The organism is Pirellulales bacterium, from assembly GCA_019694455.1.
In the GTDB taxonomy this organism is placed as follows: domain Bacteria; phylum Planctomycetota; class Planctomycetia; order Pirellulales; family JAEUIK01; genus JAIBBY01.
Genome location: JAIBBY010000029.1, coordinates 1 through 56,189, shown reverse-complemented (window position 1 = coordinate 56,189; position 56,189 = coordinate 1). Strand labels below are relative to the sequence as shown.

Here is a 56,189-nt window from a genome sequence, read left to right as displayed (position 1 = left end):
GCTGGCGGGGGGCGGGGTGCGCGGCGGGCAAACGTATGGCAGCACGGATCGCGTGGGTGAGTTTCCCTCCGATCAACCAGTCGCGCCTGAAGATATTGCCAAGACGCTATACCATGCCATGGGGATTACTGACCTCTCGCATGTCGACCGAGAAGGCCGACCCATCCAACTACTTTCCGAAGGGGACGTGCTGCGCGAGCTGTTTTGAAAACAGCCAGCCGCGATCGGGCGCCCGACTCCAAGGTGGCCCTGAGGTCGCCTCCCCGTCAGCCGACACCACGACCGCCGTTTGGGCCACGAACGACCAACGCAGTCATAGCCCGCACGATTGATAAAACGCGCGCCGTTGTCCCGAGCTAGAGTTGCTAAGTGGCTGAGGCTTGCAACTTGTGTGGCGGTGGGCGCTGATGACTACGATTTCTCAAAGATCGCGTGTCATGGGCGCACGCCCCGTGGCATGGTCGCGCGACGCTTTGTTGAGTGGCGGTGCCATGCTGCTCTTGGCGGCGTTCTATGCGCGCCAGTTCGCGCTGCGACTGGGCGACCCCGACTTGTGGGGGCGGCTGGTAGTGGGCGAGCTTTTTCTCCGCGCAGGGGCCATGCCAGCGGCCGACCCGTTTGCCTACACACCCACTTTGCCGCTGTGGGTCGATCACGAGTGGCTCACCGGGGTCGTCTTCTACAGCTTGTTTCAGGTCTGGGGAGACGCCGGCATCTTGGTGTTCAAGACGTTATTGGGATTGGCGGCAGTCGGTTTGACGTGGCTGACCGCGCGCCGCGCCGGCAGCACTTGGCTGGCCATGGTGGCGATGTTCGCGGTCGCGATGCCGGTGTTCGGCTATGGCCTGATGCCAAGGGCGCAGCTCTTCACCTACTTCTTCTTCGCACTGTGGCTGTACCTGCTAGAGGGTTACCGTCGCGGCGGGGAGCGCTGGCCCATGTTCGCATTGCCGATCACGATGGTCGCCTGGTGTAATCTGCATGGCGGATTCCTGGCGGGCATGGGTCTGCTAACACTTTATGCCGTGGGCATGATTGGCGATCGGCGTGGCCGTTTGCTGCTGGGAATGCTGCTGACCTGTGCGTGCGCGACGTTAATCAATCCTTACGGCTTCGACTATTGGCTGTATCTGATTCCCGCCGTCACCATGCGTCGGCCGGGTGTGGCGGAATGGGCGCCAGTTCCATGGAATGTGACCTATTTTCCGTTTTGGATTCTGGCGATCTTGGCCGTCGCAGCGCTATGGCAACTGCGCGATCAGTGGCGCCAATCACTGGCTCCGATGCTAGTGATTGGCGTGACGCTGGTGTTGGCCATGCGGCACGCGCGGCACATGCCGCTGTTTGCAATTGCTTGCTGCGGCCTGACGCCGGGGATTCTCTTTCCGCGTCCGCGTCCCTATTGCTCGTTGATTGGCGTTGCGCGCCGGGCTGATGTGCTGATGGCGCTGACCATGCTGCTATTGGCCTGTTTTCAGCTCTACGGGATGGCGGCGCTCGATGGGCCGGCGGAGTTTGCGCTGCCGCAATCAACCGCCATCGAAAACATGGTGATTTATCCTGTGAACGCGATCGACTTCTTGCAGCGCGATCCGCAGGGGGGCAACTTGGCCGTGCCGTTCAATTGGGGCGAGTACGCCATCTGGCGATTATGGCCCACCTGCCGCGTGTCGCTCGATGGCCGCTACGAAACGGCCTATCCCGATGCGACGGTCCAGATGGTCGACGATTTCTTCGCGGTGCGAGGCGACTGGCGCGCATTGATCGACCAATATCCCACGCGCCTGGTGCTGGCGCCGGCTGGTTCGCCCATTAACGAACGGCTGGCCGCCGAAGCAGATTGGCGGCGCGAGTACACCGATCCGGTGGCGACGGTCTGGCGGCGCCGACCGTAGGTTAGCGCTCCGCCACGGCGGCGACTTCCGCCGCTTCCTTGGCGCCCCGCGCGGCTTGCACCTGAGAGAAGACCTCGGCGATGACGTCTTCGAGCGGTGGATCCTCGACGCTCACATCTTCGATGGAGTGCGCGGCCAGTACGTGGGACAACACCTCTGGCACGCTGCGGCGCTCGACGCGCAGCTTGACCTTGGGCGCCCGCGCCTCGAGCACTTCGCCGTACATCGACAGGTCGGGGGGGCCGTGCTCATCGGCGAATTGCAGAGTAAGCAGCTTTTGACTGCTGAAGCGATCGCGTATGCCCGCCAGCGATCCGTCGTAAATCACTTCGCCGTTGGCGATGATCACCGCGCGCTGACAAAGCGCCGCCACATCCTTCATGTAGTGGCTGGTGAGCAGAATTGTGATCCGTCGCAATTCTTGATAGTGCTTGAGAAACTGCTGAATGTTGTGCTGAGCGACCACATCGAGCCCAATGGTCGGCTCGTCGAGAAAGAGCACCTCCGGCGAATGAAGTAGCGCCGCGATTAGCTCCATCTTCATGCGTTCGCCCAGCGAAAGCTCGCGCACCGGCCGGTTGAGCAACTGCCTGACCGCGAGCAGGTCGACCAGTTCGTCCAGCGTGGCGTCGAACTGGCGCGGATCGATGCGGTAGATCTGCTGATGCAGTCGAAACGACTCTTGGGCCGGCAGGTCCCACCAGAGTTGATTTTTCTGTCCCATGACCAGGGCGAAGCGGCGGCGGTACCCGTTTTCTCGTCGCCAAGGGACAAACCCCATCACGTGGGCCGAGCCAGCGGTGGGATGAATGACCCCGGACAGGAGCTTGAGTGTGGTGGTCTTGCCAGCGCCGTTGGGCCCCAGAAAGGCGACGAACTCCCCTGCTTCGACGTCGAGATCGATGCCGCGCACCGCCTGCACCTCGCGATGTTCGCGGCGGAACAGTCCGCGAATGGAAGGGAGTAGCCCCTCTTTTTTCTGATAGACGCGGTACGATTTGGAGAGATTGCGTATTTCGATAATCGCCATGGCGGGCGAATTATAGAAGCGCCTCGCAGGGCGGAACAGTAGCGAACCGCCGCCGCGACCCGCGACCCGCGTTGTCAATTTGGGGAGTCAGGGCTATACTTTCCGCCGAAATTGCACGGAGGAAAGACTTTCTGTCGCCAGGAGTTTCAGCCACGCTCAAGGCACGCGTCGGCATCGGGCACGATACGCATCGGCTTGCGCCGGGGGGGCCGCTCGTGCTTGGTGGCGTCACCATTCCGCACGAGCAGCACCTGGTCGGCCACAGCGACGCCGACGTGTTGCTGCACGCCATCACCGATGCCTTGCTCGGCGCCGCGGCGCTGGGCGACATCGGCGAATTGTTTCCCGACGACGCCGAGGAGAATCGCGGCCGTGATTCGGCCGAGATGCTGAGCCTGGCCTGGCAAAAAGTCTCCGCCGCCGGCTATCGAATCGTGAATCTGGATTGCATTGTGTTTGCCCAACGGCCCAAGTTGTCGGCCTATAAAGACGCGATTCGCCACCGGGTGGCGCAGTTGCTCTCGGTCGACGCGACGGCGGTGGGCGTCAAGGCCAAGACCGGCGAACGGGTTGGTCCCGTCGGCCGCGAAGAAGCCATCATGGCCCAAGTAGTTGCATTGCTCGAACTATGACCACTCAACTCGCTTCCGCCCCTGGCGCGTCAATGTCGCCACCCGCCGATACGATTCGCATTTACAGCACGCTGTCGCGGACCAAATCGTCATTGGAACCCGTTACACCGGGCAAGATTGGCATCTACTTGTGCGGCCCCACGGTGTACAAGCCGAGTCACATTGGCCACATGGTCGGGCCGGTGATCTTCGACGCCATCAAGCGTTTTCTGGTTTACTCGGGCTATGAGGTGACGTTTGTCGTCAACATCACCGATATCGACGACAAGCTGATCAACGAGTCGCAGGCGCGCGGCATCACGCTGGACGAACTGGCCCGCGAGATGGAAAACGACTACCGCGCCAACTTGGCCGCGATGGGCATCGACACGATCGATCACTTCCCACGGGCGACCGACAACATTGTGGAGATCGTCCAGTTCATACAGGACCTGGTGACCAAAGGCTTCGCGTATCCGGCCGAGGGGGGCGATGTTTACTTCGACGTCAGTCGCGATGCCGAGTATGGCAAGCTGAGCGGGCGCGATGTGGCTTCGCTGCAAGGCGAAGGGGGAGAGATGGCGGGCCGCAAGCGCAACGCCGCCGACTTTGCCCTATGGAAAGGCGCCAAGCCCGGTGAACCGTCGTGGCCTAGCCCGTGGGGCAATGGGCGCCCCGGCTGGCATATCGAGTGCTCGGCCATGAGCCGGCGGCTGTTGGGCGAGACGTTCGACATCCACGGCGGCGGGCTCGATTTGATGTTTCCGCACCACGAAAACGAGATCGCCCAGAGCGAATGCTGCCACGGCAAGCCGCAAGCCAAGTATTGGTTGCACAACGGCCTGATGCAGGCGGCCGACGAAGTGGGCAAGGTCGGTGGCCGCAACACCCGCGCCGGCGAATCGGCCGAAGGCAATCAGGCCGAGCAAGAGGCGGGCAAGATGGGCAAGTCGAAAGGCGCCTCGCCATTTCGTGACTTGATCAAAGAATTCAGCCCCGAGACGATTCGCTTCTATTTGTTGTCGAGCCACTATCGCCGGCCGATCTACTTCAGCACGGCGCGGATTGGCGAGTCGGCCACGAGTCTGGAGACGTTCTACCGGTTTTTCGAGCGATTCGAGCGGGTGACCGGTCACAGTTTTTACTCGCTCAAGCCGCCGGCGCGACGCATGGTGTCGCCAACCGAGCCGTTCGACGATCCGGTTTGGCGACAGATTGAAGAACGGCGCCAACGGTTCATCGAGGCCATGGACGACGACTTCAACACCGGCGGCGCCGTGGGCGACTTGTTTGAACTAGTCCGCATGCTCAACCGGATGATCGACTCGGGCAAGTTGGAAGATCCCTCAGCGCGTAGCGCCGAGAGCGTGAAGCTATTGCAGGCCGGGACCTTGGTGCTGCGCGAGTTGAGCGCCGTGCTCGGTCTTTTTCAAAAGCCGGTCGAGGCGCCAGACGCCGCGGCCAACAACGAATTGGTCGAACAGCTCATGGCGTTGTTTATCGAGTTGCGGGCCGAAGCTCGCGCCAGCAAGAACTTTGCGCTGGGCGACAAGATTCGCAATCGGCTCGCTGAGTTGAACATCACTCTCACGGACCGCCCCAGCGGCACGGAATGGAAGATCGGCTAGAGCGCCATACCGGTCGACCGCGGATCCTTGGCATCGACCCAGGATTGAACATCACCGGCTATGCCGTGCTGGAGGTGACTCCGCAGGGACCCAAGGTATGCGAAGCGGGGGTGGTGCGTGGGCACGATCGCGGCTCGCTCACCAATCGGCTGGCCGAGGTGCATAGCGGCGTGCTCGACGTGATTCGCTCGTTACAGCCGGGCATCATGGCGCTAGAGCAGCTTTACTCACATTACAAGCGGCCGCGCACCGCGATCTTGATGGGCCACGCGCGCGGCGTGATTTGTCTGGCGGCATCGCTGTCGACTATCCCCGTCAAGCACTACAGCGCCACGCAAATCAAAAAGATCCTCACCGGCAACGGTCGCGCGCCTAAAGCGCAGATGCAAGACGCGGTGCAGCGCGAACTTAATCTGGCGACGTTGCCCGAGCCTCCCGACGTGGCCGACGCGCTGGCCATTGCCTTGTGTCACTACTATTTGCAGCCGGAATACAGTCAACTTGCCAAGCGGCGCCGCGCGTAGCGGTCCCGCCCCTCCAACTTTTCCAGGGCAGACGATGCGCACGCCCGCCTTTTCAATCGGTTGCTTTCTCTTGGCGTCTCTCTTGGGCGCGATTGGCCAGTTTCTTTACAAGTCGGGCGCCGAGCGCGTCAGCGGATCGCTGGCCAGCTACGTTTGGAACGCGCGCCTCATTGGTGGAGTCGTTTGCTACATCGCGGTGATGGCGCTGTTTGTGGCGGCTTTCCGGCGGGGCGGCAGCCTCGCGGTGTTGTACCCAATCTATGCGACGACGTTCATTTGGGCCGCTGTGATTTCTTGGTTGGCCTATCAGGAACCAATCAAACCGATCAACGTCGCTGGTATGGCGGCATTGATCGCTGGCATGTACTGGATGGGGAAGTGACCGATGGCGCAAGTCCGCTACGAACCCGGTGAACGTCGGCCGATTGCCTCGCGCAACTTAAAGGCGTCGCAGGCCATCGCCGCCTGGTTGGCGTCTCGCGGCGTCTCTCCCAATGGAATCTCGATTGCCGGCGTCGTTGTCAGCGCGCTGGCGAGTCTGGCCTTCTGGTCGACGGCGGCGTATCCGGACTTCAATCGACTGGCTTGGTTGGTGGGCGCGGTGTGTGTGCAGTTGCGTCTGCAAGCGAACATGTTCGACGGCATGGTGGCGATCGCTTCCGGCAAAGCTTCTCGGCTCGGCGAATTGTTTAACGAAGCGCCGGACCGGTTCTCCGACGCCTTCATGCTGATCGGCTTGGGTTACGCGGCAGCTAGCGACCCAACCTTGGGCTATCTGGCCGCCCTGGGCGCTGTATTAACCGCCTATGTCCGCGCGCTGGGTAAAGTGGCGGGCGCCCCACAAGATTACTGCGGTCCGATGGCCAAACAGCATCGCGCGCTGATGGTCACAATCTTGGCCGTTTACATGGGACTGGCGCCAGCGGCCTGGCGGCCAATGGATTGGCGGCTGCCCGCACTGGTGTTGGCGATGATCTTTGTTGGCACACTGGTCACCACGGCGCGGCGTTTGTGGCGCGCCGCTCGATACTTGCAGGGGTCATGACATGCTCGATGCTCGCTCGCGTGCGCGGTTATTTGACTACGAGCACGCGCTAGATCAACCCTTTACATTTTGGGTGGCCGCAGCGCTGGCCGTGTTGTTGGTCGTCGCGCTCGTGGTGATCGCCGCGCTGCGAGCGACTGAGCGCATCGGCGCCGAGAGCTATCGCGAGCTCATGCGGCGCACACAGTCGTGGTGCGTGTTGGTTCCGTTGTTACTGGCGCCGGTGCTGGCCGGGGCGTTTTGGACCATCAGTGGCATCGCTATTCTCGGCATCTTCTCGTTTCGAGAGTTTGCACGCGTGGTCGGTTTGGCGGCTGAAACGCGCGTCATGTGGTGCGTGCAGATTGCCATCGTGCTGGTGGCCTTGGCCTCGCTCGATCATTGGTACGCGTTCTTCATGGCGCTGGTCCCCTTGGGAGCGGTCGCGATTGCCGCCGTAGCGATCCTGAACGACCAGCCCAAAGGTTATGTGCTGCGCGTGGCGCTGGGCGTATGGGGGTTTCTGCTATTTGGCAGCGCGCTCGCCCACTTGGGTTATCTGGCCAACGATTGGGCTTACCGGCCGATAATTATTCTGGTTGTGCTCAGCGTCGAACTGAACGACATCTTCGCCTACTGCTGCGGCAAGCTTTTTGGCCATCACAAGTTGGCGCCGCAGACCAGTCCCAACAAAACCGTGGCGGGGGCGCTGGGCGCGCTCGCGTTGACCACGCTGGTCGTTTCGTTTGTAGGCCGCATGGTGTTCGCCGAAGCGCCCTTGAACCAAACGCCGTATCTCATCGGCCTGGGGCTAACGATCAGCCTGCTCGGACAACTGGGAGACCTGATGCTCTCCAGCGTCAAGCGCGATGTGGGCGTCAAGGACATGGGGGAGTTGATCCCCGGACACGGCGGGCTGCTTGATCGCTTTGACAGCCTGCTCTTGGTGGCGCCCGCCGTGTTTCACTACGTCAACTACTTTCGCGGCGTCGGCATGAACGAGCCGACGCGCATCTTCTTTTAGGCCGCTAGCCGCCTTGCTCGCCGCCGCGCCGCCCATCCCAGCGCAAAGCATCCCGACAGCGTTATGGTTGCTGAGGCGGGTTCAGGTATCTCCGCCAATACGCGAATTTGATCCACCACCAGAGCAGCGTCGGATTCAAACGAGACAGTCACTTGATTGCCGTCCCAGAAAATCTCGTCGGGTGTGATGATGAACGGGATCTCCATGCCTCGAAAGCCAGTTCCGGTGGGGTAAGTCGTTCCCAGCGCGCCCACCAACGGATCGGTCGCGTCCAAATTGGCGTCGCTGAAAATGATGCCGAGCACTTTCGTGGGTGAGATCACGGTGCCGGTGACGACGCCAAACGCGGAGCCGACTGGATCGCGATGAAGAAAGTAGCTTCGCACCCAGGTGCCCGCCGGAATAACGCCGGGGTCGTCAGGATTCGAATTGTCGTACAACCCAGGCGTGGCGATATCGACGGCGACAGCCACGCCAAGCAAGACTTGCTGCTCGTCGAAACGATACGCGTCGGTATTGCTTTCGAGCACTCCGGGCAAGACCGACGGCGGCGGCGCAATGGGTATGACGCCTGCCAAGACTGTAGTGGAACTGGCCAGCGCTGCGAGAACCATCGACAGCGTGACGGCGCAGCGCATCCCGTTGCGCGCGCATGCGGAAGCAAGCTGAGTACACATTAGCGGCTCCTTCTGTGATTGGCCGCCTGAGTACGGGGGCGATGTCCTATACAGGGCCCGTACCCGGAAGAGAGAATGGTGGTTCGGCAGTCACTGCCGACAGATCATCTGCTCACCCACTAAGCGCAGAGTCTACTCCGACTCGAAAGTTTGGCAATCAATTCATTTGTTACATGAACGCGTTTTCAGCGACGCATTATTTACTTGCGGCTCTGATTGTCCTGAGCCCATTGCTCGTCTACTTGGCGGTTGGCTTGTGGCTCCACTTGCGGCCGCTTCCAACAACGCGCTGTCCGGCATGCGACGGCACGCTGCAAATCTCTCCCTGAGGATTATGGGATGGCATCCGTGACGGCAAGCGATGTGGCGGCAGCGTCAAGCGGGGCGACTGCCAGGAATGCGGCCGCTCCTTTCGCCGCTATGACACCTTGGTGAATGGAGACTGGGTAAATGGGGACTGGTTCGAGCAGCGGGGCGAATGCGATGCCGGGTGGTGATATCGCGAATTGCTTTTTACCCGAGGGAACGGCGCCGAGTAGGATGCGGGCATGGATGAGGCGATCCTCACGCTCGTCGGTTTCTGGTGCGTTGCGGCATCAACGGGGTACTTTTCTAGTCGTCCACGTCAATTCGTGCGCCTATTTGTTCCGGCCGAAGAGACACGAACTGTTTATCGGAATCTGCTCAAGTCGGATTTTGAACGTGGCATGCGATGGATGGCGGTCATTCAGGCGATATTCAGTGTCGCTGTCGCGGTATTCGTCGCGCTAGTGAGCTAGTACGCTGTTGACTGGGCATCGTGTCCGCGGGGGTCAAGAATTTCGCACCCCAAACCGTGTCACTTGCCCGTTTTCGCTTCATTGACGGGGGGGAGGGGGATTTTACAATGAACCGTTTTCCCAGACGGCACTTGCGCCGATTCCGGGAAACCAATCACCCCACGACGCCGGGAGCCGACGGGCTTGGAAGATGCGATTACGAAGGCCGATGTCCTGATCGAGGCGCTGGGCTGGATCCGCCGGTTTCGCGATAAGATCACGGTCATCAAGCTCGGCGGCAGCGTGATGGAAGACGCCAACGCGCTGCGGCACCTGCTGCTCGATATCGTCTTTATGGAGACGGTCGGCATGCGGCCGGTGGTGGTGCATGGGGGCGGCGCGGCGATCAGCCGGGCCATGACCGAGGCGGGGCTGGAGGCCCGGTTCATTCAAGGCCGCCGATATACCGATGCCGCCGCCCGCGACATTGTCGAACGCGTGCTGGCCTACGAAACCAACGAGGACCTGGTTGCCCGGATGGAAGGATTGGGGGGCCGCGCGGCGCCGCTCAATTTTCGCACCACCAACGTGCTGTTCGGCAAGCGACTGACGCTGGCCGATCCGGAGGGTCAGTCAATCGATCTGGGATACGTGGGGGACGTGACGCGGGTCGATCGCGAGACGATCGAAAATCTTTGTTATGCCGATATCGTGCCGGTGATTCCCTCGATGTGCTTGGGCGACGACGGCGAAAAACTGAACGTCAACGCCGACACGGCGGCGCAGGCAGTGGCACTGGCCTTGGGCGCCGAAAAGCTGGTGTTCTTGAGCGACGTGAATGGTGTGCGCCGTGACAAGAACGATCCCGGCACGCTCGTCCATTCGCTCAACGCCGGTCAGGCGCAAGATTTGATCCGCAGTGGGGCGATCGAGTCGGGAATGATCCCCAAGGTCGAGGCCTGCCTCGACATGCTCGATCGGGGCGTGCGCAAGATTCACATCATCGACGGACGTTTGCGACACTCGCTGCTGTTGGAAATTTACACCAGCAGCGGCGTTGGCACGGAAATCATCCGGGAGTAATTGGCGGGAGAAGTCCATCCTGCGGAGCGAACCTGAACCCGCGGCGCCGTCTCTTGTGGAGATTGGTTTCGCGGCACGGGGCCGGTGAAACGCTGGTCATCAATTGGGAGCCTGGGCCATGGCGACGGCAGCCTTAAATTCGGCGGAAACGATCGAACTGTTCAAGCAGTACGTGATCCCCAATTACACGCGTTTTCCGGTGTGTCTAGTGCGCGGCGAAGGCTCGTACGTCTGGGACGCCGAGGGAAGCAAATACCTGGACCTCTTCCCCGGCTGGGGTTGCAACCTCTTGGGGCACTGCCCCGAGCCGGTGGTGCAGGCGGTGCAGGAACAGGTGGCCAGTCTGATTCATGTGCCGAACACCTGGTACATGGAGGCGCAAGGACGCTGGGCCCAAATGCTGAGCGAGCGCAGCTTTGGCGGGCAGGCGTTCTTCTGCAATTCGGGGACCGAAGCGAACGAGGCCGCGATCAAGCTGGCCCGCCTGCACACGCCGAAGCAGCGCTACAAGATCATCACGTTCGAGGGGGGCTTTCATGGTCGCACGCTCGGCGCCACCACGGCGACCGCGCAGCCCAAGTATCACGAAGGTCTGGGCCCGCTGATGGCGGGTTTTCTCTACGCGCCTTTCGGCGACCTCGACGCGGTACGTCGCCTGATCGACAACGAGACCGCGGCGATCATGATCGAGCCGATCCAGGGCGAAGGGGGTGTGCGAATCGCGCCGCCGGGCTTCCTGCAAGGACTGCGCGAGTTGTGCGACCAGCACGAACTGCTGTTGATCTTTGACGAGGTGCAGACCGGCTGCGGACGCACGGGCAAGTGGTTCGCCTATCAGCAATTCGATGTCACGCCCGACATCATGACCTTGGCCAAGGCGCTGTGCGGCGGCGTAGCGGGCGGGGCGCTGTTGACCACGCGCGAGATTGCCCCCAGCCTGCGGCCCGGCATGCACGCGGCCACTTTTGGCGGCAATCCGCTGGCGGCGCGGGCCGGCATCGCCACGTTGGAAATGATCGAAAGCGAGCGGTTGCTCGATCAAGCGCAGCGATTGGGCGAGGTGTTCCGCCAGCGCATGACGGCGCTGGCCAGCGAGTGCGAGTTGATCTCCGACGTGCGAGTGATGGGGGTGATGATTGGCGTGGAACTAAAAATCCCCGGCGCCGATGTCGTTAAAAGCTGTCTCGATCGCAAACTGCTGATCAACTGCACGCAAGGCAACGTGTTGCGGCTGTTGCCAGCCATGAACCTGACCGAGGCGCAGGCGCACGAAGGCTGCGACATCATTGCGGAGGCGGTCAAGCAGCAAGTACGTTAACCGTTCAAACAACGCGTTTTCCCCCAGCAAAGCCCACGGTAGTTCCCGTGGGCCATTTGCGTTTTCAGGGGGCAAGCGCAAAGCAGGATTCCATTGGCATTTTGAAAACCCAAGTGAAGCAAGACATGCGGCATCTGTTGACGATTGGCGACCTGAGCACGGCGGAGATTGAGCAGATCTTCGCCATCGCCAAAGACCTGAAAGGTCGCTACGAGGAAGGCCTGCGCGAGGCGCTGTTGCCGGGACGCGTGATGGGACTGTTGTTCGAAAAGCCGTCGCTGCGGACCCGCGTCAGCTTTGAAGCGGGCATGACCCACCTCGGCGGCGGCACTGTCTTCTTGGGAGACGAGGCGGGCTGGGGATCGCGCGAGAGCATCGCCGACTTTGGCCGCGTGCTCAGCCAATATGTCGATGTGCTGGTGATCCGCGCCAAGCGGCACGACACCGTGCAAGAACTGGCCTCTTATTGTCGCTGCGCGGTGATTAATGGTCTCACCGACTACGAACATCCCTGCCAGGTGCTGGCCGATTTGTACACGCTGCGCGAAATGGTGGGGCGTCTCAACGGCCACACGCTGGCGTACATTGGCGACGCCAACAACGTCGCCCGCAGCCTGGCCATGGCCTGCGGCAAACTCGATGTGCGGTTCACCATGGCCACGCCGGAGGGCTACCGCTTTGACGAAGCGTTTTTGGCGCGGCTGAAGCAAGAAGTCCCCAAGCTGGAGTTGACTGTCACCGCCGATCCGGCTGCCGCCGTGCGCGAGGCCACCGCCGTGTACACCGATGTATGGACCAGCATGGGACAAGAGGCCGAATCGGAAAAGCGGCGTCGCGATTTCGCGGGCTACCAGGTGAACGCCGCGCTGCTCAAAAAGGCGCCCCAGGGCGCCTACTTCATGCACTGCCTGCCGGCGCATCGCGAGGAGGAGGTCACCTCCGAGGTGATGGACTCGCCGCAGAGCATCGTGATCGAGCAGGCCGCCAATCGCATGCACGCCCAAAAGGGCATCTTGGCGTGGCTGATGAGCCGCTAGCTTCGTTGTCCCCCCTCAAAAATCCGCTTGTCCGCGAGACTCATGAAACGACACGACGATCGCCGCTTCGACCAACTCCGCGCGCTCAAAATCAAGCGGCGTTACACCAAGCCCGCGCCTGGCAGCGTGCTGATCGAAGCGGGGGACACCGTGGTGCTCTGCACCGCCAGCGTGTCGAACGAAGTGCCTAAGTGGATGCAGCTCGAAGGGCGCGGCTGGGTGACGGCCGAGTACAGCATGCTGCCCGGCAGCACCAGCCCGCGCAAGCCACGCGATCGCGGGGGGAAGATCGATGGCCGCACCACGGAGATTCAGCGGTTGATTGGCCGCAGCCTGCGTGCCGTGACCGACCTGACCGCGCTGGCGGGCTATACCATCACGGTCGATTGCGACGTGCTGCAGGCCGATGGCGGCACCCGCACCGCCAGCATCACCGGGGCCTTTGTGGCGCTGGTCGACGCGGTGCGCTCGCTCAAGTTGCCGGCGAGCGTGGCGCCGTTTCGGTCGAGCGTGGCGGCGGTGAGCGTCGGCATCGTCGATGGCCAGCCGGTGCTCGATCTCGACTACCAAGAGGACTCGGCCGCCGCGGTCGATATGAATGTGGTGATGACCGGCGGCGGGCAATTCGTCGAGATTCAAGGGACCGGCGAGGAAGCGACCTTCTCCGATCGCGAGCTGGCCGCGCTGCTCAAGCTGGCCCGCGCCGGCATCGAAGAGTTGACCGCGCTACAGCAAAAGGCGCTCGGCCGGCAGTGGCCGCTGGGGTAGCGCGCTAGCCAAACATGCCATTGGGCCCCTGCGCCTCGAAGGCGTTTTGAAAATGCTCGATGGTCGGCTGGCCGCGAGCGGGCCAGGTGATCGCCACGATGTCGAACCGCGACGGGCAATCGAGCAGCCCGTGAAATTTGAGAAACGACGTCGCCAGCCGCGTGATTTGAACTTGCTTGCGCCGATCAACCGCCTCGGCCGGGTGGCCGGCGTCGTGCGACTCGCGCGTTTTCACTTCGACAAAGACCACCGTGCGGCCATCGACCGCCACCAGATCGAGTTCTCCGCCCCCGCCGCCCCGTTCGCCCCGCGCGACGATCTTGTACCCTTGGCGCTTGAGAAATCGCGCGGCTGCGCGTTCCCCCCGCGCGCCAAGTGTTTGGCGCGGCAACCAGCGGCGCAGGCGGGTGATGAAGTTGGCTCTTGGCACACCGACACTATGGCCGCGCGCGGCGCCAAGAGCAACACAAGCCGTGCGTTATACCCCCCGCCGTGTCGCTTCAGCGGCCAAGCCCCGCGCGCAGCGCCAAGAGCCACCAAGATGGCGCGCCGAAGGGCGATCTGCCGTCCGCGTCCGTTAGCTCGCGGGGGCGGCGGCCTTCTTGTTGTCGACGCGGCGCTCGCGCAAGCGGGTGGCCTTGCCGATGCGGTCGCGCAGGTAGTAGAGCTTCGCCCGGCGGACGATGCCTTTGCGCTTGACCTCGATCTTGGCGATGCGCGGCGAATGGAGCGGAAACTTGCGCTCGACCCCTTCGCCCTGCACGATGCGGCGGACGGTGAACGTCTCGCGCAGGCCCGAGCCGGCGCGGGCGATCACCAGGCCGTTGAAGATCTGGATGCGCTCTTTCTCGCCTTCCAGAATGCGGGTATGCACGTCGACCGTGTCGCCGATCTCAAAATCGGGCAGGTCGGCCTTCAGTTGTGGTTGTTCGACGAGCTGAATGATTTGTTGGCTCATGGCAGGTCCTTTCGCTGCGTTGGTCGCTTATGGGCTCGTCGGTTGTGTTCGACGATCGGTTTGGAATTGATATCAAGTCGCTTGGGTCGCTTCGTCTTCTGGCCCGAGCAGGTCGCCACGTCGGCGGCGCGTGCGCTCGAGCGATTGTTGGCTTCGCCAGCGAGCGATCGCTTCGTGATCGCCCGACAGCAAAATCTCTGGCACTTCCTTGCCCCGATACTCGCGCGGCCGCGTGTACTGCGAATGTTCCAGCAGTCGGTTGCCGGGCGAGAATGAATCGTGGATGCTGCTTTCCTCTTTTCCCAATACTCCGGGGACCAGCCGAATCATCGTGTCGATCATCACCATCGCCGCGACTTCGCCGCCGTTTAAGACAAAGTCGCCGATCGAGATTTCGTCTGGTTCCAGGATTTCGTGTATTCGTTCGTCAAACCCCTCGTAGCGGCCGCACAACAGCACTAGCCGCGGTTGCTCCGCCAACTCCTCCACCACACGCTGCGTCAGCCGGCGCCCCTGCGGCGTGAGCAGCGCCACGCGGCCCGGCGGATCGGCCATCGCCCGCACCGCCTCGACGCACTCCACCACCGTGTCGACCTTGAGCACCATGCCCGGCCCGCCCCCAAAGGGGCGATCGTCGACCTGACGGTGCTTGCCGGTGGCCCAGTCGCGGATGTTGTGCAACTGCACGTCCACCAGCCCGCGTTCGATTGCCAGCTTCAACAGGCTTTGACTCAGATAGCCCAAAAACATTTCCGGAAACAGAGTCAGCACGTCGAACCGCATGGCAAAAATCGCGTCGCGCGCTTGCGGCCGGCCTGGCGCAAGCTACTCGGCGGCGGTCTCCGTGGGGGCCTCGGCGGCGGTTTCGACAGCGGCTGGCGCTTCCTCCTTCACTTTCTTGGCGGGCCGGGGGGCGGGGGCTGGCGGCGGGGGGGGCGCTTGCTGGCGGCTGGCTTTGATCTTTTCCTTGGCGGCCTTCATCGCCTCCAGGTGCGTCCCTTCCGGGCCGTACTTCTTGATCAAAGCGCGAGCCGACTCGCTAGGCTGCGCCCCCACGCTCAGCCAATACTTCACCCGCTCCGCATCCAGCGAGCAGCGCGCGTCGGTCTCGGGCACCATCGGGTCGTAGGTGCCAAGCTCCTCCAGCACGCGGCCGTCGCGCGGCGCGCGAATGTCGGTGGCGCAAATGCGGAAAAAGGGGCGATGTTTGCGCCCAAATTGTTTCAGTCGAATCCGAACAGCCACACGGTCCTCCTCGATCGAATCAGTTGAATGGCGATGGTTTTTGGTGAATTGCTGTCAGCCGGCGGGCACACGCGCCGCGAGCTTATTTGCCTTTGTCGCGCGCTTCGCGGCGTAGTTTGCGAATCTCTTTCTCGCGCGACTTTTTGTTGTTTTTCTTTTCGGCCGTTGTGAGCCGCTTGCCGGTGCCGACCTTCTGCTTGCCGAATTTGGCGCCCGGATCGAGGAAGCCCCCCGATTGCAATTCGTTGACGCGCCGCATGCGGTCGCGCATGCCGAGTCCGGCCATCTCCTTCATCATACCGCTCATGAAGTCGAACTGTTTGACCAGTTCGTTCACCTCATGCGGCTCGACCCCGGCGCCCGCCGCGATGCGGCGCCGGCGGCTCTGATCGATGGTTTTGGGCGCGCGGCGTTCGCCGGGAGTCATTGAGTCGATGATGGCGAAGATGCGCTGCTGCTCGTCGTCGGCGTCGAACTGGTCGAGCAGCTTGTTCATCGAGTTCATGCCGGGGATCAGCCCCATCAGCTTGTTGAGCGGGCCCAGCCGCTTCATCTGCTGGAGCGTGCTGCGGAAGGTTTCGAGGGTGAATTCCCCCTTGCGCATCTGCTCTTCGGCCTTGGCCATCTCGTCCTGGTCGAGCTTTTGTTGCGCTTGCTCGACCAGCGTGAGCACGTCGCCCATGCCGAGGATGCGCCCGGCCATGCGGTCGGGATGAAACTCTTCCAGCGCGTCGAGATGCTCGCCCACGCCCATGTACTTGATCGGCACGCCGGTGACCTGCTTGACCGACAGCGCGGCGCCGCCGCGGGCGTCGCCATCGAGCTTGGTCATGACGACGCCGTCGAGCTCCAGCGCCTCGTTGAAGGCCTTGGCGCTGTTCACCGCGTCTTGGCCCGTCATGGCGTCGACGACCAGATAGACCTGATCGGGAGTCACGCGGCGGTCGATCCGCTTCAGCTCCTCCATCAGTTCCTGATCGACGTGCAAGCGGCCGGCAGTGTCGAGGATCACCACCTTGGCGCCGGCGCTCTTGGCCTGCTTGACGCCGTTTTGGCACACGGCCACGGCGTCGACCGAGCCTTCTTCGCTATACACCTGCACGCCGAGTTGCTCGCCGAGCACGTGCAACTGATGAATGGCCGCGGGGCGCTGCAAGTCGGCCGCCACCAAAAACGGCTCGCGGCCGCGTTCTTTGAGCATCCGCGCCAGCTTGCCGCAGGTGGTCGTCTTGCCCGAGCCTTGCAGGCCGCAGAGCATCAAAATCGTCAGGTCGGGCTTGAGGTGGAGGGAGTGGTCGACCGGGCCCATCAAATTGACGAGCTCGCGGTGGACAATCGACACCACCTGCTGACTGGGATTGAGCGATTTGAGAACCGCCTCGCCCACCGCCTCCTGGCTGACCCGGTTGATGAACTCCTTGGCGACGGAATAGCTGACGTCGGCTTCGAGCAGGGCCTGCTCGACCAGGGCCAGCCCTTCGCGCATGTTCGATTCGCTCAGCTTGCCGCGGCCAGTGAGGCTCCGCAGGGCCGATCCGAGATTTTCTTGTAGCGACTCGAACATGATGCGTCAGCGCGACTTACGTAAACAATACGGGCGCAAGGAGTACGCCCGCCGTGCGATAGCGAACCAGGGATTTTAGCGGACGAGTGCCAGCGGACGCAATGCTCGGATTTGTACCGAGTTAGGAAGAAAGGCGAGCGTCCAACGGCCAATACTCGGTCGCCGCAAGGTTTTGACCGGCAAGCGGCCGAATCGCCACGTTTTCAGAAAGGCCGAAAACTCAACCAACACTCCGAATTCCCCCATTCAAAACCGCCAGGAATCGAGAGTTGTTTGCTGTGTAAGTTGTTTGCATAAAGCACCTTGCGTAAAAAGATCGCTATGTGGGCAGGTAAGGGGTTTTCGGAGTTTTCGGAATCCGCGAATCAGTGACGTGCGGGCTCATGCGGAGGCCTGGAATCAATGTCTAAAACTCGTGGCAACTGAGCAACTTTCGAGTTGGAATGCGACAGCGGCTCGTTTGACTGTTCAACTTAGGCGGGCATTGGCCGTTGGTATGATTGCCGAATCGAGTCCCACGCTGCTAATCGGATCACTTCCTCCGTGAGCAATCTGATGGAACCGCGCATCTCGACCGACGATCCATTGGCGGTCGCCGCCGTGGCGGCGATCCATCAAGGCGACGTGGAAGCGTTGACTCGCCTGCTGGCCGAGCACCCCGGCCTGGCGACCGTCCAGCTTGGCGACGCACTTGGCAAGTGCGGGCAAGGCATGACGCGCACGCTGCTGCACGTGGCCACCGACTGGCCAGGACATTTTCCGCGCGGCGCCGAAACGGTGGCGGCGCTGGTGGCGGCAGGCGCCGACGTGAACGCGCGCTTCACCGGACCGCACACCGAGACGCCGCTGCACTGGGCGGCCAGTAGCGACGATGTGGCAGTGCTCGACGCGCTACTCGACGCTGGCGCCGATATCGAGGCGCACGGCGCAGTGATTGGCGGTGGCACGCCTTTGGCCGACGCCACGGCGTTTGGCCAATGGAACGCGGCGCGGCGACTGATTGAACGAGGCGCCAAATCGACGTTGTGGGAGTCGGCGGCTCTGGGGCTATTGGATCGCGTCGAACAACATCTGACTGGCAAGCCAGCGCCAACGGTTGACGACATTACCCACGCGTTTTGGGGCGCGTGCCATGGCGGACAGCGAGCCACGGCCGAGCGGATGTTGGCCAGCGGCGCCGACCGCAACTGGGTTGGTTATGACCAGTTGACGCCACTAGACGCGGCGCGGCGCAGCGGCGCCAATGCGTTGGTTGGCTGGCTGCATCAGCAGGGGGCGCGATCGTCCGACGAACTGTGCGGCAGTAGCGGCGAGTGACAACTCAATCAAAACTAACCAATGCGAGTAGCCGCTCATGCTTGATCGAGTGCGCGTGGCGGCGGCAGCCGTCGACACCAAGCCAGGGCAACTGGCGGAAAATCTCGAAAAGTTGATCCATTGGAGCGGCCGCGCCGCGAGCGAGGGGGCGCGGCTGGTGCTGTTCCCCGAGTTGTCGCTGACCGGCTTCATTCCCAATCATCCCACCGGCGAGCACGAGTCTTGGTTGCGGCGGGCATTGGCCGAGGCTCGCCAGTTGGCGCTGCCGCTCGACTGCCGGCCGCTGACGGCGCTGGCCGAGTCGGCCAAGCGGCACAATATATTGATCTGCGCCGGTCTGTTGGAAGACGCCGGCAACTTGCTCCACAACGCGCATGTGCTGATCGGCCCGCAAGGATTGATTGGCCACTGGCGCAAACTGCATGTGCCGATGTTCGAGACGCCGTTTTACAACGGCGGTCAATCGGCGCCGGTGGTCGAAACGCCACTAGCGCGCATCGGCGTGAACATCTGCTTTGACGCCTTGATCCCCGAGTCGACGCGCTTGTTAGCCGTGCAAAATGTGGAGTTGGTGCTGATGCCATTCGCCGCCGATCCGCCGCCAGCGACGCCAGCAGGTTGGGCATCCTGGGCCGGCGCCGCGATTCGCGCCCGCGCGGTGGAGAACGGCGTCTTCGTCGTGGCCAGTAACTACGTGGGAAGCGTGGAATGCGCCGGCGCGCGTCAGCAGTTTCCTGGTGGCGGCATGATCGTCTCACCGCGTGGCGAGACGCTGGCCGAGTGGACCGCCGCGACTGGCGAGTGCGGCCTGATCGTGGCCGATCTGGAGGCCGCGGCGCTGGCGTCTGCCCGCGCGGAGCCAGAGTATCTGTATCGCTTCCGCCGGCCCGAGTTGTACGGTCCGCTGACGCGGCACGGTGAGTGAACGAAATGAACCAAGAGTAAAATGGCCATGCCTGAAAACAGGCGAGTGGTGCTTTGTCCTCACGACCCCGGTTGGGCAAACATCGCCGCGGCAGAGCGCACCAGGTGGCGCGCGGCGATTGGCGATGCGCTGGTGACCATCGATCACATTGGTTCAACGGCGATTGGCGGCATCGCTGCCAAACCGATCATCGATCTGCTGGCGACGGTCGCCAGCTTGGACGCGTTCGATGCCTGCGCGCCGCAAGTCGTCGCGCTAGGTTATCAGTGGCGAGGCGAGTTCGGCATCGCCGGCCGGCGTTATTGCACGGACGACGACTTGGTCACCGGCGCGCGGCGGTTTCAGGTACACGCCTTTGCGCGCGGCGACGCGCAAATTGAGCGGCATCTCGCGTTTCGCGACTATCTCCGCGCCCATCCGCGCGAGGCGAGCGATTACGAAGCGGAGAAGCGTCGCGTGGCGGCGCTACATTCCGAGGACTGGGGGGAGTATGCCGAGGCCAAGTCGCCTTGGATTCGCGCGTGCGACGACCGCGCTCGCGCTTGGCGCTTGCGTAGCGACTTCGCAAGCTGAGCTGGCGCCGTCAAACGGGCCGGCGGGCGACGAACAGTTCGTACTCGCCGGGTGCAAGTTGAGAGTGCGTGACCGGCGCGACGCGCGGCTCAAAGCCGGCTGCGGTCAATAGTCGCAGCCAATCGGCGCGGGCAAAGAGTCCTTCTATGTGGCGATCGTGCTCGACGTGGACCGAGCCATCCACCTCGCGAAGCAGATAGGCGTAATCGACCTGGTAGGTGGTGTCGCCAGGATCGGGATCCCAGGTCCATTCCAAATAGCGCAGGCCGCGGGCGCCGCAGTCGCTGCCGCCGTGGTCGGTCGATTCGCGAAAGTTCTCGCGGACATGGTCTGGCGCAAGCAGCGCGGCGCCCCCCGGCGCGCAATGGACAAATGCCGTTTCGATTGCGCGGCGCAAATCCTCCTCGCTGGTCATGTAGCAAATAGCGTCGTGGATGAACACGGCGTCGAATTGGCGACCAAGCCGCACATCGCGCATGTCGCCGACGATGTGCTTGCATTCCGGATTCAACTGACGACTCATCGCGAGCATGTCGGGCGAGCGATCGACCAGCGTCATTCGAAAATACCGCTTGAGGTGCGAGGCGTTGTTGCCTCCGCCCGAACCGATCTCCAGCAGCGTGCGCGGCGGCCGCGCGCAGGCTTCGACCAGCAACTGCCGATAAGTCTCAGCCTCTTCGGCGTAGTCGTCTGGCGATGACAGCAGCGGCCACCAAGTGGCCAGTTCGGCGTATAGCTTTGGCGTGTCGTTGTCAGGCATGGCCCGATGCGCTCAGCGCCAGTTGATTTGTACGACGGAGTGAATCCGCGACGATACTGCGGCCGACAGATTCGAGTCAAGCAATGCACGATGTGCGATAGCAAGCATGCCGTTAGCGAGCACGCGCCGCGGCCAGCCGGGCCGAAATCCAAAGCGCGGCGGGCACGCTGGTGACGGCGGCGAACGGCAGAAAATTTGAACCCGCCGCGAACCAAAAGAACGGAACCGCCGCGAGCAGCAAAACAGCGGCGCCCACCAGCGGCCAGCGCCAACCGAGCATCAGTCCGACCAGAAACGCCAGATGGAGCAGTTGCAACGCAAAAACGCGTGGCGGCGGCAAGTTGCCGAGATCGGCGAACCAACTGAGATGGGCGACAAAGAATTGACCCCAGAAAATCAGCAGAACGAGCGCCGCGATCCTGCCCGCCCAATCGAGCCATCGCGCGAGGGGCCAGTTTTTCAGAACAGCGATGTTCATGGCAAATATCAAATGATTGGGCGCAATGATTTCAAAGAAATCGCCACGATCACAAACCAAATGTGCTATGCCGTCAGCACCCAAATTCATTCGCGTGGTCGCATAGCGCCCTGAGTCATCTGCGAATGGCATTCGGACTTGCGAACTGTAGAATACCGGCCAGCGACCATCGGGGTGAAAAAATTGGTGGCGAACGGTTTATCGCGAAGATTTGAGTTGTTCACAATCGATAAGAATGTCTCCTCCACCGGGCCAGACGGAAGCTCATTGCCCATGTCGAACAAAAGCGAAGTCGCCGTAGCGCCCAAGATCATCCAAGACGCGGGCGAGGCGCCGCTGGTCTTGCATTCCGACGTGCGCGGGCCGCTGGGCAGTCTGAGCTTTTTGCGCCGCGCGCTGGCGATGGCCGAGTTGGCGATGATCGCCTACAACGACGAGGCCGAGGCGCAACGAGCGGCCGCCGCGATCGGTTTTCCGGTGGCGCGATTGCTCGATCGCGATGGCTCGCAGGCGTATCAGTTCTCCAACGAACACGATGTGGTGCTGGCCTGCCGCGGCACCGAGCCGACCGAGTGGAACGACTTGCAGGCCGACGCCAATGCGGTGATGTCGGTGGTTGGCGCATTTGGCAATGTCCACAGCGGATTCAATCGCGAAGTCGACGACCTGTGGCCCACGCTGGAAGATTGGATTCGCGGTCAGCGGCAACCGGTCTGGTTTTGCGGCCATTCGCTCGGCGCAGCCATGGCCACCATCTGCGCCTACCGCTGCAAGGCGTCGTCGATCGCGAGCGATCCGCAAGAGTTGCACACCTTTGGCTCGCCGCGCGTCGGCTGCCGGCGCTACGTGCGGCATGCTGAGCTAACGCATTTCCGCTGGGTCCACAACAACGATGTCGTCACGCGCGTGCCGCCGATCTGGATGGGTTACCGGCATAGCGGCAAAGAGAAATATCTCGATCGCTATGGACGGATTCGCCCGCTCAAAGGGGTGCTGCGCAGCCGCGATCGCTGGCGTGGGCTGATTGGCGGCCTGCTCAAGTGGCAGATCGATCTATTGGCCGACCACAGCATTGGACAATACGCCAAGCATATCGCTACGGCCGTTCGGAAAGAGGAGGCCAAGTTGTTGGGTAGTAGAGTCTGATCGACGCGCGATCCGGGGTGGTTGGATTGATTTGTGGTAAAAGACCACTGGGAGCCACGATGAAATACATCCTGCTCATGTACGCCGAGGAAGGGGCATGGCCCCCGGAAGACCACAAGGTCGCGCTGGCGGAATCGATCGACGTCTGCCATCAGCTTCATGCCGCAGGGCAATATCGGGGGGCGTCGCCGTTGCAGCCCCCCGCCACGGCCACCTGCGTGCGGCTGCGCGACGGCAAACCGCTGGTCTTCGACGGGCCATACGCCGAGACCAAGGAGCAACTCGGCGGCTATTTTCTGATCGACGTCGGCAGTCTGGAGGAAGCGATCGCCATTGCCACCAAGATTCCTGGCACGCGGCGGGGGACCGCCGAGATCAGGCCGATTATGGAAGTCGAAGGTTTGCCGCAGCTTTAGTGGCCAGCCAGAATATGCTGACAATCTGACACTCGCCGTACCATCCGAAACGAAAAGCAACATGACGCCAGACCGCTCCCAACCGAAGGCCAAACGCGCCGCGCCGGCCAGGCAGGCGAAGCGGCCCGCTACCAAGAAGGCGAAGGCGCCAGCCACCGCCAGCAAGCGAGCAGCGGGCGCCGCGACGAAGTTCCGCGCCGCCGCCGCGAAAACTCGCCAGTCCGAGCCGGCGGCCACGCGCCGCGTCGACGAGCGAGTTCGCAAGTTAGCGGACTGGCGCGGCGAGACCTTGGCCGAGGCGCGCCGCATCATCCTCAAGGCGGCGCCCGGCATCGTCGAGGAGATCAAGTGGGTCAAGCCGACTAACCCGAGCGGTGTGCCCGTCTGGTCGCAAGAGGGGATTGTGTGCACCGGCGAGACTTACAAAGCAGTCGTCAAGCTCACATTCGCGCAAGGGGCCAAGCTCGCCGATCCGACGGGGCTGTTTAATGCGAGCCTGGAGGGCGGCACGCGCCGCGCGATCGATATTCGCGAAGGAGAGAAGCTCAACGCCGTCGCGCTGGCGGCGCTCGTCAAGGCCGCCGTGAGCTATAACCGCTCGCGGTCGAAGCCGGCCAAGGCGATGGCGAAGGACTAAGCCGCCATTTCTCGTGAACCGATGGCGCCCGATTGGTGTCTAATGGGCTTGGCGGCGACGTGGCCGCGATGTTTGCCAACTAGAATCAAGAAATCGAGGTGCGCATTCCCTATCGACGACCGTTGGCTCAAGTTCAGCACTGCCGATTTAGAGTTACTTGCGCTGGACTGGTTGGACGAATTGCGAGGTGAGGTAACCAACGAGAAAGTAGTCAGTTCGAGCGTCACATGGATGGGTTTCACTGCGCCACCCGAACTGCAGTGGAATTTCATCATGGCGGCAGTTCGATTCGCCAGCACAGACGAGGAGCTTGGGCATATTGCCGCCGGGCCAATGGAGTGTCTGCTCAGTCGATATGGCGCCGACGTAATTGATCGATTCGAGGAAAGGGCACGGCTCGACTCGAAATTTGCCCGTGCCATGACTGGCGTTTGGCGCCACCTGATGAGCGACGACGTTTGGCAACGAGTGGCAACAATTCAATCCGGCGTTTCCGATCCGTTGAACTAGAAAGATGGCCAACGATATTCAAGCAAGGTTGATTCAGCCGGTTCCAGCGGCGCGCTTCGCCCGCGCTATTCAAAGCGTGGTTGGCGCGGCGTGTTCCGTGTATGGGTTCTGAAGAAGGCTGCGTCCGCCGCCAAAGGTTAGCTCAGATGGTAGAGCACCAGACCGTGAATCTGGCTGTCGCGGGTTCGATTCCCGCCGCCTCCACTTTGCCGTTCGATGACATCGAACGACGACGAACGCCAAAGTCCTTGTCGCAACAGGGGCTTTGGCGTTTTTCTTTGGCAGCGCCATTGCCATCCAAAGACAGCGAAAGCCGTGCAGCGCCGCCAAAATTGCAGCGCCAGTGCAGCGCAGATCGGGACGCGGGTTCGACCGCTTCCCGCTTCGGCGCAGGCAGATTCGCGACCGCCTTGGCCTGATCGTGAAGGCCAATGTGCGTGTACTTCATCGTCATGTTGACATCGCTGTGCCGGGCGAGCTCCTTGGCCTCCGGCAGCGTCGCTCCGTTGCGAAGCAATTGAGTGATGTAGGTGTGCCGCCCGGAGGCGTGGAAGTCCGCGATCCCGTCGTCGTTCTCATACGGGATACCAACCCGCTCCAGGTCCTTCTTGACCATGAGCCAGGTCTTTCGTCGCTCAAGCTTGGGAAACAGTTTGTCGGTCGGCTTTAGGCCCTTGAGCCACAGGCGAAGCCTGGCGATGAGATCGGGATGCAGGGGAAGCACATCCTTGCGGCGATGCTTGGAGCAGGCCGCCTCGACCGTGACGGTCGGCGTCGCAGCATCCAAATCAAAACTCCGCGGCGTCAGGCTAGCCAGCTCCTTCTTGCGAAGGCCGGTCATGTACGAAAGCAGGTAGATTCGTGACCGCTGTTCGCCGTTATACCGCTGGATCACCACGCCGCTCTTGCGTGCCGATTCCACCAATTGGGCCACTTCATCGCCTGACAGCGCCCGGCGCGCGTGCCGGACATCGACAGCCGTATTGAGCCGCTCAAGGCCCAAAATCGGGTTTGCGATCAAGCGCTTGCTGACCACGCACCAATTGCAGAAGCCATCCATCGCCTGCAAATAGTGATTGTAGGTCCGGTGCCCAAGGTCCTCTTCCTTGCGGAGCTTCCGCAAGTACGTTTGGACGGCCTCGCCTTCGATGTCCGAGAGTTTCTCGAATGCCGCACCGGTGACGATCCGCCGCACGCGCGTCATCGTCAGCTTGACGTGCTTGCCGGTGTTGTCGGCCATGCTTTCCTTGAAAGCATCAAGGTGCTCGTCGATGGGAAGGCGCTTTTGCTCGGCAAAGCGATCGAGCAACGGGTCAATGAGGCCCGTGGTTCGCATCCGTGCTTCGAGTTCGAGCTTGCCGGCGAGTTCCTCGGTCAAGCCCTTGTCCGTAAAGCCGAGCTTTGTCCGGCGTTTCCCGCGATGGTCAAAATATTGGATGGTGTATCGCTCACCCTTCTTCTTCGACCTCTTATAGATCGACGCCATGAGTCGCTTCTCCGGTCCGAGACAGGATCATTTCCGTCGCCTTTCATTTTCGCGCGCTCGTGGCGGCGGGCAACCCTCGGCGATCCATTTTCGCAGTTCGTCGATGCGCCAGCGCACCGTTCCGCCAAAACGCACGGGCTGCGGCACCTGACCGGCGCTCAATTGCCGCCACAGCGTGCGAGTGCTGACGTTCAATAGGTGCGCGACCTCGGCAGAAGTGACGAGGAGCGGTTCGCTTGTGGCTTCTATAATGACGGACATTTCAGCGCTCCTACGACTGAAGCCATTTCCACAGCCACTTGCTCGTATCGCGGCACCAGGACCAGGCGACACCCGGCCGACGCGTATTGAAGGCACCGAACCGGTACGCCGCGACGATGCACATCAGGTAAAAAAGCGTCGCGAGCGACATCGTTAACCTCCGATCGACGCGTTGATTCCGCGCGTTTCCTTCGTGACACTGCCGGCGTGCAACCGCTTCGCGTCACGCGGCTTGCGCCGTGACAGCCAAACGACCACCAAGGCGAGCCCGGTGGCCAACGCCGAGGCCGTGAAGTATCCCAGAAGCCAATAGATCAGCGGCCCCGCCCATTCCTGTGTGAAGAGCCACTGCATCAAACCGACGATCAAGATGGAATGCACCATTGTGAACATGATTTAGCCCTTTGAATCGACTTCCCGGTCGTTTCGCTCTTGCCCAGATTTGCCCCGCCGCAGCCTCCGCCGCTTTCGGATATGGTCCGCTTGCTCATATCTCGCGATGAACAGCGGCGCCCAAAACCAGAGGATGCCAAACTCGACAAGGGCAAGCCGCAATACGATGAGTAACCACAGTGCGCCCCAGTATCCAAGTGGCTGCTTGCGCTCACGCCCCCGCTGAATACGCTTCATCAGTAATTGGATAAACATCGCTCAGCGCTCCATCCCTCGCTGCCGATCGTCACGTCCATCGTCAATATCCTGCTCGTGTCCGTGTATCAACTCGTCGCGGCTCGGCTCTTCGTCGAAGTCACGATCGATGATGCGACGATCATCGGCGATTTCGCCGGGCGTACGCGTACCATAGAGCCCGTATTCGGGCTGCTGGGCCACGTTCGAGTCCGGGTAGAGGGCGGCCCGTAGCTCACGCAATCCCTGCCGCAGCCACGCCTCGGCATGGCCGTCTCCGATTTTCCGAGTCTCGTCGCCGTCACTCATGGCTCATCCTCCCTTTGGCAAACACAAAGCGGACCAGCTAACCGGCCCGCCGGAACTGGTCCATCCGGTCGGCCATCATTTGCTGTTCGATCATCGCATCGCGCATGTCATCGTCCTGACGCTCGGCCTTGATGCGGTAGAGGCTGTTGGTGAACGCCAGCGAGCAACCGGACACCATGAGATAGCCACCAAGTGGCTGATCGAAGCCGAGATACACCAGCGCGCCCATGATGGCGACCACCATTGGCTCTTCACACGTCTTGACCCGCCGCTCCCGCTGCTCGCTTGCGCCAAGTTTCAGCTTCTTAGGCCATCCGTTGTACCGCGAGTGGATATCGACGCCCTTCGCGCGCAACTGCTTGGCTTCGCCTTGCGCCTTTAGCAAGGCGAGCAGATACAGGCACCAGAAGACCGTCAGTCCAACCTGACTGTGGTGAGGAAAGCACAGCGCACCGAACACCGGAATGACGATCAGTGCCGTCCCGGCCTTGCCGCCTAAGTACCTGTGGCCGAAGCACCGATGCAGGAAGACCTCGCTCGTCACCGCAAACACGCCGGCGAGCCCCACCGCGACATTGGCGGTGTTCCGGAAGTCCTGTTGCGGCGATCGCGGTTGCAGCATGTCTGCCATGATCACAACTCCTAGTGCTTGACCTCGCGTGAAGAGCACGCGAACAAAGATCGAGTTGCCACACTGTTCTATACGGCGTCCGCGCCTAAACCTTCTGGCGAAATGTGACGCGTCGCCAGGTACGGCCCGTATCCAAAAACACGCGACCCGCTTGAAATGCAATCGCGTCAATCAGGTAGTTGTGACGGACTCCACCTGTCCGCAGCCGAGTGAACTCGGCGGGTTGAACCTCGTACTGCCACTCTTCGCTAAATCCAGCGTTTGTACTCGGTCCAGGACCAAAACCGAAAACGTCGCTGAGCACATCCGCCGGCTGATAGCTGTTGTTCGCGCTGAATTTATATTGCCTCGACATCCCGATGCATTCCGATACCCATTTGTTCGTGTTTGGGCAGCCATTGGCATGCATGATCTTCAAGTTCAAGTTTCCGAGAATTGAACTGGTTTCGGCCTTGCCATTGACACCGCCGCATGCGGCCTCCATGTTCCCGAGATTTTGCGTCGCGAAAATGTTGGCAACATTGAATGCTCTGCACAACGACAGAAACTTCGCGTCATGCGACGACGTTACGGCTTGGCATTCGTCTTGGAAGAACAGCACCGGCCGGAGATCTTGCCGAACGTCGCGTTTCAGCATCGCTTGTTGGAAGCAGTAGCGGATGATGCCCTGGATCAATCGCCCGGTAAGACCGTACTTTGCGATCGGCACGTCAACTATGATGATCTTGCCTCGCTCCAAATCCTTGGGAGTCACCGTTGTCTCAGAACAGAGCATTTGCTTCGCAAGGCCACGGACTAGAATGTCCGCCATCGAAGTCAGAGTCAGCAGCACGTTTCCCTGAGTTCTTTCGCCGGCCGCCGGCAGTTGACTCGTGCAGTAGCGGGCGCTTAACGCCAACTCCGTCTCCTGCTCGGGTTGACATTTCTCCAACGCGTCGGCATACACCTTGAAACAGAACGAACTTTTCTGAAAGCGTTTTGATTCCGCCTGTTTCGTCGTCGTCGGAATCGACGAAACGAACGCGAACAATTCAACTACGCCAGCGTGGCCATACGCAATGTTGAGTGCAACAATGGCATTGCGCACGAGTTGCTGACGGGCGTTCTTCCAAAAGTTTGCATCCTCCTGCCCGCCGCCTTGTGTCCCCCCGCGCTGAGCAATTTCGCAACCGATTGCTAGAAGGTCGGCTGCGTTCTCAACCAAATCGGTGCCGCCCCGCTCGGACTCATACTGCAAGAAGTTGAATCCTTGTCCTTGGCCCAGAATTACCACGTCCGCTGACCGCCCGGCATTGCGTGCTAACTCCATGAAGAAGTCGCGATCCCCGGGTTTTACTGTGAAAAAAATGACGCCAGGACCACCCCGCCCACGTGCTTTTGCACGGAGGAAACCATCTGCGATCCCACGGGCGCTTCCGCTCGTTTTGCCACTGCCCGTAGCCCCGCAGATGAATATGCCCTCATACGTTTCCCCGAGGGTGAGCGCCTCGGTTTCCGACCACCACAGAATCGGCCGGCTCATGCTCCAACCGCCCGCGTCGACGCTCCTGCCGCCGCGGCCTCGCCTCAGCCTCCGCCAAGAAAGCTGTGCGAAAACAAGAATGAGACCGAGCACCGACAGCGCACCGATCAGCGTTTCTTGGTCCGCATTCTGCACGAGCTGTTCGACATCAACATCGAACATCGTGTGAGACTCCTAGGCGGCCTGGCTCGTCTCACGGCTGAGCCGCTTTAGTTGATTGAGATCGCCACCGCTGGCCTTAAGCGCGCGCACCCTATCGAGCGCTTCTTCGAGTGACTGGACGACGGAATCGACCGACAACTCACGAGCGGTCAACGTGACTTTTCGGCCGTCTGGCAATGCAATAACCGCCGTCTCTGCGGTCTTGCGTTTAGACTTCTTGCGACCCTTCTTCTGGCTTGCAACTTCGGCCGCCACAGCATCCCGCGTTGCCTCACCACTCGCCGCCGCAGCCGCCAGCTCGGCTTGCTTGTCCGGATCTGCCACCTTGGACAACTCGTAGCCCGCGGTGACGCCGATGACTCCGGCATTCACTTGGTCTGCGATCGCGTCGGGCAGAGTCGCGACGCTCAGCCATTTGCTCAGCGTCCCAACACTTATCGACAGCCGGCGTGCGGCATCCGCTAAGGACCAGCCTTTACTGTCCATCAACCGCTTGACACCGCGAGCCCTTTCGAGCGGTTTCAAATCGGTGCGCATGCAGTTGGCAATCAATGCCCGTTCGAGCGCATCGTCTTCACCCAATTCCGTGTCGACGATGGCCAGAATGTTTCTCCAGCCAAGCCGTGCCGCGGCCAGGCAGCGGGTTTCGCCGTCGATTCCGACAAACGCCTCCCCGCTCGGGCGCACGAGCACCGGGTACAGATTGCCGAGCGACTCCAAGCTCGCAGCGAGCGACGCCACGTCCTCGTCTTCATGGCCATCGCGCACTTGATCCGGCCAGGCAATCTTGTCGAGCGGGATTCTTTGCACCGATCGTGTCACAGTGCACCTCCTCCGATGATGTACATGAAGGCCTTCCACAGCCGGCTAAGAAATCCAGGCTCTTCAACTTCTCGCATCGACGGTTCGTACGGGCGCAGAGGCGGCATGCGTTCCGCACTTTCGTACCGCTGTGACCCCTGCGGCTCCCGCATCGACCGGGGAAATTCCGGCGGCAGATTGTTGTCCGGCTTTCGCAATTTCCACTGCCTGTATGCCCCATAAACGAGCGCGATGTCGTCGAGGTACCCAGCGGGTCCGAACAGGAGCTCTGGAAATGCATCCAACGGCATAAAAAAGTACAGCACTGCCCCCGCGAACATGAGGTACGCCGGCCACATCGCTTTCGGCGGCTGCGGCACGGGATCGTGCCGCCACGAATGTTTCCGCTTGCGCTTTCGGGAAGCGATCGCGTTCGACTTACGGTTTGCGGCCGGCGGCTGATAATTCTGCAGTGCGTATTCATTTGCTTCGGTTCGCACGTTTTGCCCTTCGCCGTTTTGTCCGCCGATCGTGATCGGCAGGTTATTTCCAATCCGTTCCATGGCGATCGCCCTCACATCGGAGCTATTGGTTTTCACATCCCGCAATACTTACGAGCGCCAGCGCGTTTTCTTCCAATCCTCTAGGCGATTCGACGGCGAAGCTGAGCTTTCGCGTCGAACAGTATCTTGTGCACCTGGCTGCGCGTGAGCTTGAATTCGACGGCAATGGCACCGATCGACTTCTCCGCGCAGTACGCCTCGATCAGTTTACATTTCAGCGCGGGCAGGCTGAGAATCGCATTCCGCAACACCTGCTTCGTCCGCTCACGCTCTGCCTCATCCTCGCGCCGCACCAACTCATCGCCCGCCTCCGCGATTTCGCGACCGTGAAGCTTGGTGAGTTCGTTCTCGTCGTGAGACGGGAGTTGCGTCATCCGATCCAGGCTGTTAAAGCGCCGGTCGAGCCGCTCTTCAACCCGATGAAGGTCGATCAATTCGCGACGAGCGATCATCTTCAGCCACGGCATGAGCGGCTTCTCAGAATCGAAACTGTCCGCCTTCGCAAGTGCTTTCATCAGGGTCACGCTCGCAACGATTTCGGCGAAGCCGCGGGAGCGGCCCTTTTTGTCGCACCAGCGCGAAACGCACTCAGTCAGGGCCGGCAGGCAGTAGTCCATGACAGCCTCCATCGCCGCCGTGTCGTCGTATTTCGTCGCGCGGACGAATAGGACGCCGAGGCACATTTCGAGTTCTTCATTTCGCACAAACATCGCTGATTACCTCCCCGCTGTTTGAGACCGACTCAAGCGCTGAATCGCCACCGACGCAAATCGCGGTCTCGAATTCGGCGGTCCGGCCGCACCTTTCTCGGGGGCTCGCCCGACCGATTCGCCAAATCTCGCGGCGCTTGCCGCTTCCTCGCGTCTCGCGTTACCACGGCGCAAAAGCGCCGGCCCATTTCGATCAGTTGCTCCAGAATCGACCCGTCCCAGTTCAAGCACTCGGGCCGTTCCATCACTACCTCCAACACCCATCGCGCAATGCGCTCCGCAGCCTCGCGAGGGTCCTTGAACAGTTGAAGATGCCCTTCAAACGAGCCCGCCAAATGGCCTTGCATATGTGCGAGAAACTCAGCGTTGCGGTCTAGGTCCAGGCCCGTTAACACGTTTTCGAAATGCAGCTTGAGCCACAGCTCTTGTCCTTTCTTATCCACGACCTATCTCCTCGTTTTCTAAGTGGCAAACGAATTCGCTAGCACTACGCCGCCTCAGCAACCGCTTCGCAGCGAGCCGGGAGCACAGGAAGTGTTGGCGGCACAACGGCGCCACACGCTCCAGGTTCCGGCCCATTGTCAAGCACGAAATGTTGCCCGCACGTGAGGCATCGCGCCCGAAAGTCCGATCGCTCCGTATAGATGCTCGTGCAGCCACACACGAACTTCGTCAGCGACGATGTTTTCGTACCCGGCCCTTTGCCGGCCTCCATAGCCAGTGCGATCAGCAGCCGCTTGCCGTTCTGGTTCGTGGACATCTCAAACCCTCCTCAATTGGGCGCGCGGATTCTCCGCGGCGAGCTCCCCGGTCTCATTCCGGACTCGCTCAATCGACTTGTGGAAAAAGGGGCGGCGGAGTCGCCGCCCCGGTTAGTCAGGTGTGATCGCGTACGCGGTCGTAGTTGCGGCCTTGTCGCCGCGCACGTTATCGCGCACGAACTCAGAATCGCACTTGAGGCACTTCGCGCGGAAATCTTCGATCGCGACACGGGCGACCGTCCCGCACGAGCATCGCCACTTCTTCAACTTCGATTCGCCGCGCGGTTTTTCCTTCGCTGGGGCGAATTCGCCATCTGGCACTTCAATTCCCATGCGGCGAACAAGGTCCTTGAATCGGCTGTCGGCCGAGTAGCCGGTAGCGCCTTTGGCATCAATGTTCAAGCCAAGCTGGCGGCCCTTCGCGCGAAACTCTGCGTTGTGGTGCCACCGATTGCCCGGCCGACCATGCACCGCTTGCCAGGCATGAACCATTTCGTGGAGGAGCGTTCCGAGCACTTGCCACAGCGGACGATCAGGAGGCAGATACCGGGAATTGATCGCAATTTCGCCCTCCAGACCAAACCCATTGTGCCCGTAGCGAAAGTGACCGAATACGTTCGCTGGCAGGCGGTCGACGCAGAGAGCCAACTTCGGGATGTTGAGTTTAAACTCGCGATTCATCTCCTCCGCGGCCGCCTGCAGGAACGACACCACCTCGCGCTTACCCCAACTCTCTTCCCGCTGGTGTTGTGCGAGCACGTGGTAGACCGAGAGGGGCTCACGCCCATAGTCCACCTGCTCCTCAGCGCGGCATGCCTCTTGCGTCGGCTTAGGCAACGGCAGGCAGTTTAAGGCTAGTTCCGAATTCATGGCATAGGCTCCGTCGCTTCTAGGTCAAACCGCTGTTGACTATGCCACTTTGGTATTGCTTGAGGCTCGCCTCGCGGCAATGTTGACTTTCGCCGCACGCCAAAATTCGCCGCAGCCAATGTGATCGCCATAAGCCCAGGTGCAGCAATGATTTCCGAACGGTTGTCAAGTTCCGGCCACGGATCAAGGCGCGGCACGTGCCCAATGCTTGATCTCGCAATCGGCTAGGAAAGGCTAGGGAGTGAGGTGCAGCGTTTCCTCGTGTATGGGGCACCCCTTCCATCATCCGGTCCATGACGAACGGCTTGCGAATTTAGTCGCCGAACCGGAGCACCTCGGCGTCGCTCGTGTGCCGTTTTCCCTCGCTGGCCGTGATAAAGATGATTCCCGAGTCATGCTCAAGGCCACTCCTCCGTCCGTTCAGTACCGAGATTCCGCTCGCCTTGGGCACATTCATGTCGGCGGCAAGCCAAGCTGGCAAACTGGGTAACCTACCTTGCTGCCCCGGCACTTTCGACGTTGCCGCGCACTGCAGGTTGGTTTCGCCGTCGAAGTTGAATCCCGTGCAGTTGAAGCACAACCCTCTCGATCCCATATCCCCTCAACGCGGTTTGCCGCCCGTCCAGCCGCCTCCCGCTCAAAATCGTTGCGCGAAGCCGCAATCCGCGCTACACTTGGCCATCGAACGGCATTCGCGGGATTTGTGGCGGAGGAACGGGATAGAGAATCACCATCAGGTGAAAATGGAAGGGCAGCCACTCAGGAGCCCGAACTTGAGCCACGTGCCGAACGGCTAGTTTCTGCCCTCGCAGAACATTTCTCCAACGATGGCGTCAGTATCGCCGACTGGCGGCGTGTGGCCGCCAAAGCCGTAGCATCAACGTCTAGGGATAGGTTTCTCCGGCTGAAACCCGAGGTTGCCGTCGCTCATGTCGACGGCATCGCCGAGCACTTTGCATCAGACGGCCTTACCAAGCGACAGTATTTACAAGTCGCCCTAAAACGGCCCGCGCTGCTACACCTAAAACCCGAGACGGTGATCGGCAATGTTTCGGGCGTCGTCCAGCGCTTTGCCAAAGACGGTTTGACAACACAAACCTATCTCCGCGCGGCATTCCGGCAACCAGGCATGTTCACACAGGACCCTCAGACGATCATCACCAACATCGAGGGCCTCGCGCGTCATTTTGAGTCGGACGGCCTCACGCTTCACGACTGCCTGGACTCTGCCCTGAAGCAGCCGACACTGTTCATACAGAAACCCGAGACGCTCGCCTCTAACATCGAGGCTGTCGTCCAGCACTTCGCTCGTGACGGCCTGACCGCACGAGAATATCTTCGCGCCGCCGTCAAGCAACCATCGCTCTTTTATCAAAAACCACAAACGCTGATCGACCACATCAACATCCTGGCCGCGATGCACGAAAAGAAGCTGCTTCCAATTCCACCTGGCAAAAATGCTCTGATGGAATTCATCGTCAAACATCCGGTGCTCATTTCCCTTGCCGGGAACAATTTGCACCTTCGCGAGATCGCCGCCCATCTTGGTGACGATCCAACGGCTCCCATGTTCAAAACACGAGAGTACGTCGAGGACATAATTCGCCACGCTCTGCGGCACGGCGATGGCACGTCCGAAAAAGTTTCTCACGCCCGCCGCCTTCTCCTCAACGCGCTAAAGCACGAGGGCTATTTGAAAGAAAGGTAGACCTACGCTCCAAAAGTCGGCAGGCGAAGTTTTTCCTGAAGCTCCGGGCGAACTTTCCCTCCCATTAGGAACCGGACGAAATCCCCCGCCTCCAGCAGCCGAATTCCAGCATCGAGCGACTTCTGCCGCGCCTCATCGGTAAAGCCGAACACCGATACAAAACAGAAACGGCCGCTTCCTACCCTTTGGAAGTCGTATTCGATTTCAGGCCAATCGACGGGACGATCCTGGTATCGCTTTACCTGCACTCGCCATACCTCGTCGTCCAATTCCCCATGGTCGAATCGAGCCTCGACATCAATGATCGGCTGATTCTTGCCGACGCGGCGCTCGTCAACGACCGCACCTTGAGCCTTCAAGTAGTCTACGACGAGCCACTCCCAATCCTTATCCGTGAGTGCCTCCGAACGGCCGATTACAAGTGCCTTCAACCGATGATACGCCTCTTGCATTTCTTTATCGGGCACCGAAACCAAATTCGGAGATTGGCCGTGCGCAAGTAGGTCAACCTTGTCGTAGACTTCACCCATATCCCAAAACGACATCCGCGGGCCGAGCAAGCTACCCTTCAAGCTCCCGTAGAAGTCAAGGATTGGGATCTCTGGCGACGGGTATTCGACGCGGCGGTAGTGCCAGATATCCGTCTCGTCCTCTAAATCGAAATCCCGATACAACGACTCGGAAACCACGCGGCAGACGCGCACGCATTTTCGTAGCGGGTTGTAGTAAAGGACGTAATCGCCTGGCGTGCACTCGCGGCCAAACCGGTACAATTGGCCCGTAGCCGCGCCCACTTCGCGATCCTGCGTGTAGAAGGTGCACGCACTTTTTACGTGCGACCATAAATCGTCTCTTGTCGCGGTCGTCAGAATTGCCGGATCGACATCCTGCCAGCCGATGCCAACAATACTGCGCTGCTCACAGAATTCGACGCAGACGCCGCCCGATCCGAGCTTGATTCCCCACACGCGTTGAGCCATCACTTACCCCGCGAAAGTTTTAGACCGAAATCCGCTCCACGATGTTCCGCGTGACCAGCTTTTGCCGCCGGTCGTAGAGCTTCGTCACCCGGCTGTCGGAATGACCGAGCAGGTATTGTACATCTTCGAGGGCCACTCCTTGCAGGAGCAGGTCGGTCGCCGCACACGAGCGAAAGGAGTGTGGCGAAATCAGCATCGGCAACCCTGCCGCCTTCAGCCGCCGCTTGACCATGCGGCAGATATCGACGTTGTCCATCGCCTGATCCGTTAGCCTGGCCTTGCGACCCCCGACCGTACGGAACAAGGGAGCATCCTTCGGATTGTCCTCAATTGCCGCGGCAAACAGGTACTCGACAATGAACTGCTGCAAATCTGCCCGCACGGGGATCGACCTCGCCTTCCCGCCTTTCTCGGCAAATCGCAGCACGTATTGCGAGCCGTCATGGGCAAAATCCTTGAGCCGCAGTTTGCCCGCCGCTCCGGCACGCGCCGCCGTGTAGATCAACGTCCCGATCACGGCTCGGTCGCGAAAGTCCAGCACCGTTTCGAGCTTGATCGATGCCAGCAACCGCTTTGCCTGTTCAACCGTAATCTCTGGCGTGCGGCCCTCGACCGCGGAATAACGTTCAGTCCGCACCGACAATGCGGGGTTGAGCACGATGACGTGTCGCTGCACGAGCACATCGAAGAACGACCGGATGCCCGAGAGATAAACCTTCTTGGTCGGGGTGCTTCCCGGAAGCTCGTCGAAATATTGCCCGACTAGGCCAGGCGTGATCCGCACGAGATCGACGTGCCGTTCCTCAATCCATTTCAGAAACGAACGCACCGCAAAGAGATACGCCCGCCGCGTATAGCCGTTCCTGATCGTTCCCATGAAGAATTCATCCCAGGCAAAGCTTGCCGCCGCCCCTGTGTCAGCGATCAACCTCGGCACGTCGGCCGACGCGATTTCCTTTCCTTGAATAATTACGAGTGATTTCTCCAAAGCTTCCTGCATAGACGGCTTCAATCCGGCGTGGGCGATTCTGTTGCCCCGTGACCTGTTCGGGAAGCGTTTTCCTTTTCTTGCCGCTTCTTCTCTCTTTCCTTGAACAGCTCGCCAATGCGATCGAGGTAGCGGTCCACAGCCTGGCAAATCAAGTCATTGCGCGTGCAGCCAACACGCGCTGCCTCTTGATCGAGCCACTCAACATCGGCCTTATTGAGCTCAACGTCAAATTCCACGAATTCAGGGGTATCGGCCATTCAGTGTTCCCCGCGAATCAATTGCACTTTGACGCCGACTGGCGTATCTGCCATGCGCTTTTCCGTCGTCAGCACGGGCACGCCATAACGTGCTCCCAGATTCAGGCAGGCACGGTCTGCAAACGACAGCCCATAGGGCTTCGTCGCCGGATACAGCTTGCCCGAAGAAATCGCTTGCTCGGTATCGAACGGAACGATATTGAGCGAGACGTTGCGCGCGTAGGCGTTGACTGGCTCGGCTGCGCCGCCGTACTCAATCGTCTTTTTGATCACCTCCGAATAATTCACCGCTGAGATCGCCGCATCGGCAATGTGCCCATGCACGACCTCCATTCCACGCTCGCGTCTGAGCAGTGCAATCAAGGCTGACGCGTCGAGAACCGCGCTAATCACGCTCCGCCTCGGTACGGCGGTCAGCGTTTATCTCGTCAGAAAGAATGCGTTCCGGTGGAGCCAGCGTCGCGAAGTAGTCCTGCGCTTCCGCGAGTGCCTGATCGAGACTCTTGAGGTGGAGACCTCGCTCGTCGTCAACGACGACGACCGTATCCCCTTCGTTGATGTGATGCCGCTCGCGGGCCTCGGCCGGGATCACCAGCCGTCCCGACGCATCAATCTTCGCGTGGTAAATCCATTGTTCCTGCCGTTGCATAGGCCTCCTTGCCGTTTCTGAAGCGATCCGCCTTCATTCCCGACACTGCCACACTTTCAAGGGGACGGCAAGGACTTTCAGATTCGGCGCGTTGAGTGCCACGTGCCCTCCTGGCACCTTTGCAGCAAATAACTCCCTTTATTTGCTGCAATCGCCGACCGTTCCGAACTGTGGCACAGAAGCCACACCTCGTCCTTCCGACGCGGTCACTCCGATAAGCCATTCTTAACCTTTTTGCGCGAGAATAGTTCGACACGCACGGAGAACCTATGGACAAGTCGATCGACGAAGGGATCAACCAGCACTTCTGGGAAGCCATCTACAATTTGATTCTGCCCGCCATCAAGGCATTCGTTGACGCCGGCGCCGACGTGAATGCACGCAACGAGGCCGGCAACTCTCCCCTGCACGAAACCGCGATCCGTGGCGCTGCTGACGTGGTGAAGCTGCTTCTCGACAAAGGTGCCGATGCCGCTGCCGTCAATCACGACGGCCACACAGCGGCCGATGTTGCCGAAGCTCGGCAACACATCGACATTGCAAACATGATCGATCGCGCCGCCAGGCGGCGCGAGCCAGCCAGGCGCGCTGCTGCCCTATACGACGGCCCAGATACGCCAGAGATCACCGGATAGCATGCAAAACAAGACGGACACAAAGATCCAACGATCCTTGGCATCAGTAAGCACACGGTGCCAACGTACCTCGACACAACCAGTCTCTTCTCACTGCGATTGACTGCGTCGGACGGCGAGAACGCCGGCTCGCCTTCGCTGATGATTTTCTTCGCATCCTAGGCGTCGAGCTGGGCCGCGCACCGGCCAACACTTGCTCCCACTTAGCCACCGCTCGCCGTCTCCGTATGCAGTTAAGTCTTTCTTAACCGCGCCGTGCAAGAATGACGCGAGGAGTGTCCAATGTCCCGTCGCTACGGTTTCACGCTTTTTGAGATGGCGATCGTAATCGTCATCATCGCCCTGCTAGTCGCCGCCATTTACACGGGCGCTGACATGCTTAAGGCGTCCCAAATCCGCAAGACCATATCGCAATTGTCACAAACACAAACCGCACTTCAGGCTTTCAGGGGCAAATACGGCCAGTGGCCCGGAGACTTCAATGATGCCAGCAGCTTTTGGCCCGAAGCCGTCAACGGCGACAACAATGGCCGCATCGAATCGAACTCCGCCGGCAGCATCTATGAGGATTACAACGCATGGCACCACTTGAGCCAGGCGCAACTCATCGACAGCCAGTTCGTGCCCGTCACCGCTAATCCAGCGACTACTGACTACTCCGTGGTCCCGGCGGTCACCCTGGAAAAGCAGTACTTGCACGTGTTTTATACCACCGGCGGCGGTACGTACCTCCCGAAAGCCACGTACTTGGCGCTCTACAGCTATCCGCGAAGTCTGCCGCTTGCGAACTCGCAGACGCTATTAGTCATGGCAGCGCACCGCGGCATGTACCCTGCCGATGCCTTCAACCTCGACACCAAGCTAGACGACGGCCTGCCGTTTAGCGGCATTGCAGGGCCACAACTCAGCACACCTCTCCTGTGCACCGATCCCGATGGCGAGAACGTCTATGTATTCTCGGGTGCGCAACGCGACTGCAGCTTCTTCATCCGCTTTGTGTTTTAGCTGCTTTTTCCGAGGAGTCACAGCTTGGTACGCCGCGTTGCCGGCAACCAGGCTTCCCATTGCCGTACAGCGTCGGCCGCTTTTAGGGGCCTTCTACGCGCAGGCAATGGCTATAACGCTTTCTTAACCGTTCCTGTGCAACAATGAGGCAGGAGTGATTACATGCCCGCCTCTCGCCGTTCGGGTTTTACCTTGATCGAACTTTCCATCGTGCTCGTTATCATCGGGTTGCTCGCTGGTGCGATTTTGCTTGGCCGAGATTTGATTCGCGCGAGTGAGTTCCGCAAGATGTACTCCCAGCAGCAGGAGTTCGCCAGCGCGATCAATGCTTTCAGGACCAAGTACAATTGCCTCCCCGGTGACTGTCCAAACGCCACAAGGTTCTTTGGCTCGATCGCTCCTGGTGGTCCCAGCGTTTTTTGTCCGCCAGAAGAATCACTTCCAGACGTTCCCACTTGCGATGGCAGCGGCAACGGCGTAATCGAAGAGGTCCCATCCCCAGCCCTTCCATATTACGCCGACGAGACCCTGTTGCTTTGGCAGCACCTTGCGGACGCAGGATTGATTGCCGGCCTTTATAGCGGAACCTACTATGAAGGCTTCACAGCCCGTGTGCGAGTCGGGTTAAACTGTCCGCCGATGCACTCAAATCGCTTCTGCTGGCGCATCACGGCTCAGGCTGGCGGCCTTTTGTTCTACGATCCCGCGTGGACAAAACAACACGTCTTACTGATGTGGCCTCAGCGCGTGCTTGCGGTGCCGCCCACTGCCGCGCCGTCGGGCATCAGCGTGCTCTCGGGTTCGGAGGCCCTCGGCTACGACACAAAATATGACGACGGCTTGCCCGACCACGGCGCCATTCGCGCGAGTCACGGTTACTACAGCGGACCGCAGTGCGCCTCTGTCACGCCAGGCGGTACCTATGCCTATTTCGGCACGGCCACGAGCAACGATTGCCTTCTCGCACACGGTCTTGGTCTATGACTCGACCGCCAGAACCCAACCGACCCCGGCGTTCTCACGAAACAGCCCAGATTCACTGCCATGATCGTGGAATGTGTTTATTTGTTCGCACGCGGCCGGCTATTCGATATCTACTTTGTGCCCCGGCGCCTGCGGTACTCGCACTGTGCGCGCTTATGCCCGCCGCCGCCGACGCACAATCGCTCGGTAGAGCGCTCTGTACAGCGACGAGCAATAATCTGGGTGTGCTGCCTGCCATCGCGTCTCTGGCGGTTATTCTGTTAGGCGTTGCGGCGACGCTTGGCAAGCTGACCTGGCGTCGCGCCATCCTTGTTATGGCCGGCATCGCCGTCATGGTCGGCTATTCGGTGATTGCAACGACCATCGCCATGTCAACCGACATCAATGGCGACGGTTTCGTAAACTCGCAAGATTGGACATATCTCTCAGGATACTGGTGCACCTCGCTCTCGCTTCCTTAGCACTCCTAGCCCGTCATAACCAACCAGGACGCGCGCAAGCGCGGAAGCGATCTCTAGCGCTCTCTTCTGCCGTACGGCGACGACATATCGACATCGATGACAAAGGAATCTGTTGGCTGTCGCAGCAAATGCCTCTTCACCGTCGACGCCGCGGATGACTTTTCCGCGCCGCGAGCGTCCTTTGGCGACGCTGACTCGGGGCGAGCATATTTCTCCTCTGTGGGGTCCACTGCACCCTTTGCACGCAGGGTGTCAAACACTCTAGGCGACTTCCCGCGGGGATCTGCGTAGGACAAGGGTGTCCGCCCGGATTTATCCTCGGCGTTTACCTCAGCGCCATAATCGAGCAGCACGCGTGCCGCTTCATCACCGTCGTACAATGCCGCTAAGTGCAGGGGTGTGCGACCATCGCAGTCCTTTGCGTTTAGGAGCGCGCCATAGCCGATCAGAAGCATCACAATACTTTGAAGCCCCTCCTTTGCCGCTTCATGCAATGGCGTCCAGCCTGCCAGGTCTTCATGCAAATGCGGGTCCGCGTTGTTGTCAAGCAGAATACGCGCCACGTCCTTATGGCCTCTATCTGCCGCCAAGTGCAACGGCGTCGCCCCGTGGCTATCCTTCGCGTTTACCTCTGCGCCGTGTTCAAGCAACGTACGCACCACTCCCTTGTGGCCCGCAACTGCCGCATGGTGCAGCGGCGTCCGGCCGTCTTGGTCCTTCGCTTGCCCGTCCGCGCCTTTCGCCAATAGGTCCTTCACCTCGCCAGTTGCGCCGCGCTTTACGGCGTCAAATAGTTCGCCTGTCAAGCCGATATCACCCTGTCTCTCCTTATTGTCGTTCGTATCCATAACACGCTCTTTCCCTTCCGTGGTTAAAATGAGTGCCCGACTCTACCATGGCACGCGCAGTGCGATTGTGAAGATTTGATGACAATTGCGCGGCGGCTGAAATCGCGTTCTTTGTCAATCATTTGAAGATAGGCGCACCTCGCACAGAAACGCCTTGAACCGCGCGTCCACTACAGAGCCGGAACCAGGTCCACCTCCACACGAACCGGATCGCGCCGCCTGTCACGTCCGCGATCTCGCTCGTCACGTTGGCGGCTCTTCTTGTAACGCGCGTAGAGTTCGTCTACACGGGACATCGGCATGTTGGCAATCTCTTCTGGCGAAACCTCATGGCCCAACGTCGCTTTCAAGACTTCTCGAACTGTCACCTCCTTATTCTTAGGAGGTTTTCCCGCCCGAGCCGTCTTTGCACCGACCAGCGTGCCCGCCGTGGCCCCCAGCCCTACCAGCGCAGCCGCGCCTTTCAGGAATCGCCGGCGTGCGTCTATGTTCGCCTGCTCGTGATCCGTTAGTGTCTCCTTGTCATCGCTCATAACATCTCTCCTCTGCTCGTTATCTCTTGTTCACTTCACTGCCTCTAACAACTGTCTGATGCACGCCGACTTTACCACGGTGCGTGCGGCGCGAATGTGAAGAGTTGATGACAATTGCGCGGCGGCTGAAATCGCGTTCTTTGTCAATCATTTGAAGATCGGCACGCCTCGCCGCCAGCAACCGCGTGCTCTCACGCCCCGCATTCAGGCACGCGACATTCTCAATGCAGGAATCAATACCTCACGCGAGTCTCTTCGTTCGTACGCCATCGCTACTCCGAAAGCAAAAACAGATTCCCATCCGCCGCCGACTGTTGTATGGGTGCTTTGGCCAGGAGGTTCCCATGCGCCAAACCGCAGATACGCCCCTTGTCACCCGTTGCCAAACCGCGGCCTACTGGATGTGGGCGATCCTTGCCTTGTCCATTCCGTTTGAATTGCAATACAACTACGCGATCAACGCGTTTTATGCCTACGGCGCCAACTACAGAGATGCGGGCTGGTTCGCCCGGCTGCTATGGCACAACACATGGCGGCTCATCAACCCACATGACGAGGCGTCATATCTGGCGATTCATTTCACGCCGTTCTTCGTACCCCTCACTTATCTGTCTTCGCTGGTTGCCACCCACCACGTGGAGTTCTACGCTGCGATCCTGGCCGCGACATATGCCGGACTGGCTCTCGTGATGTATTTGGGCTTGTGCGCGATGGCTCGGCCGTCGTCGCATTGGCAATTCCCGCTTTTGGCTGCACTGGCAGTCGGTTTCTCGTTCACCGGCGCCGTCGTGCAGGGAGTTCAATTGCTCCATTACGAGTACGCCATACCCCTCGCGCTATGCGCATTCCTTCTTAGCCTTGGCCTCCGGACGATCAAGCTGGCAATCGGACTCTTTGCGCTGCTCTTGTCGATATCATCGACGAACAACTTCAACGTGCCTCCCCCTTCCCGCGAGCCGTCTGGTGTGAACTTGGCTTTCAACGTCACGTTGCCGGCAGGAATTTCGATCGTCCCCGGAATGGTAACATCCGAGAGTTCAAAACCGGTGTAGCGAAACGCCGGCTTGCCGTCTTTGATGTACAGCGACCAACCGGCGGAGAAGGCGCCAGCGCACGCGATGACCCCCTCGGCGCCACCCTGGGGTATGGTCAAGTCCGCGGTGATCGTGTGCGCCCGCGGGAATAGTTGCGGTCCAATCGGCTCGGGCAGCCAGACGTGATTGCCGAAATAGGACCATCGGGTGGGAGGCGTGCCGGCCTCTCGTAGCTTGGGATCCATGCGCTCCGAGAATCTGGGATCGAGCGGGAAGACGCCGAACTTTTTGGCCTCCTCGACGAACTTGGCCTGCAACTGCTTCAGCTTCTCGGGGTTCTTCGCCGCCAGGTTGTTCGCCTGACTAAAGTCTTCGTCCACGTGGTACAGCTCCCAGGGCGCCTGGAGAAAATCCATTCCCTTGCCCAAGGTAATCCAGGGGTAGCCGTATCGGCTGCAGGCCACCCAGCCGTCGTGATAGATGGCGCGGTTCGTGGCCAGCTCGAAGTATTGTGTCGCGCGCTTGCTCTTGGCTTTGGCGTTGTCGAAGGAGTAGAGCATCGACACGCCTTCGATCGGCTTTTGACGAATGCCGTTAACGACAGTTGGCTCGACGATTTGGCACGCCTCGAGTATCGTCGGCACGACGTCGATCACGTGATGGAACTGCCCGCGCGTTTCGCCCTTGGCTTTAATTCCCTTGGGCCAATGGACGACCATTGGGTTGCGCGTGCCGCCGAAGTGCGAGGCGACTTGCTTGGTCCATTGGAACGGAGCGTCCATCGCCCAAGCCCAGCCGACCGGGACATGCGGCTCGCTCGTCGGTCCGCCGATCTCATCGAGTCGCTTGATGGTGCTTGCCAGGCCGAGTTGCACGCCGAGCAAGCTGGCCAGTTCGCTGAAGGTGCCTTCCAGCCCACCCTCGGCGCTTGCCCCATTGTCGCCAACCACGTACATGACCAGCGTGTTATCCAGTTCGCCCGACTGCCGCAGGCTTTCGACATAGCGGCCCACTTCGGCATCGGTGTACGCCATATAGCCGGCGTAGTTTTCCATCAGTCGGGTATAGACCTTCTTTTCGTCCGCCGATCGCGATTCCCAAGACGGGATCGCCGGGTCGCGCGGTGTGAGCTTGGTCCCCTTGGGAATGACCCCCAACTCCAGTTGTCTGGCATGGGTCAGTTCGCGCTGTTTGTCCCAGCCGTGATCAAATTTGCCTTGGAACTTTTTGCGCCACTCCGTTGGCGCATGATGCGGGGCGTGGACGCCAGGCGCGCTGAAGTAGACAAACCACGGCTTGTCGCGGTCGGCGGCGCGCACGTTCCGCGTCCAGGCAATCGCCTCGTCCGTCATGTCGGCGGTGAAGTGGTACCCTTGTTCCGGAGTCTTGGGCTGAGGCGTCCAGGTGGTGTTGCGATAGATCACCGGGTAATACTGATGCGCCTCGCCCTGGTTGAAACCGTAAAAGTATTCAAACCCTTGTCCGGTCGGCCAGCGGTCGAACGGTCCGGCGGGTGAGATTTGCGGTTCGGGCGTGTTGTGCGCCTTGCCGAACATGGCAGTGGCGTAGCCGTTGTCGCGCAACATCTGTGGAACGAGCGCCACGCTGCTGGGGATGATGCCGGTGTAGCCGGGGAACCCGGTCCCCATCTCGATGATGACGCCGGTGGCGCAAGTGTGGTGGTTGCGTCCTGCCAGCAGCGCCGCGCGTGTGGGGCTGCATAGCGCCGTGGTGTGAAAGCGGGTGTACTTCAACCCGTTGTCGGCGAGTTGTTGCATGTGCGGCGTCGGCACGGGCCCGCCGAATGTCGAGCACATGCCAAAGCCAACGTCGTCTAGCAAGATCAGCAAGACGTTGGGGCTCCCCTTCGGCGCGCGCACCGGCGGCGGGTAATTGGGCGTCGAGTCTTGGAACGTCTGGCCGATTTTTCCTCGAAACTCTGGATCAGGCTTCGGGATTTGCCGGCCGGCGATGGGCACAGGTTTTGCTTGCTTCGTGTCTGCCAACGATGGACTAAGCAGAACGACAACAACCAAACCGACCAGTATCGCGATAGCAACGAGCCTCACCACCAGGGAACTTGTTTGCGAGGACATTGGATCAACCGTTTTCGATGAATTCTTGGGCACCATGCGCGTGATTCTAGCTGGCGCGAATCAAAATGCCATTTTTGAGAAGTTTTTCACTCGGCGAGCGGCTTGCAGCGCGACAGACATCCGTCGAATGCGCGCAACCTACTCGGCCAGCGATGGAACGAGGAAATGTGTGCTGGCGGAACAAACGCTGCGCCAATCCGCACAGCGCATGGCACGCAAGCGAGCGAAGTCGAAGCGCCGACTCAACTCGATACAGCAAGTCGCCATTCGACAGTACGGCGCGAAACGTATAATGGAATAGTCGCTAGATTGTTGCCCCCCCGTTTGGGGGTGGCCGGGCGGAATGTTTATCCGAAGTGGGCGTCGGGGCGAATCGAACCGGCATCGCGACCGGCCCGGTTCGAATCCGCGCCATCAAGTCAGTAAAGGAGAACGCCATGAGCGAGCCTCGAACTCAAGAGACCGTTGGTGAAATCGTGACAAAATGCCCAGCGTTGTCGCGCGTGTTCGAGGAGGTGGGCATCGATTATTGCTGCGGCGGCAAGAAGACGCTCGAGCAGGCCTGCGCCGAGAAAGGTTTGGACCTCGCCACGGTGATGGCGACGCTGGCCACCAGTTCAGCGACCAAAGAGGTCTCGCTCGCTGATCCCGACGACATGACGCTCACCGAACTGGCCGATCATATCGAACAGACGCATCACGCCTATCTGCGCCGAGAAATGCCGCGGTTGGACTATATGACGAAGCGTGTGGCCACCGTCCACGGCGAAAACGACGCGCGGCTGCAAAAGATTCAGGAAACGTTCGCCGAGGTCGTCAACGAGATGACCGTCCACATGATGAAAGAAGAAAAGGTGCTGTTTCCGATGATTCGCCAGCTCGAAGCGAGCGACTCGCTACCGGTGTTTCATTGCGGTTCGCTCGCAAATCCCATTCGCCAGATGGAATCGGAGCATCATGGCGCGGGCTCGGCGCTGGAGCAACTCAGCAGCCTGAGCGACGGCTACACTCCGCCCGACTGGGCCTGCAACACCTACCGCGCGATGCTCGACGGGCTCGCTCAATTCCAGTTAGACCTGCACCAGCACGTTCACAAGGAAGAGAGCATCTTGTTTCCCAAGGCATTGGCGCACGAGGCAAAGCTGGCCGGGGGCGCGGCGTGATGGTGGGAGTTGAGATTGGCGGCCAGCGGCCAGCCGGTTTCGACCAGCCGCTGGAGTTGCTCAAAGATTGCCATCGCCGCATCGAGCATTTTCTCGACGTGCTGAAACAAGTCGTTGAGCGATTCGGCGATGGTCCGTTGCCAATGGAGGGACGTCGGGCGCTGGAGGCCTCGCTCGACTACTTTGCTCGCATGGCCCCGCGCCATACCGCCGACGAGGAGCAGTCGCTGTTTCCCCGCCTGCGCGCTAGTGGCGCCGCAGAGGCCCGCGCCGTGATGGCCGAGTTGGATCGGCTGGAGGCCGAACATCGCCGGGCCGATGCGTGTCATGCCAAGGTCGACGAATTGGGCCGCGCCTGGCTCCAGGCGGAGCGGATCGATGTGCCTGATCGCACGGCTTTGCGCGCGTTGCTTGACGAACTGATCGCCTTATACGCCGCTCACATCCGGCTGGAAGACGAGCGCGTCTTCGAGGTCGCCGCGCAAACGCTCAAGGCGAGCGACCTGAGTGAAGTCGGCAAGGAGATGCGGCGCCGGCGAACTGATATTTGACCTGCTGGGTGACACCGCGACATGAATGCACAGGCCCGTGCCTACGCGCGCCCGGCGATTCGCCCGGAGATGACAGTGCGGCAGATCGCCGCCGATTTTCCGGCGTCTCGGGCCGTGTTTTGTCGTTATGGCGAGCCAGCCGATCGCGGCGCCCGCTTTGGCCACCTGGAGCCGCTCACGCATTTCGTTCGCCGGCAAGGCATTTCGCTCGACGCGCTATTGGCCGAGCTATCAGCCGCTACGGGCATCCCCGCCGAACGACGTGGGCATTATGCCGAGAATGCGCATCACGCATTTCTATTGTCGGCGCTTCTCATCACGTTGAGTCTGGGAAGCGGTTGGGGCGCCTGGTTGCTGTGGTCGATCGGCGCGCATGGCAACTTCGACACGGCGCCGGCAGCCAGTATCATTGCCCACGGCGAGGCGCAGCTTTGGGGCTTTGTGGTGCTGTTCATCATGGGCGTTTCGTTGCGCACCGCGCTGCAGGGCGTTGTGCGGAGTCCGCCCGGGCCATGGATCGGCCGCTCGCTGCTGGGGCTGGGATGGCTTGGCATTGCTGGCGGCTTTGCCTGGTATCTCTCGCCCGCGCGTCTGGCGGCGCTGGGCGCTGCCAGCGCGGTCAGCCTGCTGGCGATGGCAATTTTGTATTGGCTCTTGCAAATCGTCATGGTTCGGTCGAAATGGCGCGCCACATGGGCTCGCGCCGTGCTGGCATCCGGTTTTTGGCTGGTAGTTTGGGCGCTCGTCACGCTCTATCTGCGTTGGCGCGCCGGCGGCGCCGGGCCGGCGGCCTATACCGACGCGCAGCGACTGCTGCTGGTCGAGTTGGCGGTGTTCGGCTTCGCTATGAATTCGATCTATGGTTTTGGCCAGATGTTACTGCCCGGACTGCTGCGACTCGGTTCGACGCGCGATTGGGCAATCGAACTTTCGCATTGGGCGCACAACATGGGAACGCTTGTGGCGTGCCTGGGAACCGCCTGGGAGTGGCCGGCGGCGATCATCGCCAGCGGCTGCGCGCTGTTGGCCGGCGGAGCGGTGTTGTTCGCCATCGGCAACCGCGGTTTCATTGGCCGCCGCCGCACGTCGCGCCGCGCAGAGCAAGGGCACTCGTTGCTCGACCTGTATCCGCCGTTGGCGTTCTTTTGGTTGGTGGCGAGTCTCCTCCTGATGACCGGTGGCTTGATTTACGAAATGGCCGGCACACCTTTGCCCCGCGCGTACATGGGGGCGGTGCGCCACGCGATCACGGTTGGCTTTATGACCACGCTGATCCTCGGAGTCGGCCAGCGAATACTGCCGGTGCTCGATCGCAAGGTGCTCGTCATGCCGCAGTTGATCCTGCCTATTTTCATTCTGATCGCGCTGGGCAATTTGCTGAGAGTCACCACCGAACTGGCGACCATGGCGACGCCGGCCGCATTTACGGTGATGCCGTTCTCGGCTGTTTTTGAATGGCTGGCCATTGTGCTGTTCACCACGAGTTGTCTGGCCATGATGTACGGTGTCGATCCGCTGTTGCGGCGCGGTCGAGTCTGCAGGCGTTCTTCGCTGGCGGTGTTGCTGGCGGAACATCCGTGGCTGGAAGATCGGCTCATTGCGCGCGGCATCGCGTATTTGGAACGCACGCGCAGCGTGCCCAGCGAGCTGACCATTGGTTCGGCGGCGGAGAGCGAGGGACAAAACGCCGACGAGCTAGTTGATCAAATCAACGGCTGGCTTGTTACGAAGGGAGATTGCCCATCGCGCGGCGCCGGAGTGATTCAATCACCGTCAGACAGCGCGTTGCCTTGCGACGCCAAGAAAGGATGACAGGCAAGATGCCGCAACCAGATTGGGATCCGCAGTCGGCCGAGGTGCTGCGCGACCAAATCGCCGCCTACGACGCGCTGCGCGAGCAATGTCCGGTCGCGTATAGCGAACAGTTGGGTTGGTCGCTGTTCCGGCACGAAGATGTGCTCATGGCGCTCAACGATCCGGTCACGTTCAGCAATGTGGTCTCCAGCCGCCGCGCCGTTCCCAACGGCATGGACCCGCCAGAACACCACGCGTACCGCCGCATCATCGAATCCTACTTTCAGCCGCAGCGCATGCAGGCGTTCGCGCCACAGTGCGCGGCGATCGCGGCCGAACTGGTCGACTCGCTATTAGTGCGCGGCGCTGTCGAAGTGATGGAAGAACTGGCTCGCCCCTTCGCCGTGCGCGTGCAGTGCGAGTTTCTGGGTTGGCCGGCGCGCATGCACAAGCCGCTGCATCAATGGATGCTCAAGGAGCAGCAGGCGATCGTGGAGAATGACCGCGCCGCCTTGCACGAACTGGCCCGCGAGTTCGAAGGTTACGTCGAAGAGCTTTTGCAGGCTCGCCGGTCGGCCGGGCAGCAGGCCCCGGATGACGTGACGACCAGCCTGATGAGCGCCGAGGTGCGCGGCCGGCCGCTGACGCTAGACGAGATCGTCAGCATCTTGCGAAACTGGACCGTTGGCGAAGTCGGAACCATCTCGGCCTCCATTGGCATCCTGGCCCACTTCGTGGCGGCGCATCCCGACATTCAACAGCGTCTGCGCGCTGAGCCGCCGCTCTTGCCGGCGGCGAACGACGAAATCCTGCGACTGCACGGCCCGCTGGTGGCCAACCGCCGCGTGACGACCTGCGATGTGGAAATCCGCGGCCGCAAGATCGCCGCGGGCGAGCGCGTATCGATCAATTGGATCAGCGCCAACCGCGATGGCCGCGTGTTCGCCGAACCCGACACGTTTCGCCTGGATCGCGACCCGGCCGCGAGCTTGCTCTACGGCGCCGGCATCCATGTCTGTCCGGGCGCGCCGCTGGCCCGCTTGGAGCTGCGGCTGCTAATGGCGGAACTGCTCGGCCGCACGACAGCGATCGAGCCTATCGCCGAACGGCCACCAACACTCGGCGCGCATCCCGTGGCCGGCTACACCTGCTTGCCGCTCATGGTTCGGTAGGCCGGCGCGCGCGATCGATTCCCCACCAAAGTGGCATAAGCGAGCCAGCCTGGCGCCACAGCCGCCGTAACGTCCTGCCACCATCTGGCTCGTCGCGATTTCATCGGCAATCCGTTCAATCATGTTGATCGCCGATTTCGGTTCGGTCATAACTAAAACCAGCTCAGGTTCGGTTGTCATTCCTGCTCTCGCCGTCGGCGAGCAGGATGCGCCGTTCGGACAGCACTTTTCACCTCCCTTCTCGGAGAAACGACATGTTTCGGACACGATTTCCGCTCGCTTCGTTGGCGGTTTTGCTGCTGGCAAACCTCACGGCCATTTCTCTAGCGGCCAACGCGGGCGACAACTCCGAACCTGCCGATTTGTTCCTCGGAATCAAACCCGATGCCGACAAGGGTTACGAGGCCATCACGACGATGATGCGCGACCGCGGCGCCGGATCGCAATTCAAAGTGGCCGATATCGATCGTCTCTGGCTGGTTTGGGAAGATGAAGAAAAAGCCAAAGCCGAGCAGGCAGATCCCGCCGAGCTAAGGCGGTTGACGTTTGAACGATATGGATGGGTGAAACGCCCGGGCGATGAGAAGCCGAATCTGCCGTTTGGCTATACCGAACTCGATGACGGGGGGCTGGTTTCGAATTGCTTTTCCTGTCATGCGGGAAAAGTCGCGGGTGTGACGATGCCGGGCGTCGGGAACACCCACATCGATCAGACTACGCTGTTCATCGACGTGAAGCGGCTTCGCGCGCTCGACGCCGGCAAGGATCCGGCCAAGGTCGAAGAAAAACTGCCGATGGGCATCATCGCGAACTATCACAAAGGATTTACCAACGCCGTCATCTTTGAAGTGCTGGAATGGGTGCGGGCAAACCCCGAGGTGTCGCTGCGAGTGCTGGCCAACCCGGATATGCTGCTGCACCATGACATGAATCCGCCCGCTTGGTGGACCACCAAAAAGAAGAGCCGACTCTACACCGACGGGTTCGCGCCCAAGACTCCGCGACAGAATATGCCCTTTGCCAGAGCCCGAGGCAGCAGCAAAGACTGGGAGGAGAAATGGCACGCCCTCGAGCCATTGTTCGTTCATGTCTATCAGTACATCGAAGAAATGGAAGCGCCCAAATACCCTTACGAGATCAACGAGTCTTTGGCGACCCAGGGTCGCGAGCACTTCAACCACACTTGTGCGAAGTGCCACGGCACCTATGGCGAGGGGGGCGAATATCCCAACGAGATCGTTCCGATCGAAGACGTGGGCACCGACCCGCGCCGCTTGCATGCGGTTTCGCAAGCCAATCGTGAATGGGACAACAAGACCTGGTTGCAGTACAACGGCCAGTACCCTGTCTGGCTGGAGTCGAAAGGGTACTTGGCGCCACCGCTCGATGGCGTTTGGGCATCGGCGCCTTATTTTCACAATGGCGCCGCCCCCACGCTGACGGCGGTGTTGAATCCTCAACAACGGCCGAAGGTGTGGAAGCGCACCGAAGATGGTTACGACCAGGTGAACGTCGGCCTCGAGGTGGAAGTGTTCGATGCCGTGCCGGACGGGCTCTCCCCGCGCCTGCGGCGGATGTATTACGATACTTCGCATGTCGGCAACAGCGCCCAGGGACACGACTATCCAGACGAGCTCAGCGCCGAGGAAAAGCTGGCGGTCATCGAATACCTCAAAACGCTGTAAGGTCATCAACTCGCGCCGTGACAGGCGCGATGCGGCGGCGACGAATTCTCCTGCGCCCATGAGATGACAGGTCTCGCGGATGGCAACCGATCACGAACTTTCACCGTTCGCGCCACAAGTATGGGCCAACAAGGACTTCACCGAGCGCGTACGGGTAGCGACCCACGCGTACATGTCGCGCGGATTAGGTTATCGAATTCGCGACTACGCTTTCCATGCGGTCAAGTTGGCGCTGTTTGTCGTCGGCTGGATGCTCTTCTGCCGACTGACGCCTGGACTGGGCACGTTCTCGAACTTCACGCAGTGGATTTTCAAGCCAACTGCTTTTCAGAAGGCGCTGCTTTGGGCGAGTCTTGTGGAGGTGACCGGCTTTGGCTGCATGAGTGGACCGCTCGGACTGAAGGTTTGGCCGCCATTCACGGCCTGCCTCCATTTTCTCCGGCCCGGCACGACCAAGCTCGCCCCCTTTCCGAAACTGCCGCTGTTCGGGGGAACGACTCGCAGCCTGCTCGACGTGGCTCTCTATGCGGGATTGCTGGTGGCCCTCTTCCTGTGTCTCGTCCAAGCGGAGATCAGCAACCGATATTTGCTGGCCGTGGTCATTCTGTTCGTGCTGGCCGGTCTGGGAGACAAGACCATCTGGCTCGCCGGCCGTGTCGAGCAACATTTCGCCATGATTCTCTGCTTTCTTTTTGCGGGCAATTGGATCGCCGCGACCAAGTGGGTGCAGTTGGCCATCTGGTTTTGGGCGGGTGTGTCGAAACTGACACCCGCCTTTCCTTATGTCGTCTCCATTATGGCCACGAACAATTCGTTGATGAAAAACCAGGCGGTGCGCCGCCGAATGTTCGTTAATCCACTGGAGGAAATGGGGCCCTCGCGCGTCGCCCGCATCATGGCCTTCCTCGGGGGATTCCTCGAATTCGCCACGCCGCTTACGCTGCTGTTCGTCACTCGCGAGGGTCCGGTCCTCTATCTCGGGCTGACGTTCGCGATACTGCTGCACGGCTTCATCCTCAGCAATCTCCCCATCGCGGCGGTATTCGAATGGAACGTCCTCAATCTCTACGCCGCGTTCTTTCTGTTTGCCGGCTATCCCGAGGTTAGCTTGTTCGACGTCGGTTCGACGCCGCTGGCGATCTACCTGGCCGTTGCGCTGGTGGCGCTGCCTCTGGCCGGCAACCTGTTCCCGTCGTGGGTTTCTTTCTTGGTGTCGATGCGCTATTACGCGGGCAACTGGGCCTGGAACGCCTGGCTGTTCCACGACAACAGCTACCGCAAACTCGATCGGCTGAAGCGCGCCGCTCCGCTATTGTTCGAACAGCAGCAGCGGGCCTTGCCAGCGGATGAGGCGGTGCGGGCGGACGCCACGCTGTTGGCCTTCCGCGCGCTCCATCTGCAAGGCCGCGCATTGGGAAAACTGCTTCCACAGGCAATCGGCCAACGCCCGTATCAGCAGTTCACCTATGTCGATGGCGAAACGGTGGCCGGCTCGGTGCTCGGCTGGAATTTCGGCGAAGGACATCTGGCCGACGAAAGATTGCTGGCGGCGATCCAAGAACAGTGCGGTTTTGAGGAGGGAGAGTTGCGCGTCATCTGCGTGGAAGCGCAACCACTGTTTGGTTCGACCCTCCACTGGCGCGTCAACGACGCCTGCCGCGGTCGGCTCAACGAGGGGTATCTGCCGATTCGAGAACTTGCCTCGCGCAAGCCCTGGGATTGCGGGCCGGTCGCTGTGAACGATCGAGGGACCAATGGCTGACCCCGACGCCGTAGTGGTCGGCTCTGGGCCCAATGGCTTGTCCGCCGCAATCGCCCTGGCTCAACAGGGCGCCTCTGTCCTGGTTCTGGAACGAAACGCCAGCATCGGAGGAGGCACGCGAACGGCCGAGGCGACATTGCCGGGCTTTTTGCATGACGTCTGCTCCGCGGTGCATCCCATGGGTGTGCTGTCACCTTTTTTTCGTCGCCTCGCGTTGGAATCGCATGGCCTCCGCTGGATTCGTCCCACGGCGTCTGTCGCGCATCCCTTGGATGATGGTCCGGCCGTGATGCTGCGCCGAAGCGTCGAAGATACGGCCCGCGACTTGGGAGTCGACGCCAGCAGCTATCGCCGCCTGATCGCGCCGCTGCTCACTCAACCAGACGAATTACTAAGCGACGCGCTGGCGCCGCTCGGCATGCCGCGTCACCCCCTGCAAATGTTGCGTCTGGGTTGGCGCGGCATGCGTTCCGCGAACAGCCTTGCCAGCCGATTCCAAGGGATCAGAGCGCGCGCATTGTTCGCGGGTTGCGCGAGCCATTCGATACTTCCGTTCAATCGCGTTCCGTCGGCAGCGATCGGATTGATGTTCTTGTTAGCCGGTCATTTCGACGATTGGCCCGTTGCCGCTGGTGGATCGCAATCAATCGCCAACGCGCTGGCGAGCGTTTTGACCTCACTCGGCGGACGCATTGAAACCAACAAGGAATGCCGCTCGGTTGCCGATCTGCCGCCTGCCAAGGTCTGGCTGTTCGATACGAGTCCGCGGCAATTGGCTGAAATGGCGCACGCGGTTCTGCCTGCCGGCTATGTCCGGAGGCTGCGGCGTTATCGCTATGGACCTGGGGTTTTCAAGCTGGATTGGGCGCTGAGCCGTTCCATTCCCTGGCGCGATCCCCAATGCTTGCAGGCTTCAACAGTTCATGTGGGGGGCGCCTACGAAGAGATCGCCGCGTCCGAATCAGCCGCCTGGAGTGGGCAGCACGCCCAGCGGCCGCTGGTACTGGTCTGTCAGCAGAGCGAGCTCGACGCGTCACGCGCGCCGCCGGGCAAACACACCGGTTGGGCCTACTGCCATGTTCCAGCGGGCTCGACACTGGATCAAACCGAGGCCATCGAGCGCCAAATTGAGCGGTTCGCGCCCGGATTTCGCGACTGCATTCTTGCTCGACGAGCAACAACGTCGCTCGACCTGGAGCGGTACAATCCCAACTACATCGGCGGCGCGATTGCTGGCGGCGCATCTGATATTTATCAGTTGTTTACGAGACCAGTGGCTCGGCTCAACCCGTATACGACGCCAAATCCAAAGATATTCATCTGCTCCGCGTCGACACCGCCAGGCGGCGGCGTACACGGCATGTGCGGCTACCATGCCGCGCAAGCGGCAATCCGAGCGATTTCTTCATAGATTCGTTTTACCTGTCATGAGTACGCATCTGCCCAACGATCCAGGACAGGTTGATTCGCTTTCGCGTCGTCTGATCGAAAAATGCCGCGCCAGCGGGTATGGCGATATCGCCCAGCAATTCGACAATGCCTTGCATGTTGGAAGCTCTGCTTTAGAAACGCTTGGTGCGATTCGCAACACGCTTCTCCAGCACGGCGATGTGTTCAGAGGATTCGCGGAGACGAGTGAGGTCAACGCTGCTCTCCGCCAACGACAATCGTCGAGCCGAACAACGACCGAATTCCAACAGTGGACGAAATACGCCTTGAGTGTTGACAGAAGGTCAAAAGAGTTCTTGCGGCCAATGGCGACACGCTAACGCAGCCGCTCGCTGGCATGGTTGTCGACGGCAAACAGGCCCTAGCTATCGACGCAGGCTCGCCGCGCAATGCGTAACGGCTGACCCCCAAACCCGTCACCGTGCCGCGAGTGGCCCAATATCGAACGCGGCGTACTTCGACAGGCTCTTGGGGCCGACCAGCGGCATCAACAGGCCAAGCAGCGCGTCGCGCAGCAGGCACGACAGGCGCCCCTCCCATTGTGCAATCTTTCCGAGTTGCCACGACTCATGGGTGATGGCGGCCGTGCGCTCGCGCCGCTCATTGGTGAAGGCGACGAACGCCGCCGCCGGATCTGCATGCTTCGTCAGCGCGCGAGCCAAGGCCACCGCATCCTCGATCGCCATGCAACCACCTTGCCCCAGGTTGGGCGTGGTCGGGTGAGCAGCGTCGCCAATCAGGCCGATGCGCCCGCGTGACCAGGTCGGCATGGGTGGCCGATCGATGATGTCGTTGTGGACCAGTCGATCGGGCGGAGTGCTGGCGATCATCTCCCCAACCGGATCGGCCCATCCGCGAAACAACTCCGTCACCACCGCATGAGTGTCCGCCGCGGTTTGTCCGGCCGGCGCGTTGCGGACGGCAAACCAGTACACTCGATCCTCGGGCAGCGTTGTGATGCCGAACCGTTGCCCGCGTCCCCACCACTCACCGCTGTATCCGGCCGGGGTTGCTGCGGGGCGACGGCAGACGCCGCGCCAACAGGTGTAGCCCGCGTAGCGCGGCGGGTCGCTTCCAAACAATGTCGCGCGCACCACCGAATGGATTCCGTCGGCGCCGACGACCGCATCGGCCTCGTCGATATGGCCGTTGGCGAACCGAACTTGCACCCGATCGCCGATCTGCTCGACGCCGACGCACTCGTACCCGTAGCGCGCCGTTCCTTCGGGCAGCAGTTCGGCCAAGGCGCCGACCAGGTCAGCTCGATGGATCATGGCCATCACGGGCGACACGCCGATTCGCCGCTCAATTTGGTTGGCGGTAATCGCAAACTGGATTTTGTGCCCCTCCTGGGCGCGAACTTCCGAACGCGTTAGCGACAAGGCGCGAGATCGCACGGCATCGCCCGCGCCCAGGTGGTCGAGCGCCACCAGCGCGTTCGCCCACAAACTAATGCCGGCGCCCACCTCGCGCAATTCCGAGGCGCGTTCGTAGATGGTGGCTTCGATCCCCACCTTCCGTAAACCGATCGCGGCCGATAGCCCGGCAATCCCCGACCCGATGATAATGACCCGCATGGTTTCCTCAGGGGAGGATGTTAACTCAAAACTACGGGAGCGGAGCGAGAGAGCAGCGCGTAGCGTCTTACGGGCGCAACAAAAAAGACCCGCTAACCACTATAGTCAACGAGTCTTGTAAGTCGGGGCAAACCGACACGCGCTGAACTTTTTCGAGCGTCGATTCTGCATTGCAGCACCGCCGATATCGCGGTGCTGCTGGGGTTTTTGGCGCGGTTTGGCTGAGGTCATCGCCTGACAACTCTT

The 56,189-nt window shown here is 60.8% G+C and carries 61 protein-coding genes, 1 tRNA gene and 2 pseudogenes (1 of these 64 running past the window's edge); 34 read left to right on the top strand and 30 right to left on the bottom strand.

Going from position 1 to position 56,189, the window contains the following annotated elements; all coding sequences use genetic code 11:
• Positions 1–208, top strand: partial view of a DUF1501 domain-containing protein gene (locus tag K1X71_13195; protein MBX7074094.1) — the 3' portion only. It extends 1,268 nt beyond the left edge of the window; only the last 208 of its 1,476 coding nucleotides appear in the window; the start codon falls outside the window, past its left edge; it ends in the stop codon at positions 206–208.
• A 229-nt stretch (positions 209–437) separates the two neighbouring features.
• Positions 438–1,895, top strand: a complete 1,458-nt coding sequence (locus K1X71_13190; protein MBX7074093.1) for a hypothetical protein — start codon at positions 438–440, stop codon at positions 1,893–1,895.
• 1 nt (position 1,896) lies between these two features.
• Here the strand turns inward: K1X71_13190 and K1X71_13185 are convergent, their stop codons facing one another.
• Positions 1,897–2,925 (bottom strand): ABC transporter ATP-binding protein, encoded by a 1,029-nt coding sequence (locus K1X71_13185; protein MBX7074092.1) that lies wholly within the window; start codon positions 2,923–2,925, stop codon positions 1,897–1,899.
• A 131-nt stretch (positions 2,926–3,056) separates the two neighbouring features.
• On the opposite strand from K1X71_13185, the gene ispF reads away from it, so the two are divergent.
• From ispF to K1X71_13155, 6 genes are read left to right on the top strand one after another with little or no spacing between them, the layout of a single operon-like run.
• A complete protein-coding gene (gene ispF / locus K1X71_13180) occupies positions 3,057–3,557 on the top strand; it encodes a 2-C-methyl-D-erythritol 2,4-cyclodiphosphate synthase (GenBank protein ID MBX7074091.1) in 501 nt (166 codons plus the stop codon).
• Positions 3,554–5,164, top strand: a complete 1,611-nt coding sequence (gene cysS, locus K1X71_13175; GenBank protein MBX7074090.1) for a cysteine--tRNA ligase — start codon at positions 3,554–3,556, stop codon at positions 5,162–5,164. Before ispF ends, cysS begins: the two co-directional genes overlap by 4 nt.
• Positions 5,149–5,688, top strand: coding sequence for a crossover junction endodeoxyribonuclease RuvC (ruvC, locus tag K1X71_13170; protein MBX7074089.1), 540 nt, complete (start codon positions 5,149–5,151; stop codon positions 5,686–5,688). Before cysS ends, ruvC begins: the two co-directional genes overlap by 16 nt.
• Before the next feature lie 34 nt (positions 5,689–5,722).
• Positions 5,723–6,070, top strand: coding sequence for a hypothetical protein (locus K1X71_13165; GenBank protein ID MBX7074088.1), 348 nt, complete (start codon positions 5,723–5,725; stop codon positions 6,068–6,070).
• A gap of 3 nt (positions 6,071–6,073) precedes the next feature.
• Positions 6,074–6,733: a CDP-alcohol phosphatidyltransferase family protein gene (locus K1X71_13160; protein ID MBX7074087.1), complete on the top strand. Its 660-nt coding sequence runs from the start codon at positions 6,074–6,076 to the stop codon at positions 6,731–6,733.
• Between the two features lies 1 nt (position 6,734).
• Entirely contained in the window at positions 6,735–7,736 is a 1,002-nt protein-coding gene (locus K1X71_13155) for a phosphatidate cytidylyltransferase (protein ID MBX7074086.1), read from the top strand.
• Here K1X71_13155 and K1X71_13150 read toward each other — a convergent pair.
• Entirely contained in the window at positions 7,733–8,413 is a 681-nt protein-coding gene (locus tag K1X71_13150) for a hypothetical protein (protein ID MBX7074085.1), read from the bottom strand. The two genes, K1X71_13155 and K1X71_13150, sit on opposite strands and share 4 nt — an antisense overlap.
• A gap of 548 nt (positions 8,414–8,961) precedes the next feature.
• On the opposite strand from K1X71_13150, the gene K1X71_13145 reads away from it, so the two are divergent.
• The 5 genes from K1X71_13145 (at position 8,962) to rph (ending at position 13,377) form a co-directional block, all read left to right on the top strand.
• Complete coding sequence (locus tag K1X71_13145) at positions 8,962–9,192, top strand: hypothetical protein (GenBank protein MBX7074084.1); 231 nt, start codon at positions 8,962–8,964, stop codon at positions 9,190–9,192.
• 183 nt (positions 9,193–9,375) lie between these two features.
• Positions 9,376–10,254 (top strand): acetylglutamate kinase, encoded by an 879-nt coding sequence (argB, locus tag K1X71_13140; GenBank protein MBX7074083.1) that lies wholly within the window; start codon positions 9,376–9,378, stop codon positions 10,252–10,254.
• Positions 10,255–10,372: 118 nt separating this feature from the next.
• Complete coding sequence (locus tag K1X71_13135; GenBank protein MBX7074082.1) at positions 10,373–11,572, top strand: aspartate aminotransferase family protein; 1,200 nt, start codon at positions 10,373–10,375, stop codon at positions 11,570–11,572.
• Between the two features lie 125 nt (positions 11,573–11,697).
• Positions 11,698–12,609: an ornithine carbamoyltransferase gene (argF, locus tag K1X71_13130; protein MBX7074081.1), complete on the top strand. Its 912-nt coding sequence runs from the start codon at positions 11,698–11,700 to the stop codon at positions 12,607–12,609.
• 42 nt (positions 12,610–12,651) lie between these two features.
• Complete coding sequence (gene rph, locus K1X71_13125) at positions 12,652–13,377, top strand: ribonuclease PH (GenBank protein ID MBX7074080.1); 726 nt, start codon at positions 12,652–12,654, stop codon at positions 13,375–13,377.
• Positions 13,378–13,381: 4 nt separating this feature from the next.
• On the opposite strand, the gene K1X71_13120 is transcribed toward rph, so the two are convergent.
• From K1X71_13120 to ffh, 5 genes are all read right to left on the bottom strand, one after another.
• A complete protein-coding gene (locus tag K1X71_13120; protein MBX7074079.1) occupies positions 13,382–13,789 on the bottom strand; it encodes a YraN family protein in 408 nt (135 codons plus the stop codon).
• 165 nt (positions 13,790–13,954) lie between these two features.
• Complete coding sequence (rplS, locus tag K1X71_13115) at positions 13,955–14,335, bottom strand: 50S ribosomal protein L19 (GenBank protein ID MBX7074078.1); 381 nt, start codon at positions 14,333–14,335, stop codon at positions 13,955–13,957.
• Between the two features lie 72 nt (positions 14,336–14,407).
• Positions 14,408–15,118: a tRNA (guanosine(37)-N1)-methyltransferase TrmD gene (gene trmD / locus K1X71_13110; GenBank protein ID MBX7074077.1), complete on the bottom strand. Its 711-nt coding sequence runs from the start codon at positions 15,116–15,118 to the stop codon at positions 14,408–14,410.
• Positions 15,119–15,160: 42 nt separating this feature from the next.
• Entirely contained in the window at positions 15,161–15,580 is a 420-nt protein-coding gene (gene rpsP / locus K1X71_13105) for a 30S ribosomal protein S16 (protein ID MBX7074076.1), read from the bottom strand.
• 82 nt (positions 15,581–15,662) lie between these two features.
• Positions 15,663–17,144: a signal recognition particle protein gene (ffh, locus tag K1X71_13100; protein MBX7074075.1), complete on the bottom strand. Its 1,482-nt coding sequence runs from the start codon at positions 17,142–17,144 to the stop codon at positions 15,663–15,665.
• A 543-nt stretch (positions 17,145–17,687) separates the two neighbouring features.
• Here ffh and K1X71_13095 point away from each other — a divergent pair.
• From K1X71_13095 to K1X71_13085, 3 genes are read left to right on the top strand one after another with little or no spacing between them, the layout of a single operon-like run.
• Positions 17,688–18,461, top strand: a complete 774-nt coding sequence (locus K1X71_13095) for an ankyrin repeat domain-containing protein (GenBank protein MBX7074074.1) — start codon at positions 17,688–17,690, stop codon at positions 18,459–18,461.
• Positions 18,462–18,498: 37 nt separating this feature from the next.
• On the top strand, positions 18,499–19,386 hold the full coding sequence (locus tag K1X71_13090) for a carbon-nitrogen hydrolase family protein (GenBank protein ID MBX7074073.1): 888 nt from the start codon (positions 18,499–18,501) through the stop codon (positions 19,384–19,386).
• 27 nt (positions 19,387–19,413) lie between these two features.
• Positions 19,414–19,959: a GrpB family protein gene (locus K1X71_13085; GenBank protein MBX7074072.1), complete on the top strand. Its 546-nt coding sequence runs from the start codon at positions 19,414–19,416 to the stop codon at positions 19,957–19,959.
• Positions 19,960–19,969: 10 nt separating this feature from the next.
• On the opposite strand, the gene K1X71_13080 is transcribed toward K1X71_13085, so the two are convergent.
• A complete protein-coding gene (locus K1X71_13080) occupies positions 19,970–20,719 on the bottom strand; it encodes a class I SAM-dependent methyltransferase (GenBank protein MBX7074071.1) in 750 nt (249 codons plus the stop codon).
• Positions 20,720–20,831: 112 nt separating this feature from the next.
• Positions 20,832–21,197 carry a hypothetical protein gene (locus K1X71_13075; protein ID MBX7074070.1) on the bottom strand — a complete coding sequence of 122 codons (366 nt, stop codon included), beginning with the start codon at positions 21,195–21,197 and terminating at the stop codon, positions 20,832–20,834.
• A gap of 216 nt (positions 21,198–21,413) precedes the next feature.
• Between K1X71_13075 and K1X71_13070 the strand changes: the two genes are divergently transcribed.
• The 5 genes from K1X71_13070 to K1X71_13050 all read left to right on the top strand — a co-directional run bounded on the left by K1X71_13070 (position 21,414) and on the right by K1X71_13050 (position 24,110).
• The gene (locus tag K1X71_13070) at positions 21,414–22,343 is read left to right on the top strand and encodes a lipase family protein (protein MBX7074069.1); all 930 of its coding nucleotides are present in this window, start codon (positions 21,414–21,416) and stop codon (positions 22,341–22,343) included.
• Positions 22,344–22,402: 59 nt separating this feature from the next.
• A complete protein-coding gene (locus K1X71_13065) occupies positions 22,403–22,759 on the top strand; it encodes a YciI family protein (protein ID MBX7074068.1) in 357 nt (118 codons plus the stop codon).
• A 61-nt stretch (positions 22,760–22,820) separates the two neighbouring features.
• Positions 22,821–23,396, top strand: coding sequence for a DUF1801 domain-containing protein (locus K1X71_13060; protein MBX7074067.1), 576 nt, complete (start codon positions 22,821–22,823; stop codon positions 23,394–23,396).
• 21 nt (positions 23,397–23,417) lie between these two features.
• Positions 23,418–23,906: a hypothetical protein gene (locus K1X71_13055; protein ID MBX7074066.1), complete on the top strand. Its 489-nt coding sequence runs from the start codon at positions 23,418–23,420 to the stop codon at positions 23,904–23,906.
• A 135-nt stretch (positions 23,907–24,041) separates the two neighbouring features.
• Positions 24,042–24,110: transfer RNA gene (locus K1X71_13050), tRNA-His, on the top strand.
• Positions 24,111–24,339: 229 nt separating this feature from the next.
• On the opposite strand, the pseudogene K1X71_13045 reads toward K1X71_13050, so the two are convergent.
• The 12 genes and pseudogenes from K1X71_13045 to K1X71_12990 form a co-directional block, all read right to left on the bottom strand.
• A pseudogene (locus tag K1X71_13045) lies at positions 24,340–25,392 on the bottom strand (tyrosine-type recombinase/integrase).
• Between the two features lie 27 nt (positions 25,393–25,419).
• Positions 25,420–25,653 (bottom strand): helix-turn-helix domain-containing protein, encoded by a 234-nt coding sequence (locus tag K1X71_13040; protein MBX7074065.1) that lies wholly within the window; start codon positions 25,651–25,653, stop codon positions 25,420–25,422.
• 10 nt (positions 25,654–25,663) lie between these two features.
• Positions 25,664–25,804, bottom strand: a complete 141-nt coding sequence (locus tag K1X71_13035; protein MBX7074064.1) for a hypothetical protein — start codon at positions 25,802–25,804, stop codon at positions 25,664–25,666.
• Positions 25,805–25,806: 2 nt separating this feature from the next.
• Positions 25,807–26,046 (bottom strand): hypothetical protein, encoded by a 240-nt coding sequence (locus tag K1X71_13030; protein ID MBX7074063.1) that lies wholly within the window; start codon positions 26,044–26,046, stop codon positions 25,807–25,809.
• Between the two features lie 258 nt (positions 26,047–26,304).
• Positions 26,305–26,589 (bottom strand): hypothetical protein, encoded by a 285-nt coding sequence (locus tag K1X71_13025; GenBank protein MBX7074062.1) that lies wholly within the window; start codon positions 26,587–26,589, stop codon positions 26,305–26,307.
• A 37-nt stretch (positions 26,590–26,626) separates the two neighbouring features.
• A complete protein-coding gene (locus tag K1X71_13020; protein ID MBX7074061.1) occupies positions 26,627–27,220 on the bottom strand; it encodes a hypothetical protein in 594 nt (197 codons plus the stop codon).
• An 85-nt stretch (positions 27,221–27,305) separates the two neighbouring features.
• A complete protein-coding gene (locus K1X71_13015) occupies positions 27,306–28,904 on the bottom strand; it encodes a TraM recognition domain-containing protein (GenBank protein ID MBX7074060.1) in 1,599 nt (532 codons plus the stop codon).
• A 12-nt stretch (positions 28,905–28,916) separates the two neighbouring features.
• A complete protein-coding gene (locus tag K1X71_13010; protein ID MBX7074059.1) occupies positions 28,917–29,726 on the bottom strand; it encodes a ParB/RepB/Spo0J family partition protein in 810 nt (269 codons plus the stop codon).
• Entirely contained in the window at positions 29,723–30,268 is a 546-nt protein-coding gene (locus K1X71_13005; GenBank protein MBX7074058.1) for a DUF1232 domain-containing protein, read from the bottom strand. The genes K1X71_13010 and K1X71_13005 overlap by 4 nt, the downstream gene beginning before the upstream one ends.
• 80 nt (positions 30,269–30,348) lie before the next feature.
• Positions 30,349–30,978 carry a sigma-70 family RNA polymerase sigma factor gene (locus K1X71_13000; GenBank protein ID MBX7074057.1) on the bottom strand — a complete coding sequence of 210 codons (630 nt, stop codon included), beginning with the start codon at positions 30,976–30,978 and terminating at the stop codon, positions 30,349–30,351.
• Positions 30,979–31,850: 872 nt separating this feature from the next.
• Positions 31,851–32,576, bottom strand: coding sequence for a SprT-like domain-containing protein (locus K1X71_12995; protein ID MBX7074056.1), 726 nt, complete (start codon positions 32,574–32,576; stop codon positions 31,851–31,853).
• A gap of 346 nt (positions 32,577–32,922) precedes the next feature.
• Complete coding sequence (locus K1X71_12990; GenBank protein MBX7074055.1) at positions 32,923–33,090, bottom strand: hypothetical protein; 168 nt, start codon at positions 33,088–33,090, stop codon at positions 32,923–32,925.
• A 15-nt stretch (positions 33,091–33,105) separates the two neighbouring features.
• On the opposite strand from K1X71_12990, the gene K1X71_12985 reads away from it, so the two are divergent.
• Positions 33,106–34,317 (top strand): hypothetical protein, encoded by a 1,212-nt coding sequence (locus tag K1X71_12985; GenBank protein ID MBX7074054.1) that lies wholly within the window; start codon positions 33,106–33,108, stop codon positions 34,315–34,317.
• Between the two features lie 2 nt (positions 34,318–34,319).
• On the opposite strand, the gene K1X71_12980 is transcribed toward K1X71_12985, so the two are convergent.
• Genes K1X71_12980 through K1X71_12960 form a run of 5 tightly spaced genes read right to left on the bottom strand, consistent with a single transcriptional unit; the run spans position 34,320 to position 37,194 of the window.
• Positions 34,320–35,297: a restriction endonuclease gene (locus K1X71_12980; GenBank protein ID MBX7074053.1), complete on the bottom strand. Its 978-nt coding sequence runs from the start codon at positions 35,295–35,297 to the stop codon at positions 34,320–34,322.
• Positions 35,298–35,316: 19 nt separating this feature from the next.
• A complete protein-coding gene (locus tag K1X71_12975) occupies positions 35,317–36,297 on the bottom strand; it encodes a site-specific integrase (protein ID MBX7074052.1) in 981 nt (326 codons plus the stop codon).
• An 8-nt stretch (positions 36,298–36,305) separates the two neighbouring features.
• Positions 36,306–36,545: a hypothetical protein gene (locus tag K1X71_12970; GenBank protein MBX7074051.1), complete on the bottom strand. Its 240-nt coding sequence runs from the start codon at positions 36,543–36,545 to the stop codon at positions 36,306–36,308.
• The gene (locus K1X71_12965) at positions 36,546–36,938 is read right to left on the bottom strand and encodes a type II toxin-antitoxin system VapC family toxin (protein MBX7074050.1); all 393 of its coding nucleotides are present in this window, start codon (positions 36,936–36,938) and stop codon (positions 36,546–36,548) included.
• A complete protein-coding gene (locus tag K1X71_12960; protein ID MBX7074049.1) occupies positions 36,931–37,194 on the bottom strand; it encodes an AbrB/MazE/SpoVT family DNA-binding domain-containing protein in 264 nt (87 codons plus the stop codon). Before K1X71_12960 ends, K1X71_12965 begins: the two co-directional genes overlap by 8 nt.
• A 269-nt stretch (positions 37,195–37,463) precedes the next feature.
• Here K1X71_12960 and K1X71_12955 point away from each other — a divergent pair, with 269 nt between their 5' ends.
• The 4 genes from K1X71_12955 to K1X71_12940 all read left to right on the top strand — a co-directional run bounded on the left by K1X71_12955 (position 37,464) and on the right by K1X71_12940 (position 40,279).
• Positions 37,464–37,829 carry an ankyrin repeat domain-containing protein gene (locus tag K1X71_12955; protein ID MBX7074048.1) on the top strand — a complete coding sequence of 122 codons (366 nt, stop codon included), beginning with the start codon at positions 37,464–37,466 and terminating at the stop codon, positions 37,827–37,829.
• Between the two features lie 282 nt (positions 37,830–38,111).
• Positions 38,112–38,834 (top strand): type II secretion system GspH family protein, encoded by a 723-nt coding sequence (locus K1X71_12950; GenBank protein MBX7074047.1) that lies wholly within the window; start codon positions 38,112–38,114, stop codon positions 38,832–38,834.
• Between the two features lie 162 nt (positions 38,835–38,996).
• Positions 38,997–39,818 (top strand): type II secretion system GspH family protein, encoded by an 822-nt coding sequence (locus K1X71_12945; GenBank protein ID MBX7074046.1) that lies wholly within the window; start codon positions 38,997–38,999, stop codon positions 39,816–39,818.
• Positions 39,819–39,889: 71 nt separating this feature from the next.
• Positions 39,890–40,279 (top strand): TrbC/VirB2 family protein, encoded by a 390-nt coding sequence (locus K1X71_12940; protein ID MBX7074045.1) that lies wholly within the window; start codon positions 39,890–39,892, stop codon positions 40,277–40,279.
• Between the two features lie 53 nt (positions 40,280–40,332).
• Here the strand turns inward: K1X71_12940 and K1X71_12935 are convergent, their stop codons facing one another.
• The 3 genes from K1X71_12935 to K1X71_12925 form a co-directional block, all read right to left on the bottom strand.
• Positions 40,333–41,127, bottom strand: a complete 795-nt coding sequence (locus K1X71_12935; GenBank protein MBX7074044.1) for an ankyrin repeat domain-containing protein — start codon at positions 41,125–41,127, stop codon at positions 40,333–40,335.
• A 170-nt stretch (positions 41,128–41,297) separates the two neighbouring features.
• Positions 41,298–41,660 carry a hypothetical protein gene (locus K1X71_12930; GenBank protein ID MBX7074043.1) on the bottom strand — a complete coding sequence of 121 codons (363 nt, stop codon included), beginning with the start codon at positions 41,658–41,660 and terminating at the stop codon, positions 41,298–41,300.
• A gap of 811 nt (positions 41,661–42,471) precedes the next feature.
• Positions 42,472–44,673, bottom strand: a complete 2,202-nt coding sequence (locus K1X71_12925) for an arylsulfatase (protein ID MBX7074042.1) — start codon at positions 44,671–44,673, stop codon at positions 42,472–42,474.
• A 554-nt stretch (positions 44,674–45,227) separates the two neighbouring features.
• Here K1X71_12925 and ric point away from each other — a divergent pair.
• From ric to K1X71_12885, 8 genes are all read left to right on the top strand, one after another.
• The gene (ric, locus tag K1X71_12920) at positions 45,228–45,953 is read left to right on the top strand and encodes an iron-sulfur cluster repair di-iron protein (protein MBX7074041.1); all 726 of its coding nucleotides are present in this window, start codon (positions 45,228–45,230) and stop codon (positions 45,951–45,953) included.
• Positions 45,950–46,504: a hemerythrin domain-containing protein gene (locus tag K1X71_12915; GenBank protein ID MBX7074040.1), complete on the top strand. Its 555-nt coding sequence runs from the start codon at positions 45,950–45,952 to the stop codon at positions 46,502–46,504. The genes ric and K1X71_12915 overlap by 4 nt, the downstream gene beginning before the upstream one ends.
• Positions 46,505–46,525: 21 nt before the next feature.
• Complete coding sequence (locus tag K1X71_12910; GenBank protein ID MBX7074039.1) at positions 46,526–48,316, top strand: NnrS family protein; 1,791 nt, start codon at positions 46,526–46,528, stop codon at positions 48,314–48,316.
• Positions 48,317–48,324: 8 nt separating this feature from the next.
• The gene (locus tag K1X71_12905) at positions 48,325–49,470 is read left to right on the top strand and encodes a cytochrome P450 (protein ID MBX7074038.1); all 1,146 of its coding nucleotides are present in this window, start codon (positions 48,325–48,327) and stop codon (positions 49,468–49,470) included.
• Positions 49,471–49,724: 254 nt separating this feature from the next.
• Positions 49,725–51,155 (top strand): c-type cytochrome, encoded by a 1,431-nt coding sequence (locus K1X71_12900; GenBank protein MBX7074037.1) that lies wholly within the window; start codon positions 49,725–49,727, stop codon positions 51,153–51,155.
• Between the two features lie 79 nt (positions 51,156–51,234).
• Positions 51,235–52,917, top strand: a complete 1,683-nt coding sequence (locus tag K1X71_12895) for a DUF3556 domain-containing protein (protein MBX7074036.1) — start codon at positions 51,235–51,237, stop codon at positions 52,915–52,917.
• Positions 52,910–54,328 carry an NAD(P)/FAD-dependent oxidoreductase gene (locus tag K1X71_12890; GenBank protein MBX7074035.1) on the top strand — a complete coding sequence of 473 codons (1,419 nt, stop codon included), beginning with the start codon at positions 52,910–52,912 and terminating at the stop codon, positions 54,326–54,328. The genes K1X71_12895 and K1X71_12890 overlap by 8 nt, the downstream gene beginning before the upstream one ends.
• A 16-nt stretch (positions 54,329–54,344) precedes the next feature.
• Complete coding sequence (locus K1X71_12885) at positions 54,345–54,686, top strand: hypothetical protein (protein MBX7074034.1); 342 nt, start codon at positions 54,345–54,347, stop codon at positions 54,684–54,686.
• A gap of 96 nt (positions 54,687–54,782) precedes the next feature.
• On the opposite strand, the pseudogene K1X71_12880 reads toward K1X71_12885, so the two are convergent.
• Positions 54,783–55,943, bottom strand: a pseudogene (locus tag K1X71_12880) (FAD-dependent monooxygenase).
• Positions 55,944–56,189 lie beyond the last annotated feature (246 nt).

Bases quoted from the DNA above. Each gene is read 5' to 3' on its own strand.
- K1X71_13190 (MBX7074093.1), top strand. From the start codon at position 438: ATGGGCGCACGCCCCGTGGCATGGTCGCGCGACGCTTTGTTGAGTGGC.
- K1X71_13185 (MBX7074092.1), bottom strand. From the start codon at position 2,925: ATGGCGATTATCGAAATACGCAATCTCTCCAAATCGTACCGCGTCTAT.
- cysS (MBX7074090.1), top strand. From the start codon at position 3,554: ATGACCACTCAACTCGCTTCCGCCCCTGGCGCGTCAATGTCGCCACCC.
- ruvC (MBX7074089.1), top strand. From the start codon at position 5,149: ATGGAAGATCGGCTAGAGCGCCATACCGGTCGACCGCGGATCCTTGGC.
- K1X71_13165 (MBX7074088.1), top strand. From the start codon at position 5,723: ATGCGCACGCCCGCCTTTTCAATCGGTTGCTTTCTCTTGGCGTCTCTC.
- K1X71_13160 (MBX7074087.1), top strand. From the start codon at position 6,074: ATGGCGCAAGTCCGCTACGAACCCGGTGAACGTCGGCCGATTGCCTCG.
- K1X71_13155 (MBX7074086.1), top strand. From the start codon at position 6,735: ATGCTCGATGCTCGCTCGCGTGCGCGGTTATTTGACTACGAGCACGCG.
- K1X71_13150 (MBX7074085.1), bottom strand. From the start codon at position 8,413: ATGTGTACTCAGCTTGCTTCCGCATGCGCGCGCAACGGGATGCGCTGC.
- K1X71_13145 (MBX7074084.1), top strand. From the start codon at position 8,962: ATGGATGAGGCGATCCTCACGCTCGTCGGTTTCTGGTGCGTTGCGGCA.
- K1X71_13135 (MBX7074082.1), top strand. From the start codon at position 10,373: ATGGCGACGGCAGCCTTAAATTCGGCGGAAACGATCGAACTGTTCAAG.
- argF (MBX7074081.1), top strand. From the start codon at position 11,698: ATGCGGCATCTGTTGACGATTGGCGACCTGAGCACGGCGGAGATTGAG.
- rph (MBX7074080.1), top strand. From the start codon at position 12,652: ATGAAACGACACGACGATCGCCGCTTCGACCAACTCCGCGCGCTCAAA.
- rplS (MBX7074078.1), bottom strand. From the start codon at position 14,335: ATGAGCCAACAAATCATTCAGCTCGTCGAACAACCACAACTGAAGGCC.
- trmD (MBX7074077.1), bottom strand. From the start codon at position 15,118: ATGCGGTTCGACGTGCTGACTCTGTTTCCGGAAATGTTTTTGGGCTAT.
- ffh (MBX7074075.1), bottom strand. From the start codon at position 17,144: ATGTTCGAGTCGCTACAAGAAAATCTCGGATCGGCCCTGCGGAGCCTC.
- K1X71_13090 (MBX7074073.1), top strand. From the start codon at position 18,499: ATGCTTGATCGAGTGCGCGTGGCGGCGGCAGCCGTCGACACCAAGCCA.
- K1X71_13085 (MBX7074072.1), top strand. From the start codon at position 19,414: ATGCCTGAAAACAGGCGAGTGGTGCTTTGTCCTCACGACCCCGGTTGG.
- K1X71_13080 (MBX7074071.1), bottom strand. From the start codon at position 20,719: ATGCCTGACAACGACACGCCAAAGCTATACGCCGAACTGGCCACTTGG.
- K1X71_13075 (MBX7074070.1), bottom strand. From the start codon at position 21,197: ATGAACATCGCTGTTCTGAAAAACTGGCCCCTCGCGCGATGGCTCGAT.
- K1X71_13065 (MBX7074068.1), top strand. From the start codon at position 22,403: ATGAAATACATCCTGCTCATGTACGCCGAGGAAGGGGCATGGCCCCCG.
- K1X71_13060 (MBX7074067.1), top strand. From the start codon at position 22,821: ATGACGCCAGACCGCTCCCAACCGAAGGCCAAACGCGCCGCGCCGGCC.
- K1X71_13055 (MBX7074066.1), top strand. From the start codon at position 23,418: ATGGCGCCCGATTGGTGTCTAATGGGCTTGGCGGCGACGTGGCCGCGA.
- K1X71_13040 (MBX7074065.1), bottom strand. From the start codon at position 25,653: ATGTCCGTCATTATAGAAGCCACAAGCGAACCGCTCCTCGTCACTTCT.
- K1X71_13035 (MBX7074064.1), bottom strand. From the start codon at position 25,804: ATGTCGCTCGCGACGCTTTTTTACCTGATGTGCATCGTCGCGGCGTAC.
- K1X71_13030 (MBX7074063.1), bottom strand. From the start codon at position 26,046: ATGTTCACAATGGTGCATTCCATCTTGATCGTCGGTTTGATGCAGTGG.
- K1X71_13025 (MBX7074062.1), bottom strand. From the start codon at position 26,589: ATGAGTGACGGCGACGAGACTCGGAAAATCGGAGACGGCCATGCCGAG.
- K1X71_13020 (MBX7074061.1), bottom strand. From the start codon at position 27,220: ATGGCAGACATGCTGCAACCGCGATCGCCGCAACAGGACTTCCGGAAC.
- K1X71_13015 (MBX7074060.1), bottom strand. From the start codon at position 28,904: ATGTTCGATGTTGATGTCGAACAGCTCGTGCAGAATGCGGACCAAGAA.
- K1X71_13005 (MBX7074058.1), bottom strand. From the start codon at position 30,268: ATGGAACGGATTGGAAATAACCTGCCGATCACGATCGGCGGACAAAAC.
- K1X71_13000 (MBX7074057.1), bottom strand. From the start codon at position 30,978: ATGTTTGTGCGAAATGAAGAACTCGAAATGTGCCTCGGCGTCCTATTC.
- K1X71_12980 (MBX7074053.1), bottom strand. From the start codon at position 35,297: ATGGCTCAACGCGTGTGGGGAATCAAGCTCGGATCGGGCGGCGTCTGC.
- K1X71_12975 (MBX7074052.1), bottom strand. From the start codon at position 36,297: ATGCAGGAAGCTTTGGAGAAATCACTCGTAATTATTCAAGGAAAGGAA.
- K1X71_12970 (MBX7074051.1), bottom strand. From the start codon at position 36,545: ATGGCCGATACCCCTGAATTCGTGGAATTTGACGTTGAGCTCAATAAG.
- K1X71_12960 (MBX7074049.1), bottom strand. From the start codon at position 37,194: ATGCAACGGCAGGAACAATGGATTTACCACGCGAAGATTGATGCGTCG.
- K1X71_12955 (MBX7074048.1), top strand. From the start codon at position 37,464: ATGGACAAGTCGATCGACGAAGGGATCAACCAGCACTTCTGGGAAGCC.
- K1X71_12950 (MBX7074047.1), top strand. From the start codon at position 38,112: ATGTCCCGTCGCTACGGTTTCACGCTTTTTGAGATGGCGATCGTAATC.
- K1X71_12945 (MBX7074046.1), top strand. From the start codon at position 38,997: ATGCCCGCCTCTCGCCGTTCGGGTTTTACCTTGATCGAACTTTCCATC.
- K1X71_12940 (MBX7074045.1), top strand. From the start codon at position 39,890: ATGTGTTTATTTGTTCGCACGCGGCCGGCTATTCGATATCTACTTTGT.
- K1X71_12935 (MBX7074044.1), bottom strand. From the start codon at position 41,127: ATGGATACGAACGACAATAAGGAGAGACAGGGTGATATCGGCTTGACA.
- K1X71_12930 (MBX7074043.1), bottom strand. From the start codon at position 41,660: ATGAGCGATGACAAGGAGACACTAACGGATCACGAGCAGGCGAACATA.
- ric (MBX7074041.1), top strand. From the start codon at position 45,228: ATGAGCGAGCCTCGAACTCAAGAGACCGTTGGTGAAATCGTGACAAAA.
- K1X71_12910 (MBX7074039.1), top strand. From the start codon at position 46,526: ATGAATGCACAGGCCCGTGCCTACGCGCGCCCGGCGATTCGCCCGGAG.
- K1X71_12905 (MBX7074038.1), top strand. From the start codon at position 48,325: ATGCCGCAACCAGATTGGGATCCGCAGTCGGCCGAGGTGCTGCGCGAC.
- K1X71_12900 (MBX7074037.1), top strand. From the start codon at position 49,725: ATGTTTCGGACACGATTTCCGCTCGCTTCGTTGGCGGTTTTGCTGCTG.
- K1X71_12895 (MBX7074036.1), top strand. From the start codon at position 51,235: ATGGCAACCGATCACGAACTTTCACCGTTCGCGCCACAAGTATGGGCC.
- K1X71_12890 (MBX7074035.1), top strand. From the start codon at position 52,910: ATGGCTGACCCCGACGCCGTAGTGGTCGGCTCTGGGCCCAATGGCTTG.
- K1X71_12885 (MBX7074034.1), top strand. From the start codon at position 54,345: ATGAGTACGCATCTGCCCAACGATCCAGGACAGGTTGATTCGCTTTCG.